This is a genomic window from Collinsella aerofaciens ATCC 25986 (genome assembly GCF_964237925.1).
GTDB lineage: Bacteria > Actinomycetota > Coriobacteriia > Coriobacteriales > Coriobacteriaceae > Collinsella > Collinsella aerofaciens_BJ.
Genome location: NZ_CAXSKI010000011.1, coordinates 1 through 57671 on the forward strand (window position 1 = coordinate 1; position 57671 = coordinate 57671).

The window sequence follows — 57671 nt, forward strand, 5'->3', positions numbered from 1 at the left end:
CGGCGAGGTCCCTGAGCCCCTCGATCTCGGGGGACGGCACCCATACCGGGGTGACGTCGTGCGACAGTATCGCCTTGGCCATCCTGGCCGCGTCGTTGCGGTCGTTCTTGGACGAGAGGTCTGCCGACGACCTCGGGACCCTGGAGACGGCCGCGACGACGCAGTCGACGCCGAGCCCGGAGAGCTCCCTCTGCGGGGCGAAGCCGAGGTAGCCGCTCTCGTAGGCGGCGAGCGACGGGCCGGGGAAGCCCGACATCCACTCCGCGACCTCGCCCCAGGGGTTGCCGCGGAACCTCCTCGTCACGGCCTCGCCCGTCTCCGCGTCGAGCGCGCAGACGGTGGTGGACCTGAGGTGTACGTCCATTCCGAAGGCGGTAGAATATCTAGGCACGGGAGCCTCCCAACCTCGTTGCGGCGCGGCTGCGCCTCTGGCACTTCAACAACATTGTCGCAGCCCCGACCCGCGGTCACGAGCGGGGGCTCCTGTCGTTTCCGTGCCCCTGGATTGGGTCATAGTGTCTGACTTTTGCCCCACCTGCGGCGCTGCCATTGTTGCTGCAGGGGGACAGCTTGCTCGCTCTGGTGCCTGTTCGCTGTCCGTTCTCTGCCCGCAACGTTTCTGCTGTTGGTGCAAAGGGGTCAGATTACTTTGCGCCAAAAGGGGAAGTTGCGGTGGAATAGTTCCTGTTTGGCCGTCTTGAGGGGTTAAACGGGAACTATTTCACCGCAACTTATCGATGGCGTGTTTGGTTGGTGCCAGTTGATTGCTTGGGCGTTGGGGAGGGTCTGCTCCGTTATAATCGCCTAGAACATTAAATGGAAACGGGACGGGAGCCATATATGCGCCAGGGTTTCGACAACGCGAAGTATATCGAGCTGCAGGCTGCTCACATTAAGGAGCGCATCTCACAGTTTGGTGGCAAGCTCTATTTGGAGTTTGGCGGCAAGCTGTTCGATGACTATCATGCGAGCCGCGTGCTGCCGGGTTTTGAACCGGACAGCAAGTTCCGCATGCTCAAGAGCATCGCCGACGATGTCGAGGTTATCATCGCGATCAACGCGAACCACATCGAGAAAAACAAGGCTCGTGGTGACCTTGGCATTACCTATGACGAGGATGTGCTGCGCCTGGTTGACCTGTTCCGCGGCAACGGCTTTGCCGTCGCGGCTGTGGTCATCACCCAGTACGCCGGCCAGCCTGCTGCCGATGTGTTCCGCAACCGCTTGAACGCGCTCGGTATTCCCGCCAAGCTGCACTATCCCATCGAGGGGTATCCGCACGATGTCGATCTGATCGTGTCCGACGATGGCTACGGCAAGAACGAGTTTGTCGAGACCACGCGTCCGCTCGTTGTCGTGACGGCACCCGGCCCCGGCTCGGGCAAGCTCGCTACTTGCCTCTCGCAGCTGTATCACGAGCATAAGCACGGTACCGCCGCCGGCTATGCCAAGTTCGAGACCTTCCCGGTCTGGAATCTTCCTCTGACGCATCCGGTCAATATTGCCTACGAGGCCGCCACGGCTGACCTCGACGACGCCAATATCATCGATTCGTTCCACCTTGAGGCCTACAACAAGACCACGGTCAACTACAACCGCGACGTCGAGGCCTTCCCGGTAGTCCGTGCCCTGATGGAAAAGATCCTGGGCAAGAGCCCCTACCAGAGCCCTACGGACATGGGCGTCAATATGGTCGGCTTTGCCATCACCGATGACGATGCCTGCCGCGACGCTTCCAAGATGGAGATTGTCCGCCGCTACTTTACCGCGGTCGAAAATGTGCGCCGTACCGGCGTGGGCGATGAGCAAGTCGACCGTCTCAAGATTATTATGAAGAAAGCCGGCATCGATAAGAACTACTCACCGGCGCGCTCGGCGGCCCTCACCAGGGAGCAACTGACGGGTGGTCCCGTGGGTGCCATGGTCATGCCCGATGGCTCCGTGGTGACCGGTAAGACCTCCACGCGCCTGGGCGCCGCAAGTTCGCTCATTATGAACGCCCTCAAGCACGTCTCGGGCGTCGACCTTGAGCTCGAGGTTATCAGCGATGAGGCGATCGAGCCCATCAGCAAGCTCAAGACGCATTTCCTGGGCAGCAAAAACCCGCGCCTCCACACCGACGAGACGCTTATGGCGCTGTCGATCACCTCGGCCACGAGTGAGACGGCCGCTCGCGTCCTTTCGGGCCTGGAGCAGCTGCGCGGTTGCGATGCCTTCTTTAGCGTGATTATCTCGCCGACGGACGAGACGGTACTGCGCAAACTGGGTATCAACGTGTGCTGCGAGCCCAAGTTTGAGCGCCGCGGTTTCTTCCATCGCTAAGTTTGAAGCACCGCGGTAATTGCATTGCATTTTGGCCGTATCGGGTTAGCGCCCGGTACGGCTTTTTGATCAATAAAGCGCCTATTTCGGCGAAAAATAGCTGTTTACCTGCCTAGAAACAATTTGAGCGGTATACAATAACCGTAACTGTTTCATCCTTAGCGGGATGCCGCATGATGGATATTACCTGCCATCGTGAGGTGTGTCGGTCGCGCACGGCGCGTTAGATGCTCGTGCTCGGTTTGAGGAGGCTGCTATGGCGGGCAAGGGTCGTGCGAGTGTCAACGATATGAAGCGTGTCGAGGTGCTGGTGTTGATGGAGATCGACCAGCAAACCGAAGACAATGGCGGGCCGTATGGTTTCTCGCGCAAAACGCTTGCCGAGCGCGTGGGGGTTTCGCCGTATCGTGTCCGCGCCGCAATCGATCGCTTGGATTCCGAAGGCATGATTGATGTCGTCTCGCGTTATAGCGACGACGGCGGTCAGCTTGCAAATGGCATTTGCCTCACCGAACGTGGCGAGTGGTATCTTGAGGGCGTCCGTACCGGCATGCTCGTTCAAGAAATGCTTGAGGACGAGGTTGCTGATCGATAGCAGCATGTAACCCTTGCCACAGCGACGCCGCCTGGGAAACCGGGCGGCGTTTTGTTTCAAGATTGAGAAATGCAATCGCACGCGAGAAAAATTGCGAACGGTCCGCGGCGCGAGTATTACAATGAAGACCCGTAAGATGTGGATAAACAACTTCTACGGGAAGCGCAGGTAACTCAATATGACCAAGCATGTGTTCGTAACCGGTGGCGTGGTTTCGTCCCTGGGCAAGGGTATCACCGCGGCCTCGCTGGGCCGTCTGCTCAAGTCGCGTGGCTACAAAGTAACGATGCAGAAGGCCGACCCGTATCTGAACGTCGACCCCGGTACCATGAGCCCCTTCCAGCATGGTGAGGTCTTCGTTACCGAGGATGGTTACGAGTCCGACCTGGACCTGGGTCATTACGAGCGCTTTATTGACGAGAACCTGACCCGTGATTCCAACTTTACGACTGGTGCCATCTATAAGAGCCTGATTGCCCGTGAACGTCGCGGTGACTTTTTGGGCGGCACCGTGCAGGTGATTCCTCACGTCACGAACGCCATTAAGGATAAGTTCCGTCGTATTGAGGAGCAGACCGGCTCCGACGTGGTCATCACTGAGTTGGGCGGCACTATCGGCGACATCGAGTCGCAGCCGTTTGTCGAGGCCATTCGCCAGTACCGCAAGGAGGCCGGCCCCGAGAACGTCTGCTACATCCACGTGTCGCTCGTTCCCTATATCGCCGCCGCCCACGAGGTCAAGACCAAGCCGACGCAGCACTCCGTTAAGGAGCTCCGCAGCTTTGGTATCCAGCCCGATATTATCGTTCTGCGCTCCGACCACCATATCGACGATGCCATCCGCGGCAAGATCGCAAGCTTCTGCGACGTCGACACCGACTGCGTCTTTACCAACGAGGACTGCGCGAGCATCTACGATGTTCCGCAGCTGCTCGCCGAGCAGGACTTTGACCTGCGCATTTGCGAGCGTCTGGGTCTGGACCCGCGTGAGCGCGACATGAGTCAGTGGAACGAGTTCCTGCGCAAGCAGAACCATGCCAACCAGCACGCCGACAAGGTGAAGATCGCCGTCGTGGGCAAGTATACGCAGCTGCCCGATGCCTACCTGTCGGTTATCGAGGCCCTGCACCACGCGGGTGTGTTCTACGATCGCCACGTTGACGTGCAGCTGGTCGATGGCGAGAGCCTCGACGAGCAGAATGTCTCCGAGGTTCTGGGCGACGCCTCGGGCATCCTGGTCCCCGGCGGCTTTGGCAAGCGCGCCCTGGAGGGCAAGATCCTCGCGGCCGAGTTTGCCCGTGAGCACAAGATTCCGTATCTGGGCATTTGCCTGGGTATGCAGGTGGCCGTGTGCGAGTTCGCCCGCAACGTCGTCGGCCTTGCCGGCGCCAGCTCCTCCGAGTTCGATCCGGACGGCCCGTTTAGCGTCATCGATCTGATGAGCTCGCAGGAGGACGTGACCGAGAAGGGCGGCACCATGCGCCTGGGCGCCTATCCGTGCAAGCTCGCCGCCGATACCCTTGCTCGCGAGGCATATGGCGAGGAGCTCGTCTACGAGCGTCACCGTCATCGCTTTGAGTTCAACAACGCCTTCCGTGACCAGCTCGAGGACGCCGGCTTGGTTATCTCGGGTCTGTCGCCCGACGAGCGCCTGGTCGAGATGGTCGAGCTGCCGCGCGACGTACATCCGTGGTATGTGGCCACCCAGGCTCACCCCGAGTTCAAGAGCCGTCCGACCAACCCGCAGCCGCTGTTCCGCGAGTTCGTGCGCGCCTCGATCGGCCAGCACGAGGGTGTCGACCGTCTGCAGGTGACGCCCAAGAACCTCGCTACGGACTAAGGGTGCCGGAGAACCAGGAACATACCGAAGCTACTCCCTCGTCGCTCGCTGTGGTGGCGGGGGAGTATCTCGATTACCTTGCGGTCGAGCGGGGTTTGGCGCGCAACACGATTGCGGCCTACCGTCGTGACCTGACGACGTACTGCGCCTATCTGGAGCGGGCGGGCATTGTGTCTTTTGAAGAGGTGACCCGTCAGGTCGTGGAGGACTTTATTGCCGATCGCCGCGACGGAGGCTATTCCGACGCCTCGGTGGAGCGCGCGCTTGCTGCCGTGAAGGGCCTGCATGCCTTTTTGGTGCGCGATGGGGCCGTGGCCCAAAACCCGACGGCGGCGTTGCGCCTGCCCAAAAAGGCAGATCGCCTGCCGGAATACCTTTCGGTGGAGGATGTCTCGGCACTGCTCGATCAAGACTTTCCCGAGGGCGAGATGGGGCTGCGCGATCATGCCATCTTGGAAGTGCTCTACGGATGCGGTTTGCGCGTGAGTGAGCTGGTTGGGCTCGATGTGGGCGATATCCATATTGATGACGGGTTTGTCCTGGTGCGCGGTAAGGGCTCCAAGGAGCGTCTGGCCCCGTTGGTGGGAAGCGCGGCTCGCGCCCTGACACACTATATAGGTGACGGGCGCACTCTCCTGGCCGCGCATGCTCACGGGATGGAGACCTCGGCGGTCTTTTTAAATAAGAACGGACGTCGCCTGTCGCGCCAGGCCGTGCATGCGATATGCGAGCGGTATGGGCGCCAGGTGGGGCTGGTTGGGCTCCATCCCCACACCCTGCGCCACTCCTTTGCCACCCACATGCTCGCGGGCGGTGCCGACCTGCGTGTGCTGCAGGAGATTTTGGGCCATGCCGATATTTCGACCACGCAGGTCTACACGCATGTCGACCGCACGCAACTGACCGAGGTCTATCTGGCGGCGCATCCGTTGGCACATCGCTAGCACCTCGCTGACCTGCATATTTATAAATATTAAAGGGGACGGGCCCCAGATTGCCGAGACGCACTTTTGCGCACATGGGCAATCTGGGGCCCGTCCCATTTTCGCCAGACACCGACGCGTTGGTGGGCCGTGTGTACCGTGGGTGGGGGAGTTTGGGGGCGATGTGAACGGTGTGTAAAGGGACGTAAAAATCGCCTCAAGGTCAACTTGAAGGTTGAGGTTCGCGGGCGTGGTTCTACAGGTGGCATCCCGCCTTTGCTGCAAACACAACATATTGTGTTTTCGAACATATGCTCGGGGGTGTTTTACAACATATTGGGGGTGGAGTGGTGGGGTGGGGTGGGGGAAGGGGTGGGGAAAGGTGTTGAAAAATGGGGCGGTTCCCCATATTATTGATGACGTCGACAGGCGGGGTGGTTCCCCGCGTACGTGCCATCTGAGTAACCGAGGGGAGGGCGCACATGGGAATGACGGGTGCATACGAGCGCAATCTCGATGCAAAAGGTCGTCTATCCCTGCCTGCACCCCTTCGCGAGGAGCTTGGAGAGCACGTTCGCGTGTTTAAAGCCCTGGATGTCGATGCTCTGTACGTGTTCTCTGCCGAGGCCTTCGATAAGTGGGTCGAAGGACTCTTCGCGGGTCGTGAGGGCCACGAGGGTTTTAACCCGCGTGACATCAACGACCAGAAGCTCATGAGGGCGATCAACAAGCGCACCACGTCGATGGATGTGGACAGCGCGGGTCGTATCGGTCTTTCTGAGTCTCTCCGCAAGCAGGCGAACCTCGACCGCGAGGTCACGGTTGTGGGCAACTACGACCACCTTGAGGTTTGGGACCGCGCTACGGCCGATGAGGACGATGACGACGAGGCCCTGCTGGACCTCTTCTTCTCGTAAGGGCAAGGCACGAGTAACGGATGGAGCGTGGGATCTTGACACAAGAATATCGGCATGAACCTGTCATGCTCGGCGAAGTGCTTGAGTCGCTGCAGCTAAAGAGCGGCTCCGTCGTCTGCGACTGCACCCTTGGCGGTGCCGGCCATTCGGTAAAGATGGCCGCGCAGGTGGGGGAGACCGGCCTTTTGCTCGGCGTCGATCAGGACGACATGGCCCTCGAGGCCGCTGGCGCCCGTCTGGACCGCGAGGTTCCCGGCGTCCCGCACCAGCTGCTGAAGGGCAACTTCGGCGACTTGGACGAGCTGCTTTGCTCGGCCGAGGTGCCCGGGGTCGATGGCTTCCTGTTCGACTTGGGCGTTTCGTCGCCGCAACTCGATATCCCTGGCAGGGGCTTTTCGTACAACGAGGACGCCCCATTGGACATGCGGATGGATCCGGGTAACAACACCTTAAACGCAGCTGAGGTCATCAACACCTATAACGAACACGACCTCGCCCGGATTCTACGCGTCTATGGCGAAGAGAAGTTTGCCTCGCAGATCGCGCGCGAGATCGTGCGCCGCCGCGAGCATGAGCCGATCGAAACCACCGGTCAGTTTGTCGAGATCATCAAGGCTGGTATCCCCGCTGCCGCTCGTCGGCATGGCGGACATCCAGCCAAGAAGAGTTTCCAGGCCATTCGCATCGAGGTCAATCACGAACTCGATGTGCTCGAGCGAGGGCTTGACGCCGCCACAAGGTGGCTCAACCCGGGCGGACGCATCTGCGTCATCTCATATCACTCGCTCGAGGACCGTATCGTAAAGAACCACTTTAAGGAGATGAGCCAGGGGTGCACGTGTCCGCCGGAGATTCCGGTGTGCGTGTGCGGCAACGTGCCGATACTCAAGGTCATCACCCGCAAACCCCTGGTTGCCCAACCCGATGAGGTTGCGCGCAACCCTCGGGCGAGATCAGCCAAGATCCGCGTGGCGCAGCGTCTGTAGACGCGACCGCGCGATATTGGACCTCCCGCTCGTACCACAAACGAAGCTTAAACACACTACCAACGTACTCGGGATGGGAGGCGGCATATCATGGGCTACAACACTTCAAACGCAGCACTCGCCTATGATATGAACGCCATGCCCGCCTATCGTGAGGCACCGCAGGCTCCCGCTGCTCCCCGCGAGCAGCGCACGCCGCGCCTTGATGTCTACACGGGCGCGGGCCGTCAGGCAAACCAGGCGGTAAGCCCGGTTTTCATGAGCGTTCTTAAAACGTTTTGCATCATTGCGGCCATCTTCATGACGATCGGTGTCGCCCGTGTGGCGCTCGCCGGCGTTACGGCCCAGGTGCTCAACAGCAACGCCGCGCTTACCAACACGCTCGAGAAGGCGACCGATGAGAGCTCCGACCTGGAGGTCATGCATTCGGTCTATGGTGCCGACACGCGCATTCGCGACCTTGCGGGCGCTTATGGCATGGTGGAGCCCAGCGAGAGCGTTACACTTGACTTTTCGCAGGATGCAGCCGCGGGCGCTAGCTCGACCGCGACCGCTCAGTAACAAGACGGTAGCTGAGTATGACAAATGACTATCGCCGCGGCTCCGACGGGGGTCGCGGTTCTGGACGTCCCTCATCGCGGGGACGTTCTGGTTATCAAGGAACGGGTCGGCCATCTTACAACGCGAGGCCGTCCTATGGCAACGACCCCGCGTCGCGTCTCCGTGGCTCGAGTGGTCCTCAAATGCATAACACCAGGTCGCGCAAGAGTTCGTCGACCGAATGGCTCACAGGCACGCCTCTGCCTCGCCGCAAAGCCATCATGGGCTTCATCGGGCTTGGTTTGAGCTTGGGCGTCTTTCGCCTTGCCGACTATCAAATTGTCGAAGCCGATAAACTGCGCGAGCGTGCCGATGCGCGCCGCCTGCTTGCACAGACCCTCTATGCCAAACGCGGCACCATCTACGACCGCAACGGTAACGTGCTGGCGTCGTCGGTCGAATGTCGCAACATCGCCGTGAACCCGCAGCTTGTCGAGGATGTTGACAAGACGGTGTCGGCGCTGGTCAAGGCAACTGGAATCGATAAAAAGACCTGCCGCAAGCTCGTCGAGTCCGATGGCACCTGGGTGTATATCAAGCGCCAGGTGGACGAAGACGATGCTGCGGCGCTGGAGAAGAAGAACCTGCCCGGCGTGCTTTTTGAGCAGGCCATGAAGCGCGTATATCCATACGGCAATCTGGCATCGCAGGTGCTGGGTGTAGTGAATGTAGACAACGACGGCTTGACGGGTCTCGAAAAGCAATACAACAAGCTTCTGACCGGCACGAATGGTACCCTCGTGCGCGAGCGCGCGAGGGACGGCAGCTATATCGCGGGCGGTGCCTATAAAAAGGTGGCTGCGGTCGACGGCGTTGATATCGTGACGACGCTCGACGTCAATATCCAGCGTGCGGCCGAGGATGCCCTGGCAGAGGCAGTTGAGAAGACTAAGGCCAAGAACGGCTCGGCGCTGGTCACCGATCCTACGACAGGCGAGATTTTGGCAGCCTGCTCGTACCCGACCTACGACCAGACCGATCTGGAGAATGCCAAGACCGAGGATATGAATCTGCGCCTGGTCACCGACGCCTACGAGCCCGGCTCGGTCTTTAAGACGCTCGTGGCGGGCGCCGGCTTCGACTTGGGCGTCGTGCGATCGAGTACGTCGTTTGAGGTGCCGGCGAGCATCAAGGTGGGCGACGATACCGTCACCGATGCCGACAAGCGCGACTATGCCATGACCATGGATGTGCGCGAGATGATGCGCCGTTCGTCCAACGTGGGCTTTGTCCTGGTGGGGCGCAAGATCGGTGCGGATGACTTTGCCGCCTATGTGGACAAGTGGGGCATAGGTCACAGCTCCGGTGTCGATTTTCCGGGCGAGAGCCTGGGCATCGTCAAGGAGCGTGACCAGTATGACGGCGCCACGCTGGGTTCGATGAGCTTTGGACAGGCGCTGTCCGTCTCGCCGATTGAGATCGCACGTGCCGTGGGCGGCATCGCCAACGGCGGCGTGATGATGACCCCGCACTTCTATAAGTCCAGCAAGGGCGACGAGAAGGACTGGGGCGAAGGCGAGCGCGCGATTTCGGAGGACGCCGCATCCCAGGTGACATCGTGCATGCAGACGGTCGTGTCCGAGGGAACGGGCGTTGGCGGCGCGGTTGACGGCTATGACGTGGCGGGTAAGACCGGTACGGCCGAACGAGCCGACGAGAACGGCGGCTACCTCAAGGAGAACTACATGTCGTCCTTTATGGGCTTTGCACCGGCACAATCGCCCAAGGTGCTGTGCTATATCACGCTCGACGGAACGCCGAGCGGCTCAGATGCCGCTGCGGTGCCGTTCCAGTCCATTATGGCCAACGCGCTCGACGTGCTGGGTATCCCGCACACGAAGTAGGGGGTTACAATCTTTGGGGCGTGGTTTGTTGTCCCATATGAGGGGTGTTCACATGCCCTGCACCACGCATGCGCGGCGCTGGGATACAATACGCCGATAGCATTATTAGGTTTACAGGGGAGCTGCAATGATAGAGATCGCCGTCAACAACCTCGCGGCCGCAACAGGGGCCCGAACCGTGACGGGAGAAGCCGATCAGGTATGCCGCGGGTGCGTTATCGACTCGCGCCAGGTCGAGGAAGGGACGATTTTCGTCGCCTTTCCCGGTGAAAACGTCGACGGCAATGATTTTGCTTCCCGTGCCGTCCAGTCGGGTGCCGGCGCCGTCGTGATGACGCGTGAGCCCGAGGCCGAGCTGGTCTCGCTGGCGCAGGACAAGGGCTGTGCCATCTTGCTGACCGATGATCCCGAGGAGTTTCTGCTGCGTTTGGCGCACACGTACCGTCTGGAGCTTGGCTGCCTGGTCGTTGGTATTACCGGTTCCATCGGCAAGACGACGACCAAGGACGTGCTCGCCGCCGTGCTCGCCAAGCGCTATCGTGTCTGGGCCACCAAGGGCAATTTCAATAACCTGATCGGCATGCCACTCACGGTGCTTTCCGCTCCGGCCGATACCGAGGTCCTGGTGCTCGAGATGGGCATGAACCATTTCCACGAGATCGAGCGCCTGTCCCAGTCCGCCAATCCCAACCTTGCCATCGTGAGCAAGATTGGTACCTCTCATATCGGCATTTTGGGTAGCCGCGAGAACATCGCCCGCGCTAAGGCCGAGATTGTCCAGGGTATGTGCGCCGCTGGCGACTTCTTGCCGCTGCTGGTTTTGGGCGGCGAGGACGACTTTACGCCGTTCATTCGCGATACGTTCGCCCAGCCTGCTGGTATCGACGTGATGCTGGCCGGCGTCTCGGACGATGATGAGGTCCGTGCCCGCGACGTTCGAGTTGATGACGAGGGCCGTCCGGTCTTTACGCTCGATTTTGGTCAGGGCGAGACAATCGATACCATGCTTGCCATCCCCGGCGTGCAGTCCGTCCCAAATGCCGTTAAGGCCGCCGCGGTTGCCTATCGCCTGGGCGTGACGCCCGAGCAGATCGATGCTGCCTTTAGGGGCCTCACGATCACCGGTCACCGCCAAGAGATCAAGCGCGCCAAGAGCGGTGCCCGCGTCATCGACGATTCCTATAACGCCAGTGCCGAATCCATGGCTGCTGGCCTCGATCTGCTGTGCTCGCTTTCGTGCACGGGGTCTCGCATGGCGATCCTGGGCGAGATGGGCGAGATGGGCGATGAGGCTCCTCGCATGCATGAGCTCGTGGGCGCCTATGCCGCCGCCAAGAAGCTCGACATGCTGGCGTGCGTGGGTGGTGAGCTGGCCCAGCTTATGGCCGATGCCGCGCGCATGATGGGCATGGACGAGGACCGCATCCAGGTGTTCTCCGATTATCAGCAGGTGCTCGACCGCATGGGCGGCGCGCTTGAAAAACATGATGTTGTACTGGTCAAGGGTTCCCGTTTTGTTGAGCTCGACCGCTTTGTGGAAGGTGTGTGCTAGCCCATGTTCGGCAATCCCTCGTATCCAACGTATCAGGCTTTTTTGGGGCTTGGCATCGCCGCTGCCATTGCGCTGCTGCTCATGCCGTGGTGGATCAAGCTGCTCAAGGTCGAGGGTATCGGCCAGCAGGTTCGTGCCGACGGCCCCAAGCGTCATTTGGTTAAGCAGGGAACGCCCACCATGGGTGGCGTTGTCATCCTCGTCGCGATCTCGCTGACCTGCCTGCTGATGGGCAAGCTCACCACCGAGCTCGTGCTCGTGCTGCTCGCCACGCTGGCGACCGGCGTGCTGGGCCTGATCGACGACCTGACCTCCGTTACGCACGGGCGCTCGCTCGGTCTGACGCCTCATGCCAAGATGATCGGCCTAACCACTATCTGTGTCACCTTTACGGTACTTGCCGTCAACTGGTGCGGCGTCGCCCCCGAGATTCGTTTTCCCGGCGGCCTGACGATTGACCTCGGTGTTCTTTCGACCACCATCTGCGGCCTTTCGTTCCCGTGGCTCTACATTGTCTTTTGCTGGCTGATGATCGCCGGTCTTTCTAATGCCGTGAACCTGACCGATGGCCTTGACGGTCTTGCTGGCGGCACCTCCATGATCGCCATGCTCGCCATGGCTGCCATGGCGTTTTTGCACGGAGACGTGAACCTGTCCATCTTCTGCACCGCGTGTGCCGGTGCCTGCTTGGGCTTTCTGTGGTTCAACTGCTATCCGGCGAGCATCTTTATGGGCGATACCGGCTCGCTTGCCCTGGGCGCCGCGTTTGCCTGCACGTCCATCATGACCAACACCGAGGTCGTCTCCCTCATCATCGGCGGCCTGTTTATCGTTGAGACCCTGTCGGTCATGATTCAGGTTGTCTACTTCCACTTTACGCACAAGCGCGTCTTCCTTATGGCGCCCATCCATCATCATTTCGAAAAGAAGGGCTGGGCCGAGACCAAGGTCGTCATCCGTTTTTGGATTATCGCTGCGGCCTTTGGTGCCGTTGGCCTTGCTTTGTTCTTCCAGTTGGGATAGTGGTCTTTCATGCCTCTTGCTGATGTCTTTAGCCTGCTCGTTTTGGGTCAGGGCAAATCCGGTCTCGATGTCGCCCGCTGGGCGCTGGCACATCCCGAGCGCGTAAGCGCCGTTACCGTGTATGGCGGCGGCACCTCTGAGCCCAATGACGCCACGCGTGCGCTCGAGGCTGCTGGTGCGTCGTTTGTCTATGGGGCCGAACAGGTCGAGGGCGCCTATGACGTGTGCGTGACATGCCCGGGTATTTCGGAGTTCTCGTCCTTCTTTAAGGCGGGGCGTGAGCATGCCGCTCAGATTATGGGCGAGCCCGAGTTTGCCTATCGCTTGTCTCCCCAAAATTGGATTGCCATCACGGGCACCAACGGCAAGACAACTACCACGTCGCTGACTGATTATCTGCTCAAGGCCGCCGGTGAAGCCAGCGTGGCCGTCGGCAATATCGGTGAGCCGCCCGTGAACGAGATCGACGGCCGCGCACATAATGAGTGGTTTGTGGCCGAGCTGTCGAGTTATCAGATTGCTACGACCGCCGAGCTTCATCCTCGCGTGGCGGTGCTGCTCAACATCACGCCCGACCACCTGGGCTGGCACAAGAGCCACAAGAACTATGCGCTTGCCAAGATCAAGTTGTTCGAGAATATGGTCGACGACGACCTCGTGGTTATCGACGTTGAGGATGCCGGCATCCATGAGTTCGATGAGTACATCTACATGCCGGGCCGCCGCATCTGCAAGGTCGCTTTTGACGAGCCCGAGGGTGCAGACGCCGCCTTTGTGCGCGACGGCAAGTTGGTCGTCCGCCTGAAGGGCGTCGAGACTCAGCTTGTCGCCACTTCCGAGCTCAAGATCTCGGGCCATCACAATGTCATCAATGCCCTATGTGCTGCCACGGCTGCTTTGGCCGTCGGTGCCGATCCCGAGGGCATTTGCCGTGGTTTGGCATCGTTCCAGCCGCTGGAGCACCGCGTTGAGCCCTGTGGCGAGATCGATGGCGTGCGCTACGTCAACGATTCCAAGGCAACGAACACCGATGCAGTCGAAAAGGCCCTGACGGCGTTTCCCGACGACGATGTGATTTTGCTGCTCGGCGGCCACGATAAGGGTACGCCGCTTGCGGACTTTGCCCGCGTCGTTATGGACAACGTGCGCTCGGTCGTTTGCTTTGGCGATGCGCGCGAGCGCTTTACCGCCGCTATGGACGAGGCCGATGTCGATGGTGACGTGGATATCGCCCAGGCGGATGACCTGCGCGATGCCGTGGACGTCGCCCGTTCGCTGTCGAGCCGTGGCGACGTGATCTTACTTTCTCCTGCCTGCTCTTCGTTCGATGAGTTCTCGGGCTATGAGGAGCGCGGCCGCGTGTTTAAGGACTATGTGGCCCAGCTTGCCGCTGCGGCGAAATCGCAAATGGAATAGGGGTTGCCGGTGAGAGAGGAGAGCCCCCGACAAGGTATGAGGAGGCCCGACTCGGACCGTGCTTCCTCGCGGCGCAGCACACCGCGTTCCGGTCGCGGCGGGCAGACGTTTAGCGAACGCTATATTGCCGGCGTTCCCGCCCGTATCATGCGCCCCCGTTTGATATTCATGGCCTGCCTGTTTACCTTGGTGTGCTTTGGCCTGCTGATGGTGTACTCGGCGTCTTCGGTCGAGGCGCTGCACGAGAATGGCTCGGCGACGTTTTTTCTGTTTCGACAAGCCGCGTTTGCCGGAGTTGGCGTGCTGGCTATGGTTGCCATCGTGCGCATCTTGCCGGACAGCTGGTTTGGGGAGGATGTGCTCAGGATCTTCCTTATCGGCATGATCGGGCTACTGCTTCTGGTGTTCTTGGTGGGCAGCGGCAGCCGTGGCGCCACGCGCTGGCTCAACATCGCCGGTATTCAGTTCCAGCCTTCCGAGTTTTTAAAGCCATTTGCCATTGCGTATTCGGCCATCATGCTTGATCGCTTCTTTTCGCCCGGTGGCAACATCAACGAATTCCTTCGCAAGATGGGCATCTACCTGGGCATTTCGCTCTTTCTGATCTTTATCCAGCCCGATTTCGGTACTGTCCTGATCATCCTGTTGACCCTCATGTGCATGGCGTTGTTTGCGGGTCTCGACCCCAGATTTATCATCGGCGTGCTAATCTTCGGCATTCTCGTGATCATGATTGCGCTTGTCGCAGAGCCGTACCGTATGGTGCGTATTCAGGTTGCCTTGAACCCTTGGGCCGACGAGTATGGTGACGGCTATCAGGCCACGCTTGCCATCATGGCCTTTGCCTCGGGCGGTCTGTTCGGCCGCGGCATTGGCAACTCAACCATGAAGTACTCGTATCTGCCCGAAGCGCACAACGACTACATCCTGGCCATCATTGGCGAGGAAGTCGGTTTTGTCGGAACCGTGCTGTTCTTCTTGGTGTTTGCGATGCTGATCTACTCGGCGTTTCGCATTGCCGAGCAGGCGACCGATCGTCGGGGCGCGCTTATGGCGTCTGGCTCCGCGGTCATTCTCGCGGTGCAGTTTTTGATTAATGCGCTGGGCATCCTCAACGTGTTTCCCATGACGGGCAAACCGCTGCCGTTTATTAGCTACGGCGGTTCGTCGATTATTGTGTCGCTCATGCTTGCCGGGTTGATCCTGCGCGTTTCGTACGAGAGCGCCCGCCGCGATGAGTATGACCGCCGCCGTGAGAGCTTTGCCGTTATGGATGAGAGTACCGCCGGCGTGCCTCACGTGCGCGGCGAGCGATCTTCGCGTAACGGTTTTACCGTCCTGGATGGCTCTGCGACCGACCCCGCAGCCCGCCCGCGTCAGCGAACGGCGCCGCAAGGTCGTCCTCAGCGCCCCACTCCTCGCAATGCGGGCGGCGGATATAATCGAATCGATTTGAACTCAGACCCGTCGGCGCGTCTGCGTACCGACGACCAGGGACCGCGTGTACGAAGGGACTACCATGACCGATAAAATGACCGTTGCTATTGCAGCCGGCGGCACGGCAGGGCACATCAACCCCGCGCTCGCCTTGGCCGAAGAGCTGCGTGACCGTGGCCACCACGTTGTGTTCGTAGGCCAGTCGCGCAAGCTCGAGGGTCGTCTGGTCCCCGAGGCTGGGTTTGATTTTGTGCCCATTACGGTCACAGGCTTCGACCGCTCCCGTCCTTGGACGGCGCTGACCTCGCTGTGGCGTGTCAACAAGGCCAAGCGTGCGCTCGCCAGTCATTTTTCAAAGGTTGGCAAGCCCGATGCCGCCATTGGTTTTGGTGCCTATGTCGAGGTTCCGCTGCTGGGGTGGTGCAAGGGCGCGGGCGTTCCGTATCTGCTGCATGAGCAGAACTCTGTTCCGGGCCTGGCCAACAAGATGATGAACTCCCACGCCGCCCGCGTGTGCATCTCGGTGCCGGCAGCGCGTTCGGTCTTTGAGCGCGAAGGTGACCCTGGCCACGTGCTCATGACCGGCAACCCCGTACGTCGCTCGGTAATCGAGGGCGATCGCGCTCGCGGCCGCAAGGCACTTGGCGTTCCCGAGGACGCTACGCTGCTGCTCGTCTTTGGCGGTTCACTTGGCGCCCAGCACCTCAACGAGCGCGTGGCTTCGCTCAAAAACGAGCTGCTTTCGCGCAAGAACCTCTATGTGTTGCATTCGACGGGTGCCGACGGCTTTGAGGAGACCGAGCGCGCTTTGGCGCTGACGCCCGAGGAGGCGAAGCGTTACCGCGTCCAGCCTTACATCGACAACATGGGCGATATGCTGGCTGCTGCCGATTTGGTGCTCTCGCGTTCGGGCGCATCGAGCGTGGCCGAGGTCGCTGCGCTCGCCGTGCCTTCGGTGCTCGTGCCGTATCCGCATGCGACAGCCGACCACCAAACCACCAATGCTCGTTATCTGGTCGACGCCGGGGCCGGCGTGCTCTGCGCCGATGCCGATATCGACGGTTCTGCCTTTGCCGATGAGCTGCTGCACTTGGTCGATGACGCGGCGGCGCGCGACGCCATGCGTCAGGCGGCGCGTGGTCTGGCTCAGGATAGGGCCGCCGCTCTTCTGGCGGATGCGGTAGAGGGTTTGCGTTAGTTAGACGGGATATCGTCGGTCGCCCTCGCGCTGATGCGGTAGGTGCGGTACAGTTAACGGGTTACAGGCAGTGTTTACGCAAGGAGTACACGAGCACATGGCTGATTCCCAGACTGCAACCTCCGCGCCCGAGTTTAAGAGCGCCCACTTTATCGGTATCGGCGGCGCCGGCATGAGCGGCATCGCCCTCGTTCTGCACGAGCGCGGTTATGCCGTTACCGGCTCCGACCTTAAGACGTCACGTTATATCCGCCAGCTTACCCGCGCTGGTGTGAAGGTGCATGTGGGCCATGAGGCCGCCACGATCGACGAGGTCAAGCCCGACGTGGTTGTTGTCTCCACCGCTATTCCGGAGTCCAACCCTGAACTCGTGCGCGCTCGCGAGCTTGGTATTCCCGTGTGGCCCCGTGCCAAGATGCTCTCTGCTTTGGGCCACGGCTACACCACCGTCGCTGTTGCCGGCACGCATGGCAAGACCACCACGTCTTCGATGTGCGCCACCATGCTCGACCGCATGGGTCTGGATCCGAGCTTCCTGATCGGTGGCATCGTCGAGGGCTATGACACGAACGGCAAGAACGGCTCGGGCGACTACTTTGTCGCCGAGGCCGACGAGTCCGACAGTTCCTTCCTGTTCCTGAACCCCAACGTGGTCATTGTGACCAACGTCGAGGCCGACCACCTCGATCACTACTCGGGTATCGAGGAGATCGAGGCGACTTTCGCCAAATTCATGAGCCTGGTGGGCGAGGACGGCACCGTCATCGTCTGCGGTGAGGACCCGCATCTGGTCGAGCTCGCCAAGTCGACGGGCCGTCACGTGCTTTCCTACGGCTTTGCCGAGAGCAACGACATCGTCTGCATGCACCCGGATGTCAAGGGCATCCAGAGCGACTTTATCGTTCGCTTTGAGGACGGCACTGAGCACGCTGTGGAGATCAAGAGTAATCCCGGTCGCCACAACATGCTCAACGCCACGGCGGTGCTCACCGTCGCCCATGTCCTGGGCCTTGACATCGACGCCGCCGCCAAGGCGCTTTCGAGCTTTGAGGGCGTCCGTCGTCGCTTTACCCACGTGGGCGATATCGATGGCATCACCGTGGTCGATGATTACGGCCATCACCCCACCGAGATCAAGGCGACGCTTGCTGCCGCTTCGTCGCTGGGCTACAAGCACGTCGACGTCGTGTTCCAGCCGCACCGCTATTCGCGCCTGCAGGCCCTGTGCGACGACTTTGCCGATGCATTTGCCAATGCCGATAAACTGCTGCTGATTGATGTGTTCTCGGCTGGCGAGATGCCCATTCCGGGTGTTACCTCTAAGATGCTCGCCGATACCGTGCGCGCCAAGCATCCTGGCAAGGAGGTCGTGTACTGCTCCAGCCGTCTTGAGCTCAATCAGGAGCTCGAGCAGATGGTGGGCGAGGGCGACTTGCTGCTCACTATGGGTGCCGGTGACGTTACGACCGTCGGCCCCGAGTTTATCGAGTATTTGACTGCCAAGAAAGACGCTTAAGTCTAATGGGTCTGTTTAACGCCGTCATGGCGCTCTCGGGCATGATCGACACGGATGTGATCGAGGACGAGCGCCTTGCGCGTCATACGAGCTATCGTATCGGCGGCAAGGCCGACCTCTTTGTGACGTGCCATAGCTATCATGCCCTCCGCCGCGCCGTGGCGGTGCTCGATCGCGAGCAGGTGCCGTGGGTCATCATCGGCAAGGGCTCCAATCTGCTGGTTGCCGATGGCGGTTATCGCGGCGCCGTCATTTCGCTCGGACGTGAGTTTCAGCGCACGGTTGTTGCCGATGACGGTTGTACGCTGACGGTCGGTGCGGGCGTGATGTTTGCGCGCCTGGTCAACGATGCCCTGTCGCGTAGCCTCTCGGGCCTTGAGTTTGCCGTTGGCATCCCTGGCTCGGTTGGCGGTGCGATATCTATGAATGCCGGCACACGGACCGAGTGGATTGGCTCGCTGGTTGAGGATGTCGTAACGTTTGACCCGGCATCCGGTATCAAGCATTATGCGGGGTCCGAGATCACTTGGGGCTACCGCGAATGTAGCCTTCCCCGCAATGAGATTATCCTCGAGTGCGTGCTCAAGCTTAAACCGGCGCCCAAGGCCGACATTCGCGAGCGCATGGAGCGGTACCTGACGAGGCGCAAGCGTACGCAGCCCATGGGTCGCGCATCCTGCGGGTCGGTCTTTCGCAACCCGCCCGATGCGAGTGTGGGCAAGCTTATCGAGGATTGTGGATTAAAGGGTTTTTCGATTGGCGGCGCGGAAGTTTCGCCCGTTCACGCTAATTTTATCGTTAATAACGGAACTGCCTCGGCCGATGACGTTGCCGCGGTTATCAGACATGTGCACGGAAAGGTGAGGGAGGCGTATGGCATCGAGCTCAGACCGGAAGTTAAATTCCTCGGCTTCTAGAGCATCGAAACCCACCTTCCGCCGCGCCGGAGGGCGTTCCGGCGCGCCTGCCAAACCTCAACGCAATACCGTCGCGCACTCTAAGTCTGTCGGGCATGCTCGACAGACCAGTCGTCCGGTTGTCGGCTCGCAGCTCGGCAATCGTCCGGCCGCAAAAAAGTCCTCGCGTCCCTCGGTGACGTCAAAGCCTGTTATGGGCGCCAAACCTGCCCGTCCCATGGCAACTCCTAAGCCCTCGACGGGAACTAAAGCGCCGCGTCCGGGTCGCACGCTGGGCGCATCGAAACCGCGCTCGCTGACATCGGTGCCGGCTACCGCCAAGAAGCCTTCGGGTAAAAAAGGCGTCAACCCGTTGTCTTCACTTGGGGCGATGGCAAATAAAACGTCAGACGCCGCTTCTCTCGTTACAGGCAAAGGCAAAATCGTGGGCGGCGTTCTGGCCGTCTTGGCCGTGCTCGTCGTCGTTGCCGTCGTGGTGATCAACTCTGGATTGTTTACCGCCACTGATATTCAGATTCAAGGCAGCGAGCATGTGACGAAGCACGATGCTATCCAGCTGATCGATTTGCCCGAGGGAACGTCGCTTTTTAACGTCGATCCTGACCAGATTACCGAGGACCTCAAGCAGAACCCGTGGGTGTCGGGCGTGGATGTCCAGCGTCAGTTCCCGCATACGCTCATCATTACGCCGATGGAGCGCAAGGTCATCGCAATTGCCTATATCAGCTCCGATGACCTTGCCTGGGCCATCGGGGATGATGACACCTGGATCGCCCCGCTGTCGACGTCGGTCGAAGTGGATGACCAGGGCAACGTCATCACGACGGGGCAGGGCTCAAATACCCTGACCGGCATTGATGCCGCGCTGGCGCTCGCTAAGCACTATGGCGCGGTGTTGTTGACTGATGTCTCGGCGGATGTCGCTCCGGTTTCCGGCCAGGCGGTGAGCTCCAAGGCCGTTAAGGCTGGCTTGGATTATGTGCGTGGTTTTTCGAGCGAGTTCTTGGGACAAGTCAAGGATATTTCCACGCCTTCGGTCGAAGCCATCTCGGCAAACCTCAATAACGGCATTGAGGTGTCGCTGGGCGATTCGAACGATATCGTCAAGAAGGAGCGCGTAGTCACCAAGCTGCTTTCGCAGGTAGAGGGCGTAACGTATATCAATGTGCGTTCTCCGGGTAACTATACATTTAGGAACGCTCCGACCTCGTAGCGCTGGTTGATGCTTTGTTGAGGGGCCATACCACGCCGTTTATCTGGTTTGTTTGGTTTTCACGGTCAATTATTTGACTGATACGTTCATAATGTGCAAACATAATACGGTTTACCTTTGCATTTACTTTCAACCTGAAGGTTAATGTGCGCAGGGGTCGACCCATGCTATGGCTATAACCTTTGTTCGGAGGACCGACATGCACGAGACAGAGATCAACAACTACCTTGCCGTCATTAAGGTGGTCGGCGTCGGCGGCGGCGGTACCAACGCGGTCAATCGAATGATCGAAGAGGGCATCCGCGGCGTCGAGTTTGTTGCCATCAACACCGATGCTCAGGCACTCGCGATCTCTGATGCCGATATCAAGGTGCACATCGGCACCGACCTTACCCGCGGCCTGGGCGCCGGCGCCAACCCCGAGGTTGGCCGCAAGGCTGCCGATGAGTCCCGCGACGACATTGCCGAGGCGCTCGCTGGCGCCGACATGGTGTTCATCACCTGCGGCGAGGGCGGTGGCACCGGTACCGGCGCTGCCCCCATCGTTGCCGATATCGCGATGAACGAGGTCGGTGCGCTGACCGTCGCCGTCGTGACCAAGCCCTTCACCTTCGAGGGCCGCAAGCGCAAGAAGAGCGCCGAGGAGGGCATTAAGACCCTCTCCGATTGCGTCGACACCATGATCGTCATTCCTAACGATAAGCTGCTCGACATCGCCGAGAAGAAGACCACCATGCTCGAGGCCTTCGCGATTGCCGATGGTGTCCTTTCCCAGGGCACCCAGGGCATCACCGACCTCATCACCGTCCCCGGTATCATCAACCTGGACTTCGCCGATGTTAAGACCATCATGAAGCAGGCCGGTACCGCCATGATGGGTATCGGTACCTCTTCTGGGGATACCCGTGCCGTCGATGCTGCCCAGCAGGCCATCTCCAGCCCGCTGCTCGAGAGCTCCATCGATGGTGCCACGCGCGTGCTGCTCTCCATCGCCGGTTCCAAGGACCTGGGCATCCAAGAGATCAGCGACGCCGCCGACGTTGTCGCCAATGCCGTCGATCCCGAGGCCAACATCATCTTCGGTACCGTTGTCGACGAGTCCCTGGGCGACCAGGTGCGTATCACCGTCATCGCTACGGGCTTCTCCGACTCCAACGTCAACCGCCAGGACGAGCTCTTTGCTGCTCAGCAGTCTCAGAGCAAGGCCGCTGCCTCCGCTGAGCCGCAACGCACCGCTCCGGCCACCAGTCCGGCTCAGGCCGCTCCGACCCGCAACGTTGGTGGCACCGAGCTTCCTAACTTCGGCAACGATCAGTTCGAGCTTCCCGACTTCCTGAAGCGCGGTAGCTTCTAAGTCGTTCTTTGCATTGTTGTGCACAGGGGCGTGTCCGTATGGACGCGCCCTTTTTATTTCGACTTTGTAAACTAGAACCTCCAATCTCTTTACGTTCCCTTTACGATTGCCTCCAGCGCAGCAGGTATCCTTTTAGAGAAGTATGACAGCCGTATAAACGCGGGCTGTAGCGGCGATGCCGCGGTACTTGTGTTATTAGGAGGCTTTAGTATGGCAGCACGTGCGGACAACGTTTCGCGTGTCGACCATGATGGAGTTACGTTGGTGGAGGGCGCGACATCCGATGTTCGCTTTGCCTTCACCGAGCGCGCCGGTGGCGTTTCCGAAGATGCGTACTCCTCACTCAACTTGGGCTCGCATGTTGGCGATGACCCCTTTGCTGTTCAAGAAAATCGTCGTCGTGCGCTCGAAGCTATGGGTGCCGCCGAGTGCGAGCACAACCTGCTCGTTCCCAATCAGGTCCATGGTGATCATATCGTTGCGGTGACCTCGAACGGCGCCGATGACCTTGAGGACGTTCGCGAGCAGATTGCCGAGGGCTGTGATGCCATCGTCTGCACGGCGCATAACGTGCCCGTGCTGCTCTGCTTTGCCGACTGCGTTCCCGTGGTGCTGGTGGCCCCTGGCGGATTTGCCGTGGTGCACTCCGGTTGGAAGGGCACGATTGCACGTATTTCTGCCAAGGCGTGCCAGGCGCTTTGCGATGCTGCCGGCTGCGATGCGAGCAACGTTTCCGCCTATATCGGCCCCCATATCTTGGGTGACGAATATGAGGTATCCCAGGAACTCATGGATCGCTTTGCCGCCGAGTTCTCTTGCATCGATGCGAGTGCCTCTCGCATGCTCGATCTTTCCGCTGCCATTCGCGAGGCGCTGGTAGATGTCGGTGTCGACGCGGATAATATCGTGGATACCCAGCTTTCGACTGTGCGTCAGAACGACCGCTTTTATTCCTACCGTAACGAGGACGGCACCTGTGGGCGCCATGCTGCGATCGGCGTGATGCTATGAGAAAGATCGTATCGGTCCTGAGCGCCGCTGTGCTTACGCTTACGCTGTGCGCCTGTTCTTCGGGATCTTCTACCTCTTCCATTACCGTCGCCGGCTCCACGACCTGCCTTCCTATCGCCGAGATTGCGGCCGAGGGCTTTAAGGAGGAGACCGGCATCGACGTGCTCGTTTCCGGTTTGGGTTCTTCCGCTGGCATCGAGGCCGTCAGCGCCGGCACAGCCGATATCGCCAGCTCCTCCCGTGGACTCAATGCCGACGAACAGGATCTGGGCCTGACTCCCATCGTCATTGCCCACGACGGTATCGCGGTCATCGTGAACGACGATAACCCGGTCGATAACCTCTCGACCGAGCAGCTCCGCGATATTTACGCCGGCAAGATCACCAACTGGAAAGAAGTCGGTGGCGAGGACCTGAGGATCCAGGTCATCAATCGAGATGAGGCGTCCGGCACGCGTGAGGCCTTCCGCACCATCGTGATGGACGGCACCCCGTTCGATCGCCGCTCGGCCGTTCTTTCGGGCACGGGCCAGGTGCGCGACGTGGTATCTCGTTCGCGCGGTGCCATTGGCTACATTTCGCTGGGCTTCGTCGATAGCCTCAACGCCAAGACCTCGGTCAAGGCCGTCTCGGTCAATCATGTTGAGGCGTCCGAGAAGACGGTCGCGAGCGGCGGCTATCTCATCTCACGCGACCTTTACTTCTTTGTGAAGGGTGCGCCTTCGCAGCAGGCGCAGGATTACATCGACTATGTGACGTCCGAAAAGATGGACAAGCAGATTCGCGAGGCGGGCTTTATTCCCGTCACCAACGACGAGAAGGGGAGTGAGTAGCATGGAAGCACAGGAAAACTCCCAGACTGAGCAGAATGTTCAGACGCCCAAGAAGCGCGAGCTGGCGCTCGTATCGCACAGTACCTATATCAAGGAGAAGGCGCTGCAGTGGATCTTCTTTGCCTGCGCGTTCTTGGCGGTCGTTACCGTCATCCTGATTTTTGTCTTTACCACGTACTCGGCGCTGCCCGTCTTTACCGACATCGGTCTGGCGGACTTCTTTAGCTTTACGTGGGCGCCTTCCGAGGGCCACTACGGCATCTTGTCGCTGCTTGCCGGCTCGGGTCTGGTGACCGTCGGTGCGCTCGCCATGGGCGTGCCGCTGGGCGTGGGTACGGCCGTTTACCTGGTCGAGATTGCCAGCAAGCGCGTGCGCAAGCTCATCAGCCCCGCCGTTGACCTGCTGGCGGGCATACCCTCCATCATCTACGGCTTCTTTGGCATGATCATCATCCGCCCGTTTATCGCACAACTGACCGGCGGCCTTGGTTTTGGTGCGCTGACGGCGTGGTTTGTGCTCGCCATCATGATCGTCCCTACCATCACCACGCTCACCATCGATGCTCTCAATTCCATTCCCATGGGCATTCGCGAGGCATCGTATGCCATGGGCGCCACCAAGTGGCAGACCATCTATAAGGTCGTGCTACCTGCCGCGAAGCTGGGTATCGTTGATGCCATCGTGCTGGGTATGGGCCGTGCCATCGGCGAGACCATGGCCGTGCTCATGGTCGTAGGTAACGCCCCGGTTATTCCCGACAGCATTGCGAGCCCCATCTCGACGCTCACGAGCCAGATTGCGCTCGACATGAGCTATTCCTCGGGTCTGCACCGCTCGGCGCTGTTCGGCATGGGTGTGGTCCTGTTTATCATCTCCGCCACGCTGGTGGGCATCGTCCGTCTGATTTCCAAGAAGAAGAGGGGGTAGGCTATGTCCGATTCCGTTGACACGACGGTCGATACGACCTCGTCGCGCGAGCGCATCAAGCGTGCCCTTTCCCACGGCAAGAAGGGCCGCATCAACAAGGACCTGTCCAACAAGATCATGCTTGGCGTGTTCCGTGCCGCTGCCTACATCACCACGCTGGTGCTGGTCGCTATCATCGCCTACGTGGTCATCAACGGCCTGCCACACATCTCGCTCGACTTTATCTTCGGTTGGCCCCAGGGCGTCAACGCCGAGGGCGGTATTTGGCCCACGATCGTCTCGACCGTCTATGTGACGGCGCTCGCCATGCTTATCTGCACGCCGATCGCTGTGCTGGCAGCCGTCTATCTGGCCGAGTACGCCAAGCAGGGCAAGGTCGTCGAGCTCATTCGCTACGCTGCTGACGCTTTGGCCTCGGTGCCCTCCATCGTTATGGGTCTGTTTGGCTACGCCTTGTTTGTCGAGGCCATGGGCTTGGGCCTTTCGATGGTCTCTGCCGCCCTGGCACTCGCGCTCTTGATGCTTCCCATCGTCATGCGCACCACCGAAGAGGCCATTCGCGCCGTTCCGCGCTATATCCGTTGGGGCGCGTACGGCCTGGGCGCCACCAAGTGGCAGGTTGTCTCCAAGATCGTGCTTCCTTCTGCCTTTGGCCGTATTGCCACGGGCATCGTCCTCGCCATCGGCCGTGCCATTGGCGAGACCGCGGTGGTGCTCTACACCATGGGGCAGGCCATCAATCTACCTATTTCGCCGCTCGATTCCGGCCGCCCCATGACGGTTCACCTGTACCTGCTTGCCAACGACGGCATCAACATGAACGCAGCCTACGGCACCGCGCTCTTGCTGATGGTGATCATTTTGGCCTTCAACCTGTTTGCGCGCTTCCTGTCGCGCAAGCGTCGCTAGTTAAGGAGTCCCATGTCCGTTTATCAGTCCGCTCCCACGCTGGAGCAAGCGGCCATTACGGCCAAGGATTTCAACTTTTGGTACGGTGACTTTCATGCGCTGACGGGGCTCGACCTCAACATCGCCAAAAACGCCATCACCTCGTTTATTGGCCCTTCGGGCTGCGGCAAATCGACGTTTTTGCGCTGCATCAACCGCATGAACGACCTGATCGAGGGCACGCGCATCGAGGGCACCATGACGCTCGACGGCAACGATATCTATGCCGAGGGTGTCGACCCGGTCGATCTCCGTCGTCGCGTGGGCATGATCTTTCAGCAGCCCAACCCGTTTCCTAAATCCATCTACGAGAATGTCGCCTTTGGCCCTCGTCTGCAGGGCGTGACTAGCAAAAGTGACCTCGATGACATCGTGGAAGAATCGCTCAAGCGCGCCAACCTCTGGAAAGAGGTATCCAATCAGCTCAACAAGGATGGTTTGGCACTCTCGGGCGGTCAGCAGCAGCGTCTGTGCATCGCGCGCGTGCTCGCGGTGCAACCCGATGTCCTCCTGATGGACGAGCCCTGCTCCGCCATCGACCCCACGTCCGTCTCTAAGGTCGAGGATCTGATGGCCGAGCTGGCGCCCGAGATGACGATCATCATCGTCACGCATTCAATGCAGCAGGCAGCTCGTATTAGCGACTACACCGCATTCTTCTTGCAGGAAGTTGCCGGCGAGCCCGCCACGCTCATCGAGTATGGTCAAACCGACGCGATCTTCACCAGTCCGGTGGACTCGCGGACGGAAGACTATATCACCGGCCGCTTTGGCTGATCGGTGCGACTAGTCCCAAGCTGATCGGACCTGGTCCGGTGTATATTCACTGTGCGGGCGGCATGACCGCACCCAACTGATTGGAGTGAACCATGCGCAAACTGTTTTCCCGTCAGCTCGTCGAGGCCCGTCACGAGATGCTGAGCATCTATGAGGCCGTCGATCTGGCCCTCCACGATGCCGTTAAGGCCTATGTGACCGACGACCGCAAGCTCGCCACCAAGACCAAGAAGCGCACGCTTTCGATTGACGCGCGCTGCGCTAACCTGGAGGCCGTGTGCTACAACCTGATCGCCACGCAGTCACCGGTCGCCTCCGACTTCCGCTTGCTGCAGACGATTATCTACGTCGACTTTAACCTGCAGCGCATGACCGATAAGGTTCGCCAGATCTGCCGCGCCACGCGTCATATGATCAAGGCCGACATCTCGCTGCCCCAGGAGCTCGTCGGTACGGTCGAGGCCGAGGCTGAGGCCGTCTACCAGGTGCTGGGCTCTTCGCTTTCTGCGCTCGTCACTAACGACATGTCCATCATCTGCAGCCTGGCCGTCGAGGACGAGCCGGTGCATGCGGCGTACGAGAAGTTCTTCCGCACCTTTAACCGCATGGACACGGGCGATTTTATGGACGACGACAGCAACTATGACGACCTGCGCCGCGCCATCATGGTTTCGCGCTACCTCGATCGCATCGCCTCGATTTCCATCGATGCCGCCTGCCGTCTGACCTTCCTGTTGACTGGTCAGCGCATGAATGCCGGCGATATCGCCCGCACTGATGAGGATGAGCTCGAGAGCATGCGCGTGCCTTCGGGCGAGGGTGTTATCATGAGGCCCGCCGTCGACGCTCGCTACGTTGCCAAGGTGCCCGCTAACGAGGTCAGCGAGGGTCTTCGCTACCTGCTCGATCATCTTGAGGATGAGGACGATGGCGAGGACGACGAGGAGTAAGTAACCCCGTTCGTCGAAAGATTGTAAATACCTAAGTGAGCGCGGCCTTGCACATGCGGGGCCGCGCTCTTGCGTTAGCATGGGACTACTTGTTTGGCTGTCAGCGGAGGCGATTAGCAATGGATAACTATTTGGACTTGATGCGCGCTCGCCGCGAGCAGATTCTGGAACGTTTTTATGCGGCGCTCGATCGCGCAGGCCGTCCCCACGACGCCGCGCGCCTCATTGCCGTGTCCAAGACCGTTGGTGTCGATGAGACCGTTGCCGCCATCCAGGCGGGGTATCGCCATTTTGCCGAGAACCGCCCGCAGGAGCTGGTTCGCAAGCTCACGGGTCTGGCGGAGCATCCGGAGCTGCCCGAGGTACGCTTCGATATGATCGGCAACCTGCAGACCAATAAGATCAATGCGGTGCTGGGCTCAGCCGAGCTGATTCACTCGGTGGGTTCGCTGCATCTGGCGCAGGCGATCTCGAGCCGTGCTGTCCGCAAGATTGAGGCAGGCGAGCTCGCCGGCCCCCAGCGTGTGCTCATCGAGGTCAATGTGAGTGGTGAGGAGTCGAAGGGAGGCTTTTCGCCCGATGAGATTCGCGCCGCCGCGGGTGAGCTTGCGGAACTTGAGGGAATTTGCGTGCAGGGGCTTATGACTATGGCGCCCCGGGGGAATAAGGATGTGGCACGCCGCACCTTTGCGGGGCTTCGTGAGCTGAGGGATGAGCTGGAGGCGGCGCATCCCGATTTGAACCTGCCTGAGCTTTCCTGCGGCATGAGCGAGGACTTTGAGTCTGCCCTTGAGGAGGGCTCTACGCTCGTTCGCCTGGGCAGGGTAGTATTTAGCCCGGAGTTTGCAGTAAAATAAGGCTCTGAAGTGCGCACTGATTATCGGGGCGCCTGCACTAAACCGCGAGAGGACACAACCATGGGCTTCCTTGACGAGATTAAAAATAAAATGCACCTGGGCGGCCAGCAGGGTTACGACCAGGGTTATGGCCAGGACGACGACTACGGCTACGATGACGGCTATGACGATAGTTATCAGGGCAACGGCTACAGCGGTGCTTCGGGCGAGGGCTTCTACACCCAAGACGAGCCGAGCAACGGCCTGCTTGGTCAGACGCGCCGCGGTGAAGCTGAGTCGGTTGCCGTGTATACGCGCTCCGGTCAGCTGGTCGGCGATGACTCCCGCCATGCCACGACGTATAATCCGCCTTCGCGCTCGCAGGACAGTGTTGCGAGCGGTTATCGTCCTGGTGCCTATGACACGCCGTCGAGCTACGCCGAGAACACCCGCGCCCGTGCCGCCGCTGCGCCCGCGCCTGCACCGAGCGATGCCTCGGCCTATGCGAGCAATATCATCAACGCCACACCGCAGCTGCCGGCCTATGTCCTGCGCCCCGAGAGCTATGACGACGTGGAGACCGTGGTGCGCCGCGTTCGCACCAAGCAGCCTGTCGCACTGATTTTTGTGGGCGTACGCACCGAAGTTGCCAAGCGCGTCTTGGACTTCTCTTACGGCTTTGCCTGCGGTCTGGGTGCCACGGTCAAGGAGGTGGGCGACCGCGTGTTCATGGTGCTGCCCGCCGGTTGCGAGGTCAAAGATTCCGATCTCAAGAAGCTTCGTGCGGACGGCTACCTTAAGTAAAGACAAGACGAGGAGATTCCCATCAACATCTACACTATCGTCCAGCTGGTCAACACGCTGTTCAACTTCTATTCCACGCTTATTGTCGTCTACTGCTTTATGACGTGGATTCCCATGAAGCAGGGTGGTTTGCTTCAGGATATTGCCGCGGTGCTTGATAGCGTGTGCGGTCCGTGGCTCAACCTGTTCCGTCGTTTCATCCCGCCGATGGGCGGTATCGATTTTTCGCCGGTCGTTGCGATTATTGCGTTGCAGTTGGTGCAGAGGCTGGTTCTGCAGCTTCTTATAGGTATACTCGTGTAGAACTGACTTAGTAACTTACGTCGGGCGTGTAGCGCCGAGGCGATGAAAAAGGAGACTTGTTATGGCTATTACCCCTGCAGACATCCAGGCTCAGACTTTCTCTGAGGCCAAGCGTGGCTACGATCCTGCCGAGGTCGACGTCTTCTTGGAGACGCTGTCCTCTGAGGTTGACGCTATGCTCGCTAAGATCGTCGACCTTAAGGGTCGTCTGACTGCTACCGAGCAGCAGCTTGCCGATGCGCAGGCTCAGCTTGCCCAGGCTCAGGATGCCCCCGCCCAGGCCGTTCCTGCCGCCCCCGTGGCTGCTCCCGCCCCTGATTTCTCCGCTCAGGAGCGCCAGATTTCCGCTGCCCTGATCGCTGCCCAGCAGACCGCTGAGACCATCGTCAACGATGCCAATGAGAACGCTGAGCGTATCCGCAACGAGGCTGACGCCAAGGCACGCGAGGTTATCCGCCAGGCTCTGACCGAGAAGCAGGCCGAGCTCGAGGAGATCGATCGTCTCAAGGCTTCCCGTGAGGAGTTCAAGGCCGAGTACCTCAAGCTCATCCAGCACTTCATGGACGATGCCCAAAACTCCTTCCCGGCCGACCTCATGGCCTCCACGCCGGTCGGTTCCGCCGCTTCTCCTGCGGTGACTGTTCCCGCCGAGCCGCTGCCCGTCGCTGACCCGGTTGTCCCCGTGGCCGATCCCTTCGCCCCGATCGACAACTTCGCTGCCGACGACCTGGACTAACATTCGGCCTACAATTTAGTGCCTAGAAAGGACCCGCAGCTTGCGGGTCCTTTTTTATGACTGTACCGGGGCGCGCAACATAAAAAACCGAGCCCTGCACATAGTGGCGCAGAACTCGGCGAACCGGTGAGCGGTCAAGGATAGGTTTTAGGGCATGTCCCAAAATCTACTTGAGGAGGAAGTCGGAGAGGGGAATGGTACGGGCCTCGCGATGCTCGGGATCGGCGATGTGGTCGGCGGGATAGCCACAGACGAGCATATGATAGGGATAGACGCCCTTGGGCAGATTGAACTGCTCTTGTGCCACCTCGGGCTTAAAATGGCATACCCAGCACGTTCCCAGGCCATGCTCGGTGGCCTCCATCATCATCTGATCGCAGACGATCGAAGTATCGATGGCACTCGAGTTCATCTGATCATACGGGCGCACCCAAGCATCATCGGTAACGCTGCAAATAAGAAAGATAAGCGGAGCTCCAAAGATAGATCCATCACGAGCAAAGCGCGGCTGACAAGCAGCAGCCTTCTCCAACAACTCCGGAGTATCAAGCACCATCACGCGGGTCGGATGATTATTACAAGCAGAAGGAGCAATACGCCCAGCCTCAACAATGGCATCCACAACAGCTTGCTCAACAGAACGATCCTGAAATTCACGACAAGAATACCGACCCCGAGCCAGATCCAAATAAGACATACAAGCCCTCCAACAATTAAAAATCAAACAAACCCAAAGTAACCCAAACAGTACCCAAAGCAGCAATCAGCCAAACGCTCATCGAGGGCCAAAGTGTCCGAACGGATACCAAAGGTCCCTTCAGCCAAACCCCCATTGCGCTATAACTATCAGCCAAAGTTCCCAATGGTGGTACGTAAGGGAGCGGGCCCGGCCACTAATAACCTTTTGAACGACTCTGCTTGCAGCCGGAGTGAAAAAGGTTATTAGTGGCCGGGCCCGCGACCGCCGGGACACGTACCCCCAATTAACTGTTCTTCATGACAATCGAATCCACAACATCGGCCACATTCTCACAGCAGTCAGCGCAGTACTCCAGGAAGGCGTACACGTCGCGCCAGGCGATGACCTCGAGCGGATCCTTGCCGTTGACATGCAGGTTGCGCATAGCGTTGATGTAGAGCTCGTCGGCCTCGGACTCGATCGTGTTGATCTGGATGACGAGTTCGCGCAGGGTCTTGGACTTGCGGTAGTTGGGCAGCTCGACCATCAGGTCTTTCATGGCGCGGCAGGCGTCAGTCACCTTGTGGGCGATGACGATGGCGTCGGGATGGATGCTCTGGATGTTGGTGAAGTAGACGCGCTGCACGACGCCCTCGATACGGTCGAGCACGGTGTCGAGTGAGCAGCTCATCAGGTCCAGGTCCTCGCGCTCAAGCGGGGTGATAAAGGCCGTGAGCAGGGCGTCTTCAAGCTCATGGTGCTTCTTGTCGGCCGCATGCTCGATTGAGTGCATCTTGTCGAGCATATCGTGAATCTTCGCGGGATCGAAGTTCTCGAAAATCTTGGTGAGCAGCTCGGCAGCCTGTACGGCTAGGTCGGCGCAGGCAACGTAGTTGTCAAAATAGAACGAATCGGGTTTCTTTGCCATGGGTGGGTCCTTTCGAGGCGAAGACGGGTGTGAGAAGTATTACGGTCCGGATGGACGCTCGGTTTGACTAGATGAACATCATGAACAGCTTGGCCATGACAAAGCTGATGAGTCCGCAGGCGGGGAAGGTGAAGAACCAGGTGAACATCATGTCCTTGACGACGCCGAAGTTGATGGCCGAGAGGCGCTTGACGGCACCGACGCCCATGATGGCGCAGGTCTTGATGTGCGTGGAGGACACAGGGATGCCGGTAAGGGTGGCAAGCAGCAGGTTCGCGGCACCCGCGAGGTCGGCAGAGAAGCCCTGATACTTCTCGAGCTTAACCATGCTCTGGCCGACGGACTTGATGATGCGCTCGCCGCCCACGCTGGTGCCGATGCCCATAGTGGCCGAGCACAGCAGCATAATCCAGATGGGGATGCCTGCATCGCCGACGCTCGTCTGGCCGCTGGCAAAGGCCACGCCTAAAAAGAGCACGCCGATGAACTTCTGTCCATCCTGCGCGCCGTGCATAAAGCTCATGGCCGCAGCGCTCGCGATCTGAGCGTATTTAAAGAAGACATTGGCACGTCGCCTGTTGGCGGCGACGAAAAGAATCGAGACGAGCTTGCACAGGACCCAGCCCATGACAAAGCCCAGGCCGATGGAGAGCGCCAGGCCGTAGATGACCTTCATCCACTCGTGGACGTTGACGCTGCTCGCACCGCCGAGGGCGATGGCGGCACCGGTCAGGCCGGCGATAAGGCTGTGGCTTTGCGAGGTGGGGATGCCAAAACGCGACGCTGTGGCGCCGTAGACGACGATGGAGAACAGCGCCGCGCATAGGCAGGCGAGCGCCATGGTGCTGTTTCCGCCAAAGTCGACGATATGTGAGATGGTGTTGGCGACGCTCGCGTTAAAGTGCGTCATGATGAGCACACCGAGGAAGTTGAATGCGGCGCTCATGAGAATGGCGGCGCGGGCGGGCATGCAACGCGTAGTGACGCAGGTCGCGATGGCGTTGGGCGCGTCGGTCCATCCATTGACGAAGATGGCGCCCAACGCGAGGATCACGGTGACGGCAAGGACTGGGTTCGACACAATTTGGCCGAGGAAGGTTGAGAACGTTACGTCCATATATGGGCTTTCTCGAAGTTTGCAGACACGTTACAAAAACATGATAAATCGTATCACCTCCTGCGGGTCTCTTTACCGAGTTCTGATGGGAGAAGTGAACTTTTTGGCACTAAAATTGAATATTAGCCCTGTTGACCGCGGGTGTTCTTTTTGCTAACACGCCATGCGGACACGTGCGATTACTACGACACTCCAAAATCACAGTCTGTTCGCTTTACAACATGCAAACATGCGTTCGATAATAGGAGGCATGGAATATCGACAGACAGACGGCAAAACTCGGCGCGTACACAAGCAGTATGTGGACGTCGTGGCTCGCATCCTCGCGGGCGGACAAGTCGTGCCGGTTACCGTCTGCTGGGTCGACGGTCGCTGCTTTACGATTGACGAGATTGTCTCGTCCACGGGCTTTGGCTTAACGGTTCACGGTGTTCGTACGGCGACCTATAAGGTGCGTTTTGGCGGGCACGCGACCGAGTTGTATCTGGAGGACCAGACGCGCGAGCGGGCGGACGGCTCGCAGGCACACGTGATGCGTTGGTGGGTCTGGGCCTTTGATCGCACGCTCGAGGGCGAGCGCCGTAGGTAAGGACGTACGGCATTCGGGTACAATGACAGGAATCTTGTCAGCTACTGCGCTGTCGCGGCGCTTTTGAAAGGACGAAATTATGAACGATATTCAGGGCTATCAGAACGGCCCCATCGAAACCGGCGCAAGCCGTGCCAAGGAGATGTCGCCGCGTGCGTATAATCTTGCCATGTCTGCCCTCATCTTCTTGGGCTTTTGTGCCATGGGCGCTGGTGCTTACTTTACGAGCACCATGGCGTTTGCCCGCATGATGATGAGCGGCGCCGCCCTGCCACTGGTCTTTGGCTCGTTTATTTTGACCATCGTCGGCATGGTCATGATGTCGGCCGCCGCCAGTAAGCAGTCCGTGGGCCTGTCCCTTGTGGGCTACGTAATCTTTGCGAGCACCTTTGGCCTGACCGCGTCGTTTGGCCTTGCCAACTACGACCTGCCCACCATCAACACTGCCTTTATCGCCACGGCCGCCATCACCTTTGTCTTTGGCGCCTTGGGCGTGACGTTCCCCAAGTTTTTCCAGCGCGTATATGGCATCGGTTTTGGCATTCTGCTCGCCACTATTCTGGTTGAGATCGTGCTGATGTTCATGGGCGTCTCGCAGACCATCACCGATCTGATCGTAATCGTGGTGTTCGCCGGCTTTATTGGCTACGACACCTATGTTGCCACGACGGTGCCGCCTACGCTGCCCAACGCCGTGCTCATGGCGTCCAATCTGTTCGTGGACATTATCAACGTGTTCCTGCGCATCCTGAACATCCTTGGCCGTCGCGACTAGTGGCGAATTGCGGCGGTGCTTGCCGTGCGTGTAAATCGATGCGAAAGGCGGTCCTTCGGGGCCGTCTTTTTTGTACTCGGCGGGGTATCATGGATGGGAAAAGCCGATAGCGGCAGCGACAGGAAAGGTGACCACTTATGGCAGACGTCGACAACAGGAACCGTAACCGCAGGTCCAACCGAGCGGGTCAGCCCAATCCCAAGCGCGAGGCCCGTGCCAAGGCCGCCGAGCGTCACGTGGCAACTGTGTCCGAAGCGTGCGCCAAGGATATCGAGCGTTCGCTTGCCGGCGTGTGCGAGTTCGATGGTATGCCTGCCGGTTTTGTCGCGGCGATGAAGGCCAAGGTTCAGAGTGCTGTGGCCGCCGAAGAACAGGTTGCCGAGGACGTCGAGGGCGCGGAGGCTGCCGAGACCGAGACGGCGCCCGAGACCGAGGCAGCGCCTGAGCCTGCCGAGGAAATCGCCGAAGCTGAGTCCGCGCCTGCTGAGGAGCCCGCTCCGGTTCTGCCTGAGGTCACCGTGCTCGATGCCTCCGCCACGCAGGCCATCCTGGACAACGGTCGTGGCTATGCGCAGTTCTGCGACATGGCCGTGCTCGCCTTTGCCTCGTTCACCAACCCGGGCGGTGGCTACATCCAGGGCTATCTGGGCCAGGAGGCCACGCTGTGCGCCGATTCGTATCTGTACAACGTTCTCGATAAGCAGCGCAAATGGTACGGCGAGAACCGTCGCCGCAACATCAACTGCGAGCTTTACCGCAACCGTGCGCTGGTGGTGCCTGCGGTGCGCTTCGACCGCAACCACGTGCATGCATACGCCGACGTGATCGTGGCCGCCGCGCCCAACGTTAAGCGCGCCCGCCAGGAGTATCGCGTGAGCGACGATGCTCTGCTGGACGCCCTGCGCGACCGCATTCGCTTTGTGCTTGCCATCTGCGACGAGCTAGGTCGCGAGAAGCTCGTGCTGGGCGCTTGGGGCTGCGACAACAACGGCTTTGACGCAGAGGCCGTGGCCGAGCTCTTCCGCAAGGAGCTCGCGTCGGGCGACTTTAAGGTCAAGCAAGTCTTCTTTGCCGTGCCTTCTACGCGCTGGGATGAGGATTTTGCCAAGTTCGAGCACGTGCTGGCAAACTTCCCCGAGCGCAACGAGGAGTCCTATGCCCAGGTTGCCGCTCGCGCTGCGGCAGCTCGCGCCGCCGAGCAGACCCAGGCTGCTACCGAGGATGATGAGGACGAGGACGATTGGCGCAAGTACCTGTAATCGGTACGTGCTGACAGATAGGTCGAGCCGGCGGGAGAGGCTGCTTCCGTCGGCTTTTTACTGAGCGAGGGGCTTACGATGAAAAACGTTCTATGCTTTGGCGACAGCAACACCTATGGTTACGATCCGGCGGGCATGCGCGACGGCACCGCGGTGCGCTATGCGCAGGATGTGCGCTGGTGCGGCGTGGCCCAACGTGACTTAGGCGAGGGCTGGCATGTAATTGAAGAAGGCCTCAACGGCCGCACGACGGTACGCGACGACATGTGCCATCTGGACACCAATCTTAACGGCATCCGCGCACTTCCGATGCTGCTCGAGGCCCATAAGCCGCTGGATGCGATCGTTATTATGCTGGGAACTAACGATTGCAAGACGGTCTTTGGTGTGACGGCCTCCGATATTGCCCGTGGCGCCATGGCGCTGATTCGTGCGGTGCGTGCATTTCCCTGGACCAATGCCGCACCCTGCCCGCGTATTCTGCTGATGGCACCTATCAAGATCAAGCCGCAAATCGCCGATGTATATATGACCGATTTTGACGAGCGTTCCGTCGAGGTCTCGGAGCATTTTGGTGAGTATTACGCACATGTGGCTGAGCAGTTTGGCTGCGACTTTTTGAATGCCGCCGACTTTGCCGAGCCGGGCGATATCGACTATCTGCATATGATGCCCGAAAGCCACGAGAGCTTGGGACATGCCGTGGCAGCCAAGCTCCAAGAGATGCTCGGTGAGTAGCGCGACCCCAAGCCACCACAGAAGTTCCCCTTGCGGCGGCTTGTTTCGTTGCTTTGTCTCGATCTGTAACAGTTGTAAGGCCGAAAACGGGCTAGATGTTACAGATTGAGATTATTTAGGTCGATATCGGTCGTTTGTCTCGATCTGTAACATCTAGGGTCGATTTCGCCGAGTTACTGTTACAGACCGAGATTATCTTCTCAGCGGAATTTGAATGTCTCAATCTGTAACAGGTGGGCCGAAAAATGGACTCTAACTGTTACGGATCGAGATGTTTGTGGGAACCACCGCAAAGGTGCCTGTCCCCTTTGCGGTGGTTTTGGGCTGTGAATCTTAATACTGCCACATATGGTTAACGGGGCCGGAGCCTTTGCCCATGTCGAAACCTGCAGCGAGGGCGCCTGTTAGGTAGGCTTTGCCGGCGTTGATGGCGTCAGCGAGATCCATGCCCTGGGCCAGCGCGCAGGCGATGGCGGACGAAAGCGTGCAACCGGTGCCATGTGTGTTGCCGGTCTCGATGCGCTTGTGGCGGAACCACGTGGTGAGCGGATCGCCCAGGTGGTTGCCCTCATCATCGAGCGGCGCGGGCTCGGCCAGCACGTCGTTGGCCTCATTCACCAGATGTCCGCCCTTGACCAGGGCCGCGCAACCAAAGCGGCGAGTGAGGAGCATGGCGGCATTCTGTTGCGTGCGCTCGGAATCGACCTCGTAGTCGAGAAGTGCCATGGCCTCGGGAATATTGGGTGTGATGACCGTCGCCAACGGGAACAGGCGGCGGGTGAGTGCCTCGGAAGCATCCTCGGCAATCAGGCGTGCGCCCGAGGTGGCGACCATGACGGGGTCGACGACCACGTTCGTTGCGTCCCGGGCGCTCAGGCGGTCAGCGATGACCTCGATAATCTCTGCAGAGGAAACCATGCCAATCTTGATGGCGTTGGGGCGGATATCGTCAAAAACGGCGTCGATTTGCGCGGCGACAATATCCGGGGAGATGTTCTGTACGGCGGTGACGCCCAGGGTGTTCTGTGCGGTGATAGCGGTGATAGCCGTCTCGGCATACAGGCGGTGCGCCGTGATGGTCTTGATGTCGGCCTGAATGCCGGCGCCACCGCTGGAATCGGATCCTGCGATGGATAGAACGGCAGGTACCTTACTGCGATCCATGTTCGCTCCCTTGTTCGGTCGGAATCAAATGGGTCTTTAAGCCAGCATTATAAAGATGCCCGGGCCGACTCTATGTCGAACCCGGGCGGGCGATGCAATCTTTACGCAAATGCAAGCAAATGTTCACACGTCAACAATTGACAGGCACCAGCTCGCCGACAGAAGCGGCCGCGGCGACAGGCTAGTCCTCCATGCCGAGGTCGATCGTAGTGCCCTCGAAGATCTTGTTGACGGTGCGGACGGCGCACATCTTGCCACACATGGTGCAAGTGCCCTCGGTGGCGGCGGGGGACTCCTCGTAGCGCTTCTTGCCGGTAACCGGGTCGAGCGCGCACTTCCACATGGCGTTCCAGTCGAGCTTGCGGCGCGCCTGGCCCATCTTGTCGTCCATGTCGCGGGCGTGCGGCACCTTCTTGGCGATGTCGGCGGCGTGTGCGGCAATCTTAGTGGCCATGAGGCCGTCGAGCACATCCTGGGCGTTGGGCAGGCACAGGTGTTCGGCGGGCGTCACGTAGCACAGGAAGTCGGCGCCCGAGCTCGCGGAGATGGCGCCACCGATGGCGGCGGTGATGTGGTCATAACCCACGCCGATATCGGTCACCAGCGGCCCCAGCACATAGAACGGGGCGTTGTGGCACAGGCGCTTCTGCAGCTTCATATTGGCGGCGATCTCGTCGAGCGCCATGTGGCCCGGTCCCTCGACCATAACCTGGACGCCGGCGGCCCAAGCACGCTTGCACAGCTTGCCCAGCTCGATCATCTCGGCAGTCTCGGTGGCGTCGTTGGAATCGTAGAGACAGCCCGGGCGGCAGGAGTCGCCGAGCGAGATGGTCACGTCGTACTCGTGGCAGATTTCAAGCACCTCGTCGTAGAACTCGTAGAACGGATTCTCGTTGCCGGTGACCTCCATCCATCCAAACAGCAGCGAGCCGCCGCGGCTGACGATGTTCATAAGGCGGCCGGTCTCCTTGAAGGTTTTGATGACCGATTTATTGATGCCGCAGTGGATGGTCATAAAGTCCACGCCGTCCTCGGCGTGCGCGCGCACGACCTCGAGCAAATCGTCCTTGGTAAGCTTGACCAGCGGCTTTTCCATGTAGCCGATGGCGTCGTACATGGGGACGGTGCCCACCATGAGCGGCGTCTCGTCGATGAGCTGTTGGCGGAACTGGCGTGTCTTGCCCGAGTTGGAGAGGTCCATGATGGCGTCGGCGCCAAAGTCCTCGGCGATCTTGACCTTCTTCCATTCCTCGGCGGCATCGGCCTTGTCGCCCGAGATGCCCAAGTTCACGTTGACCTTGGTGGACAGTCCCTCACCGACACCAAAGGCGCGCATGCCCTTTTTGATATGCACGATGTTGGCGGGAATGGCGATGCGGCCGTCGGCCACACGCTCGCGGATGTACTCGGGTTCGCGATGCTCGCGCTCGGCGACTTCCTTCATCTGCGGCGTGATCTGCCCGGCGCGGGCGAAGTCGATTTGCGTGACGAGCTTGGGCTCGGTCAGTGTGCTCATTGGCACGGCTCCCTTCGTTGGCATTACCCATATCAGGTTTGCGGGTCAGGGCGGGCGCGCCCAATCTCAGCCTGCCGTCCCGTCCTGCAAGCTCCCCGTTTATGTAATGGGCTCAAGTATAGCCTGAATGGGTACGATTGGGCCAACGAGCGTGCCTGTGGGGAGGCGAACATGGAAGACAAGCATCTATATCGAGAGACGCAATGGGATGTTACGGCCGAGGAAAGCCGTGCGCACCATGGCCTTGTCGCGATTGGTTTTGCGGTGCTTGCCGTGCTGGTGATTGCCTTTTGTATCTGGACGTTTGGCGGTCGCGGCGGCGCTGCATGGGAGTTCGAGGCTGATGATAGCCTACCGATTATGACGGTGAGGAGTACTGGCGGTAATGCCAATACGCTTGCCGTTCCGGGCGATTATTGGTACCCGCGCGATGAGTTTGTGCAGTTGCAGCTGAGTGGTGGGTCCATTCCGGGTGAAGAAATCGAACGCGTGACGTTTGACGCGGCGCTCAAAACGCTCACGGTGAAGCTCAAAGATCAAGGAGATGTACCCACGACCATGGATATCGCCCTGACGGAATGGCGTCTGGAGCCTCCGACGGGTGTTGCGGTGTCCGAGGTTGAGCACGTCAAGATTGTCTATCAGGACGGTTCGACAAACGGGATTGCAAAGGCCGATGGCTTGGCGGAGTAACGGGGTGTTTGGAAACGGCGGGCCTATTGTGCCTGCGCATTCATGAAAACCAGGGTGTTTTTGTCTGAAAGCTCGGGAAAGTGACGATAACCAACGTCGAACGCGGTGAGCCCGCTTACATCCTCGAGCTTGTTTTCTGCCATCCAGCGCACCATGGAGCCGCGCGCCTTTTTGCTGGCGGTCGAGCGCTGGATGGGCTTGCCGTTGCGGATGCCCTCGCCAAAGAGGCATGTGACGGCCGTGGCGTCGCTCGCGAGGTGGGGCAGAACGGCTTTGGCATACTCTACGCTGGCGAGGTTGACGATCGTAGCGTTGGAGCCCGCCGGAGCGATGGCCCGTGCGAGCTTGTCGCCCCAAAACGCGTAGAGGTCTCGGGCATCGTCGACGGCAAGCTTCGCGCCCATTTCCAGCCGATATGGTTCAACGGCATGAAAGGGTCGTACGCATCCGTAAAGGCCCGAGAGGATCCACAGATGGTCTTGCAGCCATGCGATCTGCGCGGAATCCATCACCTCGGGCGCCATGCTCTGGTATTGAATGCCGTGATAGGACATGACGGCGGGGGAGAGGTGTCGGGCGAGTGCGGGATTGTCGAGATCGCCGTTTATCAGGATGGGCCCGAACTCATGCAGGGTGTTGAGGCAAGGCCCCAGCAGTTTGTCACTCACGTTCCATAGCGCCTGCAGACCGCCGCTGCCTTCATTCCGCTCGATATCTAGCAGTGCACGGTGGAGGCGAGCCGTCTCGTGCGCAAAAGGTGGAATGCCCAGGACTTCAAAAGCATCTTGGGCCGCGCGCATCTGCTTGGCGGGCGAAATGATGACCTGCAGCATGGACTCTCCTCTGCCAAAAAAGGAAGTTGCGGTGGAATACGGTCTGTTTTGGCCGTGTATGGGCCAGTTTAGTCCGTATTTCACCGCAACTGATGAAGGGTTGGTTAGGCGCGCTCGAGGAAGGCCTTGTAGCCGCGGTAGGCCTCGTAGATGTCGGCCTTGTTGGCGACCTCCCACAGGGCATGCATGGACAGGACGGCAACGCCGGAGTCGATGACGTTCATGCCGTATTTGGCCATGATGTAGGCGATGGTGCCGCCGCCGCCCGCGTTGACGCGACCGAGCTCGCAGGTCTGGAAGTCCACGCCGGCCTCGTCCATGATGTCGCGGACGAGGGCCACGTACTCGGCGTCGGCGTCGTTAGATCCGCCCTTGCCGCGGCTGCCCGTGTACTTGTTAAAGCACAAGCCGCGACCCATGAAGGCGGCGTTCTTGGTCTCGAACTTGCCGGCGTAGCCCGGGTCGAAGCCGGCGGACACGTCGGAGGAAAGCATGCGGCTGCGGGCGAGCGCGCGGCGCAGGGCCAGCGGGCTATCCTCGCCGGCGAGCGTCATGATCTCGGCGACGGTGTTCTCGAAGAAGCGGCTCGTCATGCCGGTGGCACCCACGGAACCGATCTCCTCCTTGTCGACGATGAGTGTGATGCTCGTGCGCTCCACGTTGGCGACGTTGATCTGGGCGAGCATGGACGGATAGGCGCAGACGCGGTCGTCGTGGCCATAGCCCAGAATCATGGAGCGGTCGAGGCCCATGTCGCGGGCCGGGCCGGCGGGCACGACCTCGATCTCGGCGGAGAGGAAGTCCTCCTCCTCGACGTCATACTGCTCCTTGAGGATATCCAGGAACATCTGCTTGACGGGCTCCTTGGGAGCGTCCTTGTCGTCCTCATCGAACTTGACGGGGCGGCCGCCCACGATCACGTCGAGGATCTCGGCGTCGACGGCGTCCTTGGCGGGCTTGGCCATCTGCTCGCTCGAGAGGTGGATCAGCAGGTCGGAGATGGTGAAGACCGGGTCGTCCGCCTTGTCGCCGATGTTGATGTCGACGGTGGTGCCGTCCTTTTTGCAGATGACGCCCACGAGTGCAAGCGGGGAAGCGACCCAGTGGTAGCTCTTGACGCCGCCGTAGTAGTGCGTGTCGAGGTAGGCCATGTCGCCGGCCTCGAAGGCGGGGTTCTGCTTAAGGTCCAGGCGCGGCGAGTCCACGTGGGCGCCCAGGATGTTAAAGCCCTGCTCGAGCGGGGCAGTGCCCAGGTTGACGAGCATGAGGTCCTTGCCGTGATTGGCGGCGTACACCTTGTCGCCGGCCTTGAGCGCGCGGCCCTCGGCGATCACGGTCTCCAGATTGACGTAGCCCGCCTCCTCGGCCATCTTGATACCGGTCTTGACGCACAGGCGCTCGGTCTTGTTCTCACTCAAAAACTGCTTATAGCCGCGGCAAAGCTCCTCGAGCTCCTCGATCTGCTGTGGCGTGTACTTTTTCCATGCGCAGGGACGCTCCATGACGCAGGCTCCTTTCGGATCGATCGTGCTGGTTGATGTACCGTTAGCCATCGTATCACGCGCGGGCGCGCGGCGGCAGGGAAGCCTGATGTGCAGTGGCCGCGGGGCGGGGAGCGTGTAAACTGGAGTGAGCAAACGTGCCCAGCCCAAAGCGAGGTATTCAATATGTCTGACAAGCGCCGTACCTTTGCCGTCATCGACGGCAACTCGCTCATGCACCGCGCCTTCCACGCCGTGCCGCCCACCATGAACGCGCCGGACGGTCGTCCCACCAACGCGATCTTTGGCTTTCTGAACATGTTTCTCAAGATGATCGATGCCTTTAACCCCGACGGTGTGGTCGTGGCGTTTGACAAGGGCAAACCGCGCGTGCGCATGGAGATGCTGCCGCAGTATAAGGCGCAACGCCCGCCCATGGACCCCGATCTGCATGCGCAGTTTCCGATGATCAAGGAGCTGCTCACCGCGCTCAACGTGCCGATTCTGCAGTCCGAGGGCTGGGAAGGCGACGATATCCTGGGAACCATGGCGCGCCTGGGTGAAGAGGCCGGCTGCGACATGCTGCTGGTGACCGGCGACCGCGACATGTATCAACTCGTGACCGAGCACGTCAACGTGGTCTCGACCCGCAAGGGCCTGTCCGACGTGGCGATCATGACGCCCGAGAGCGTGGACGACCTGTATCACGGCATTACGCCGGCGCTCGTGCCCGATTTTTACGGTCTAAAGGGCGATACGTCGGACAACATTCCCGGCGTACCGGGCATCGGCCCCAAAAAGGCGAGCGCGCTCATCGCACAGTACGGCAGCTTGGACGAGGTCATCGCGCATGCCGACGAGGTCAAGGGCAAGATGGGCGAGAACCTGCGTGCGCACATCGACGATGCGCTGCTGAGCCGCAAGGTCGCAACCATTCGCACCGATGCGCCCGTCGAGCTCGACTTTGACGAAACGTCCTTCCCGGCGTTTTCTGCCGACGAAGTGTCCGCGGCGCTGGGCACGCTTGGTATCACCGCCATGCAGAACCGTTTCTTGGCGCTGATCGGCGGCGAGGGCGGGGCTGCTGCTGCCTCCAGTGTGTTTGAGATACCTGCGATGGTTCGCGCAGCCGCCGGCGATGCCGACGCGCTTGGTGCCGTTGCGGCTGAGGTTTCCCGCGCGATTGATGCCGGCGAGTGGGTCGCCGCCGTGGTGGACGACGACAAGGAAGAGGGCGCGCTCTTTGGACTGACGCGCACGCTGTGGTTGGCGACGTCCAAGGGCCTGTTCGCGCTCGAGGAGGGCGACGGCGGTACCACTGCCGTAGTCGATGGCTTCAACTTCGCCCACGGCGTGATTGCCGGCGTGCTTGCGCGCCTGTTTGTGGAGGGCCGCGTGGCGAGCCCGGATATGAAGGCGTTGTTGCACGAGCTTTCGCCCATCGATTCTTCTGAACTCGAGCTCATGGATCCGCTCGCTACCGATTCCACGCGTATCTTCGATACCGTGGTCGCTGCCTATCTGCTGGATTCCGATCGCTCCGAGTTCGATGAGGCATATCTTGCCGATACGTATCTGCAGATGGCGCTGCCTGCGGCGCGCGGCGCAGAGGGTGCTGGTGAGGACGCTCCGGCGCCTGCCGCCCGTACTGCGGCTCTGACGCTGGCGCTCGTGGCACCGTTGCGCGAGTGCATGGCCCGTGAGAATGCCGCCAACGTGTTCGATGGCATCGAGATGCCGCTCGTTCCGGTACTTGCCAAGATGGAGCGCGCGGGCATGCTCGTGGACCCCGACCGTCTGCACAGTCTGTCCGAGGGTCTGGCGACCCAGATTACCGAGGTTGAGCGCGGTATTCGCGACCTGGCGGGTGACGAGACCTTTAATATTGGCAGTCCCATGCAGCTGTCGCATGTGCTCTTTGATGTGATGGGGCTTCCGACCAAGGGCCTCAAGAAGACTAAGCGCGGCTATTATTCGACCAACGCCAAGGTGCTGAGCGACCTTGCGCGTGACCACGAAATCGTGCGTCTGATCTTGGACTGGCGTGAGAAGTCTAAGATCAAGTCCACCTATCTGGACACCCTGGGCCCGCTACGCCGTGGTGACGGTCGCGTACACACTACGTACAACCAGACCATCACGGCAACGGGGCGTCTGTCCTCGAGCGACCCGAACCTGCAGAACATCCCGACGCGCTCGGAGCTGGGTCGTACCGTTAAGACGGCGTTTTCGGCAGGCGAGGGAAGCGTCTTTTTGGCGGTGGACTACTCGCAGATCGAGCTGCGTCTGCTGGCGCATCTCTCAGGTGACGAGCACTTGGTGCGCGCCTTTAACGAGGGCGAGGACTTCCATGCCGAGACGGCGGCGCGCGTGTTCGGTGTGCCGGTGTCCGAGGTAACGCCCGACCTGCGCAGTCGCGCCAAGGCCGTGAACTTTGGCATCGTGTATGGTCAGCAGGCCTACGGTCTGTCGCAGTCGCTGCATATCTCGATGGCCGAGGCGCGCGACATGATCGACCGCTACTACGAGGCCTACCCGGGCGTGCGCACGTTCCTCGACAACGTGGTAGCACGTGCCAAGCAGACGGGCTACGCCGAGACCATGTATGGCCGCAGACGCCATATTCCCGAGCTCAAGGCCAAAAATCCGCAACTTCGCGGCTTTGGCGAGCGCACGGCCATGAACCATCCCATGCAGGGCACCGCGGCCGACATCATCAAGATCGCGATGACCCGCGTGAGCCGCCGTCTGGAAGAAGAGGATTTTGCCGCTCACATGATCCTGCAAGTGCACGACGAACTGGACTTTGAGTGCCCCATCGACGAAGTCGAGCGCCTAACCACCATGGTCCGCGACGTCATGGAGCACGTAGTAGACCTCCGCGTCCCCCTAATCGCCGAAGCCAGCACCGGCATAACCTGGGCCGACGCGAAATAGAAAAACAGCCACAGGTCCAAAGCAGCCAAACCAGAAGGGAGTCCCTTTCAGCAAGGAACTCCCTTCATCCATAATTATTCAGCCAAGTATCTAGACGCCAAGACGCCATCTAGGCGGCAAGCAAGTCACCCTAGGACCTGGCCGGGCGAGGCGGGTAAGTTTTTCGTAGATTCCGCACGAGCCGGAAAGCACTTAATGTGCTTTCCGAGCGAGCCCAGGACCTGACCGAACGAAAAACTTACCCGCCTCGCCCGGCCAGGTCCGACGAGCCACGTTAACGAGCCGCCAAGATGGCGTCGATGAGCGTCAGTACGCCCCCGTCGTTGTTGCTCGGAATGCGCCACTTGGCGTGCGCGTTCATATGCTCCTCGGCGTTGTCCACGATAAAGCTGTGACCGACGCGCTCCAGCATGGGGATGTCGTTGTAGGTATCACCCACGGCGGCAGCATCGGCAATATCGATGCCCAGGTGCTCGCACAGGTGCGCGACGCCGGCGCCCTTGTCGACGCCCAGGTTCATAAAGTCGATCCACTCGCGCCCGGCGTTGGTGACGTAGAGCTTGTCCGAGAACTCGGGGCTATAGGTCTCGCGGAAAGCGGGCTCGGCGTCGTAGCCGGGGAAGAAGACCGAAATCTTGTTGGACTCGAAATCAATGCCCTCAAAGCTGTCGACGTAGTTGATTGTGTTGTAGTAGACGCTGATCTCGTCGTGGTATTGATGGTCGCGGGCAAGCACGTAGAACTCGTCGAAGCAGCACAGGACGGGGACAGCGCGAGGATCCTCCGAGGCACGGTTCAAGACCTGCTGATACAGCTCCACGTCGATATTGCTCTTATAGATATAGCTGCCGCGATAGATCACGCACGCTCCGTTGTCGGGACAAAAGGCGAGGCGGTTCTTGATGCCCTCGAACATCTCCTCGAGCTTGGGGGCGGGACGTCCGCTGGCGGGGCAGAATACGATGCCGGCGTCGGCGAGCTTGTCCAGGCGCTCATCAAGACCCTGGGGCAGCACACGCTCGTCGGTCAGCAGCGTCTTGTCCATATCGACGGCGAGAATCTTAATGTTGCCGATGTTGGCGTCCGATTCGTAAGTTTGCATAAAAAAGCGCCTTTCGTTTCGAGATTGTTTCAGACGTTATAACCATCAACTAGTAGTCGAGCGTATTTTCGCAGGAATGGTGCGTATTTGCACTGCAATTCACAAACTAATGAAAAAACTTTTCAGAAATTTGAATTTGTCGCTTGCGCAGCGTGCACTTTATCGTAATATAGCGAACATCGAAAACGGAGATGGCAAAAGAGCCGCTTACCGAGGAAAAGGTACCGTTTGCGATATTTGAATTGCGCCCGGCGATACGTGAAAGGAGAGGCAGATGCAGTTCGTAAAGATCATCACTACTGCAGACAATGCCATCCGACGCCAGCGCGCAATTTCCCGACGACGATAACAATCGTCTCTGTCCGCATGGGGCGCAATGCCTCAACAGAGTCATTTTGAGGTCGTTGGGTTTAAGCGCGACATAGCCGCATGTTTCTAGGGCATGCCTGTGATGCATTCTGCTGAATAACCTGATATTGCACGGTTTTTGACCTCAAGGTGACTTGCAACTGACCGATGTTCTAACTAGCTACCAAGGGCGAAAGGAAACAGCCATGAGCAAGGAAAAAGTCGTTCTCGCATATTCCGGTGGTCTTGATACATCCGTATGTGTCAAGTGGCTCCAGGACGAGAAGAATCTCGATGTCGTTTGTGTCTGCGGCAATGTGGGCCAGGAGGAGACCGGCCTGGACGCCAAGAAGCAGAAGGCCCTCGACCTGGGCGTTCTCGATTGCCAGGTGCTCGACCTGCGCGACGAGTTCTCCGATGAGTTCCTGACTAAGGCCATCGCCGCAAACTCCATGTACGAGAACAAGTACCCGCTGCTCTCCGCCCTGTCCCGCCCGCTGCTCGCCAAGAAGCTTGTCGAGGTTGCTCACGAGTTTGGCGCGACCTACGTCGCCCACGGCTGCACTGGCAAGGGTAACGACCAGGTTCGTTTTGAGGCTGCCGTCAAGGCCCTCGACCCCGAGCTTAAGGTTATCGCCCCGGTTCGCGAGTGGGATCTGAAGTGCCGTCCGGACGAGGTCGCCTACGCACACGCCCACAACGTGCCGGTTCCCGAGGGTGCCAACGACAACCCCTATTCCATCGACGACAACCTGTGGGGTCGCGCCATCGAGTGCGGTCACCTGGAGGACCCTTGGAATGAGCCGCTCGATGACGCTTGGGTTATGACCAAGAACCCCGAGGACACGCCTGACACCCCGACCTATACCGAGATCGAGTTTGAGGCCGGCAAGCCCGTCGCCGTCGACGGCAAGAAGATGAAGCTCTCCGAGATCGTCATCGCCCTCAACAAGATTTCGGGCGACAACGGCTTTGGCCGTCTTGACCTGGTCGAGGATCGCCTGGTGGGTCTTAAGAGCCGCGAGTGCTATGAGGTTCCCGGAGCCCTGACGCTCATCACCGCCCACAAGGCGCTCGAGGACATCTGCGTCGAGGGCGACCTGCTCAAGACCAAGATCAAGCTCGAGCAGGATTGGGCCACCGCCGTGTACAACGGCCAGTGGTACAGCCCGCTCAAAAACGCGCTCGATGCCTTTATGGCCGATACCCAGAAGTTCGTGACCGGCACTGTCCGTCTGAAGTTCTTTAAGGGCAACTGCCATGTCGTCGGCCGCAAGAGCCCCTTCAGCCTCTACGACTACGGTCTGGCTACCTACGACCGCGACACCACGTTTGACGAGAAGGCCAGCGCCGGCTTTATCGAGATCGATACGCTGTCGCTCAAGACGTGGGCAAAGGTCCAGGGCCCCAGCTCTGCTGCCGCCCAGGCCTAGCGCCTCCTTCCCTTGGTATCCGCGCGGCCCATCCGCGTGATACATAACGGGCGCACGGGGTCCCTACCTTTCGTTATGCTTGCTGACACTTCTTAACATCGGTGGCCCCTACGTTCCGCCCGCATATATGATGCCGCGTCTGCGGCTGAGTCCGAGCCCCGCCGGGGTTGTCCGGCGGGGCTCCTTCTATCAATTTGGCGGCTCTGTGCCTATATATATGAGGAGTATCCATTATGTTCAATGCTATCGCGCATGCTTTGCTTGCCCTCGCGCCCGAGTTCGATGCTGTAAGGGTCGAGGACGTTCCTATGAGCCTGAAGGCCTGGATCGATGGTTCGCAGGGCAACATCCGGAGGGAGACGTTGGGCGCCAAGTGCATGGTGCGTCACTTCTTTGCAAATTAGCCACATGGCCCCGCGCGCGGCAGGGAGTGTGTAAAACTAGCGGTTGATAAATCGCTTTAGCGACAGGGCACATTGCTTTGGACGCTTGTTTTGGTATTTGGAGAAAGGAGACGGTTCCATGGCTCTTTGGGGCGGTCGTTTTGAGGCGGGCGTGGCCGAGGTCACGCAGGAGTTTGGCGCGTCGCTGCCGGTCGACAAACATCTCTATAAGCAGGATATCGCCGGCTCTAAGGCGCATGCCAAGATGTTGGCCGCCCAGGGCATCATCAGTGCCGAGGACGAGCAGGCGATTGCCAAGGGCCTGACCGGAATCGAGCAGGATATCGATGCCGGCAACTTCACCTTTGATATCAACGACGAGGACATTCATATGTCCATCGAGAGCGAGCTGACGCGCCGCATCGGCGAGGCCGGTAAGCGCTTGCATACCGGGCGTTCGCGCAACGACCAGGTGGCGACCGATACGCACCTGGGCGTCAAGGCGCTGGCCAAGGAGCTCATGGAGGCCAATCTTGAGCTGCGTCACGTGCTGGTGGATGCGGCCAAGAAGTACGACAAGGTGATTCTGCCGGGCTACACGCACATGCAGCATGCTCAGCCCGTGCTGCTGTCGCATCATCTGCTGGCGTATTCCTGGATGTTCGCGCGCGACTTTACACGCCTGAAGGCCGCCTTTGATGCCGCCGACAACTGCCCGCTGGGCGCTGCCGCGCTTGCCGGTACGAGCTATCCGCTTGATCGTCAGATGACGGCTGCCGAACTTGGCTTTGCGGGTGTGATTCCCAACTCGCTCGATGCGGTTTCCGACCGTGATTTCCTGCTCGATCTGCATTACGCCGGCTCCGTCATGGCCATGCACCTGTCGCGTCTTTCCGAGGAGATCGTGCTGTGGTCGAGCTCAGAATTTGGCTTTATCACGCTTTCCGACTCGTACTCCACCGGCTCGTCCATCATGCCGCAGAAGAAGAATCCTGACTTTGCCGAGCTTATTCGCGGCAAGAGCGGCCGTGTGTATGGCAACCTGGTGCAGCTGCTCGTGACCATGAAGGGTCTGCCGCTTGCTTACAACAAGGACTTGCAGGAGGACAAGGAGGGCGCGCTCGATACCGCTCACACGCTCATACAGTGCCTGTCGGTTATGGCCGGTATGATTTCGACTTGGACCGTCAACGAGGATGCCATGGCGCGCGAGTGCGGCGTGGGGCACCTTGCCGCTACCGATGTTGCCGATTACCTGGCCAAGCGTGGCCTGCCGTTCCGTGAGGCGCATGCCGTGGTGGGCCATCTGGTCCTGATGTGCGAGAAGCGCGGCTGCAATCTTGAAGACCTGCCGTTTGAGGTGTTCCAGGAGGCAAGCCCGCTCTTTGAGCACGATATTACCGAGGCGCTCGACATCCCCTCGATTGTCGCCGCGCGCACGACCGAGGGCGGTACCGCTCCTGCCGCCGTTGCCGTGCAGCTTGAGCGCGCCGAGGCACAGCTCGTGGCCGACGAAGGCGTGTTTGGATCGCTGACCAAGGTCGTCGAGATGGGTCACGGGGCAAAGTAGGGGTTTGGCTGAAGCCGTTTTGGCCATGTATTGATAAATCGGTTTCGCTTTACGGGCGCCTGCTGATGTGGGCGTCCGTATTTTGTTGCTATGGGGGAGGGGCTTGTCGAGAACTTCTGTAGGACCTTTGGGCAGGTTGTGAAGGGGATACGTTCGCGGGCGGCAATCGACCGTCTGCTCTGCTCGGTGCGGTTGATGGACAGTCGGATGGTACTCTAATCGGGCTTCGAAACAGAAGTGACACATATGGAACGCTTCAATAAATTACAACGTTTCAATAAACAGCTTTTTGTTTAACTGCAGCTAAAACTCTGTTACGATGCAGTCCAGGCGGGTGCCGGAATGGGACTTGGGCACGCGCGAACCTACTTGAAAGGCTACCTTATGGCTATCGAGAAGACCTTCATCATGATTAAGCCCGACGCCGTGCGCGACCGCAAGATCGGCGAGATTGTTGCTCGCATTGAGCGCAGCGGCCTTGTCATCGAGCGCATGGAGATGACCACGCTCGAGCGCGCTACCGTCGAGGAGCACTACGCCCATCTGGCCGACAAGCCCTTCTTTGGCGGTCTCTGTGACTTTATGACGAGCGGTCCGGTCGTCAAGATGGTCGTTTCCGGTCTCTCCGCTGTCTCCAAGATGCGCACTCTCATGGGCGCTACCAACCCGCTTGACGCTGCTCCCGGCACCATTCGCGGCGATTTCGCTGTCGATGTCAACGCCAACGTGATTCACGGCTCCGACTGCCTGGAGAACGCCGAGATCGAGATCAAGCGCTTCTTTGGCTAAACCAGCTTTGACTCCTTAAAGCTGTTAGCGTGTGGCTTGGGCGCCGCGGAACTCCATCCGCGGCGCCCTTTTATTCCAGAATCTATGAAGGGGCCCGCTCGGGCATGTGTTCCGAGCGGGCCCCTGCTGTTAGCTTGTGGGACTGAGTGGTTTAGGCCTCGTCGACGACCTTGAGGCCGCGCGTGTGGTCGATCTCGTTGAGGAGATTGACGCGACGCTCGTGGCGGCCGCCCTCAAACTCGGCGTCGAGCCACTCGTCGACAATCATCTTGGCGAGCTCGGAGCCCACGACGCGGGCGCCAAAGGCGAGCACGTTGGTGTTGTTGTGCATGCGGGAGAGCTTGGCACTGAAGGGCTCGGAGCACACGACGGCGCGCACGCCCTCTACCTTGTTGGCAGCCAGGCTGATACCGACGCCGGTGCCGCAGATCAGGATGCCTAGGTCGACGTCGCCGTTGGCAACGGCCTTACCCACTTTGTAGCCGGCGATGGGGTAGTCAAAGCTCTCGGAGGTGTCGGTGCCAAAGTTCACGACCTCGTAGCCGCGCTCCTTCAGGTGCTCGGAGATGATGTTCTTGAGCTCGACGGCGGCGTGGTCGTTACCGATACCGATCTTCATGGATGGTTCCTTTCTGGTCTGTGCGGCGCAAGTGCTAAAGGTGTTTACCGCGTTCGACTGCATGATAACGCGACTCTTGCGTAAACGCTCGGGCGTTTTTTGGTCAAACGCTTTAGCATGCTACAAGATCGGCTTCTCATGAATAATGCCGCCAATTTGTGCTTGAGCGCCGTCCGCCGGAACCATGGTTGCGGTTTTTGATGCATTGTTATCAAATAAAAGAGCTAATTATTTTCGAGACCCAGTCCGTTATACAAGTAGGAGATACCTATGCCTACCGATTCCCTTCGTGATGCCGCGTTTTGCGATGTTTTGAACCGCGAGCTTGTCTGTGCGCTCGGCTGCACCGAGCCCATTGCCGTTGCCTATGCAGCGGCACTGGCGAGCCAGACGCTCGGTTGCGAGCCCGATCATATGGACGTTGCCTGCTCGGGCAACATCATCAAGAACGTTAAGAGCGTGACCGTGCCCAACTCGGGTGGTATGCACGGTATTGAGGCGGCAGCCGTGCTGGGTGCCGTGGGTGGCGACGCTAAGAGCGCTCTCGAGGTGCTCGAGAGCGTTAACGATGAAGACTGTGCGCGTGTGGCCGAGCTTCTCGCCGACGCCGGCTACTGCGATGTGTCGCTTGTCGAGGGTGTGCCCAACCTCTACATCAAGGTGACTGCCACGGCCGGGGGCCATACCGCGGTCGTCGAGATTACCGATCACCACACCAATGTCACGTGCCATACGCTCGACGGTATTCCGGTATGCGGCAAGTCGGCGGGGGAGTGTGCCGCCTGCGCCGAGCGCGTGGTTGCCGAGCGGGCGGCGGATAAGGCCGACACGCCCATGTCGATTGAGTCCATCATCGACTTTATTGAGGACGGCGACATTGAGGACGCCCGCGCTGCCGTTGAGCGTCAGATTGAGCTGAATGGCGCGATCAGTGCCGAGGGCCTCGCGCACGCTTGGGGCGCCGAGGTGGGCCGCACGCTGCTGGGTGCTCGTGCCGATGACGTCGCCTGCCGTGCCCGCGCCCGTGCGGCCGCCGGATCCGACGCCCGCATGAACGGTTGCGCGCTGCCGGTCGCCATTGTGTGCGGCTCGGGTAATCAAGGCATTACCTGCGCATTGCCCGTCATGGAGTATGCCGAGTACCTGCGCTGCGACCACGAGCGCCTGGTGCGCGCCGTGATGCTGTCCGATCTTATCGCCGTGCATATCAAGAGCTATATTGGTGCGCTCTCGGCGTTTTGCGGTGCGATTTGCGCCGCGTGCGGTGCCGGCGCAGCCATTACCTGGCTGTGCGGTGGTACGCGCGAGCAGATTGGCGCGACGGTATCGAATACGCTTGGCAACGTGGGCGGCATCGTGTGCGATGGCGCCAAGGCGAGCTGTGCCGCCAAGATCTCGGCTGCCGTCGATGCAGCGATTCTGGGCCACGATATGGCCATGCAGGGCCGCGGCTTCCGTGCCGGCGAGGGCCTGATCCAGGATACCGTTGAGCAGACAATCGCCAGTATGGGCTACGTAGGCCGTGTGGGTATGAAAGATACCGACGTCGAGATCCTCAACATCATGATCGGCAAAACCCAGGTCTGTTAAGACAGTTCGTCGGCTACTTGGTGTTCGTAGAAGGCTTCTACTACGGCGTTAAAGTCGCGGGCGAAGTCTTCCATGGTTCCGCACCAGGTGGCTCGGCTGGGCTTGCCCTGGCCCACAAAGGCGGTTTGGATGCCGCAATCAGGGGACGGGAAGTCGCGTTTGGGATCGTTGCCCACCATAAGGACCTCGTGCGGCTCGAGCCCCATCACCTGAAGCTGCTCTAGATAGTAGGTGGCATCGGGCTTGCAGCGGGTGGTGTTTCCCATGTGCGTGACGAGCTCAAAGGGGGCGTCGGCCAGGTCGCCCCAACCCATGCGGCACTCGATGGCCCCCTGGGGAAAGCTGGGGTTGGTAAAGAGCGCGCAACGCAGCCCTGCGTCCTGTACGGCCTGGAGCGCGGCGTGTGCGCCCGGCATGGCGTGGGCGTTAATGACATCGTCGTTCTTGTACGGAAGAACTTCGCGGTCGTAGTAGGTAAACGCCTCGTGGATGATGGGATCGGAGAGGCAGATACCGCACCTGCGCTCGACCTCGGTGCGGTAAAACTCAAGATTGGTGCGATTGTCCGTGCCGCTGCGGCGATTGGCGTTGAGGTCGACCAAGATGGTGCCGAGACGTGCCATCGTGCCACCGCGGCTGCGGCGCCCGATATCCGCGAGCATCGATGAGACATCCTTAAAATAGCGAAGGATGAACGCGTTGAGGTTGATGCTAAGAAGCGTCTCGTCCATATCGAAAACGACTGCTTTGAGCACGCGGGCACCTTTCTCGTAAATTTGATCTAGAGTCGTTGGCTCCGGATACTTTACCCCAAAGCCAAATGCCTGGCTGGTTATCGTCAAGTTGTGGAGACGTGTGTTCATAAGATTACGAAAAAGTCTCCACACGAGTAAAAAATCGCAGTTCACGCTTGAAATCGAACTCATTTCCCCGTAACCTATACGAACGTGATTGCATAAGCGTCACATTAGTATCTGTCGGCTCCCGAGTGTTCCTAAACGTTGTGTGCTTGTCGCACCCTTCTGTAGGTCCTAGCAATCGGGGCCCCGTAGTTCGAAAGGGGTCCACCTTTGAGTGAGATTCAGAACTCGTCCATTTTCTCTCTTGACGATGTCAATGAGGAGGAAATGAACAACCTCATCGACGGTACGATTACCGACTTTGATGAGGGCGATCTCGTTAACGGCACTGTCGTTAAGATCGAGCATGACGAGGTGCTCGTTGACATCGGATTCAAGTCCGAGGGCGTTATCCCGGTCCGCGAGCTGTCCATCCGCAAGGACGCTAACCCTGCAGACATCGTTGCACTCGGTGATCCCATCGAGGCTCTGGTTCTCCAGAAGGAGGACAAGGACGGTCGTCTGGTCCTGTCCAAGAAGCGTGCCGAGTACGAGCGTGCTTGGAACCGCATCGAGGAGAAGTTCAACTCCGGCGAGAACGTCGAGGGCGAGGTTATCGAGGTTGTCAAGGGCGGCCTGATCCTCGACATCGGCCTGCGCGGTTTCCTGCCTGCTTCCCTCGTCGACCTCCGTCGTGTCAAGGACCTCACCTCCTACATGGGCACCCGCATCGAGGCCCGCGTCATCGAGATGGACCGCAACCGCAACAACGTCGTCCTCTCCCGTCGCGTCGTGCTCGAGGAGTCCCGTAAGGCCGAGCGCTCCGAGATCCTGTCCAAGCTCAAGTCTGGCATGCGTCTCCAGGGCACCGTTTCCTCCATCGTCGACTTCGGCGCCTTCGTCGACCTCGGCGGTATCGACGGCCTCATCCACATCTCCGAGCTTTCCTGGAACCACGTCAACCATCCTTCCGAGGTTGTCAAGGTCGGCCAGGAGGTCGAGGTCGAGGTTCTCGACGTCGATCTCAACCGCGAGCGCATCTCCCTGGGTCTCAAGCAGACCACCGAGGATCCGTGGCGCGCACTGGTCAAGAAGTACCCCGTCGGCGCTATCGTCGAGGGCACTGTGACCAAGCTTGTCCCGTTCGGCGCTTTCGTCGACCTGGGCGAGGGCATCGAGGGCCTGGTGCACATCTCCGAGATGGCCAACAAGCACGTCGACCAGCCTTCTCAGGTCACCCACGTGGGCGACAAGGTTCAGGTCAAGGTCATGGAGATCGACCTCGACCGTCGTCGTATCTCCCTGTCCATGAAGTCCGCTGCTGAGACTCTGGGCGTCGAGATCGAGGTTACCCCGCTGCCTTCCGAGAAGAAGGACGAGGAGACCGACGCCGAGTAAATCGGTTTGACGATCACTTGTATTAAGGGATCCGTCCGCAATGGACGGGTCCCTTTTTGCATTTTCTGTAGAGGTGCGCGGTGCTGCCCAGGCTGGCCACGGGCTATTTGGTTGTCGGCGCATGAAAAAATGCCGACATCCCGCCTCGGGGAGGAGGCGGGAACACACCGAGTAGACGGAGGGGTGCGGAGCGCGGTCGCGTCTCGACTGACGACGTTGCCCATCGACAGGATCATTGTAGCGCATGGCGGTTCTTGGTATATCGTGTCGAGCGTTTGCGTTGTGCCATTGCCTGCGGCAACGGTGTGTTACACTCTTGCACTGCTGAGTGGGCCAGACGGTCGCGCGATGTGCTGCTTGCAGCACGCGTGAGGAAAGTCCGGGCTCCAGAGGGCGGGATGCCGGCTAACGGCCGGGCGGAGTGATCCGACGGAAAGCGCCGCAGAAAAGAAGACTCCCACCTGCGCCGCAAGGCGTAAAGGGAAAAGCTGAAACGGTGGTGTAAGAGACCACCAGCGTCGTGGTAACACGGCGGCTTGGCAAGCCCCATCCGGAGCAAGCGCGAATAGGAACGCTATGGGCCGGCCCGGTCCGCGTTCGGGTAGCGTGCGTGGAGCTGCACGGTAACGTGCAGACAAGATAAATGACCGTTCACGACAGAACCCGGCTTATAGGCCCACTCAGCACTTTGTTGACGCTGCGAACCCGTCAGCGCGGCAATCTGCCTTTCAAGCCTTCGGGCATGACCATAAGGTCAATGCCCTCGTCTTTCAAGGCACCTTGCTCGCGCTGACGGGTTCTCGCTTTCGACGGCGTCAGCTGGCCGATTTGGCGCTCATTCGTCGGTCGCCGCCATAAGGCGTGCTCCCTCCTCTTTCGGGCCAAATCGACTCAGCTGACGCCGTCTCGCTGTTGGCGACGGCATCATTGGCGTTTCCGTTCTTGTTGGCGAGGGCAACGGTACGGTTTCTGCCGTATTATTGAGGCTGTTTGTTGCTTTGCTTGTTGTTGAGGGGCTTTGTTGGACAGCTATTTTACTCTGCAGTCGAATATTGAGGCTTCGGGCGAGTTTGTGGACCGCAAGAGCCGGTTTATTGCCCAGCTGGTCCATATTGAGTCCGAGGATGAGGCGAATGCCTTTATCGAGATGGTTCGCAAGCGTCATTACGACGCTCGACACAATGTTCCCGCGTGGATTTTGGTCGATGGACGCGAACGCCAGAGCGATGACGGTGAGCCGAGCCGCACGAGCGGTATGCCGACGCTCGAGGTGCTGCGCGGCGCGGGGCTCAAAAATGTTTGCTGCGTAGTGACGCGCTATTTTGGTGGCACGTTGTTGGGGCCTGGTGGCTTGGTACGCGCCTATACCGCGGCGACGCAGGCGGCGGTGGCCGCGGCTCAGGAGGCAGGGCAGATCGTTGAGATGACAAGCGTCGTGCCGGTTGACGTGCATGTGGCCTATCCGCAGTATGAGCAGGTGCTTCGTTTGGCGCAGGATTCGGGTGCCAAGGTTTCGGATACCGATTTCGCGGATGCCGTGACACTTCATTTTGTGTTTAAGGCAGGGGAGCAGGAGTCGTTTTGCGTTAAGATGCGCGAGCTTATGGCGGGGCGCGAGGAGATCGAGGTCGGCGCTCCCGAGTTTGCCGAGTTCTAACGACGACGGCCGGCGTTCTTTTGGATGGATCCCAAACGCGCCGGCCGTCGTTTTATGTTGCTGCCGTTTACTCGGCGAGCTGCTTTAGCACATCGCAGGCGATCTCGACGGCATCGTCGATGCAGCCGGGGCAGCTGCGGAGCGGACCTTTATCCGATCCGATGCCCTTGAGCGTGCCGCAGACGGTCGTCGTGTTCTTCTCGCCAAATCGCTTGGCAATCTCGCGCGACAGCTTGTAGGTCTGGCCTTTGGTCTTGGGGTTTTCCATGCCGTCGCTCATTACAAAGCCCATGATGGCCACGGCGCCCGAGATGGCGCCGCAGGTCTCGGTCATGCCACCCATGCCGGCGCCAAAGCCCTCGGTGAGGGTAAAGGCGGTCTGGGGGTCGAGCCCGACGGCAGGTGCGAGCGTGCAGGCAACGGCCTGTGCGCAGTTAAAGCCGCGGGCGTGGTATTCGGCAGCCTGAGCCTGGCAGGCGGCGGTGTCGAGCTGGGTGGTATCGATCTGCTTCATCGTTGTCTCCTTGGTCACGGTGTACCCGCCTATGGTACCCGTGACGGGGCATGTAATCATCGAGAGCTTCATGTATGCCTCATTTTTATCTATCGAGCAAATGCCCAAGGCTTGAGATAAATACCCCTAATCAATTTGTCCCATAACCTACCTTGGGGATGGGTTGAGAGGGGTGCAGGGTAGCGGTATCGTGAACCGAATAAAACGTAACCCAGGTAAGGGAGCTAGATATGAGCGAGCAGACTATCGGTACTACATGTGTTCAGGGCGGCTATCACCCGGGAGATGCGGAGCCGCGCCAGGTGCCCATCTACCAGTCCACCACGTGGAAGTACGACACGTCGGAGCACATGGGCAAGCTGTTTGACCTGGAGGAGTCTGGCTACTTCTACAGCCGTCTGCAGAACCCCACGTGCGATTTGGTTGCCGCCAAGATCTGCGAGATGGAGGGCGGCACCGCAGCGATGCTCACGAGTTCGGGCATGGCTGCGAACTTCCTCGCGATCTTTAACGTTGCCGGTGCCGGCGATCACGTGGTCGCAAGCTCTGCCATTTACGGCGGTACGTATAACCTGCTCGCCCACACCATGGGTCGCATGGGCTTGACCTGCACGTTCGTTGCCCCCGACTGCACCGATGAGGAGCTCGAGGCAGCCTTCCAGCCCAACACAAAGCTCGTCTTTGGCGAGACGATCGCAAACCCCGCCCTTGCCGTGCTCGATATTGAGCGCTTTGCCAAGGCCGCACATGACCACGGTGTGCCGTTGATGGTCGACAACACCTTCCCGACGCCCGTGATGTGCCGTCCCTTTGAGTGGGGCGCCGACATCGTTACGCACTCCACCACCAAGTACATGGATGGACATGCTGCCTACCTGGGCGGCGTGATCGTCGACCACGGCCAGTTTGACTGGATGGCCCATGCGGACAAGTTCCCGGGT

The 57671-nt window shown here is 59.8% G+C and carries 52 protein-coding genes, 1 other RNA gene and 1 pseudogene (1 of these 54 running past the window's edge); 42 read left to right on the forward strand and 12 right to left on the reverse strand.

Annotated features, from left to right (window positions below):
* Positions 1-391 (reverse strand): annotated as a pseudogene (locus ACESWY_RS06385) (IS110 family transposase); the annotation flags it as partial.
* Between the two features lie 449 nt (positions 392-840).
* Here ACESWY_RS06385 and ACESWY_RS06390 point away from each other — a divergent pair.
* The 27 genes from ACESWY_RS06390 (at position 841) to ACESWY_RS06520 (ending at position 29779) form a co-directional block, all read left to right on the forward strand.
* Positions 841-2322, forward strand: coding sequence for a DUF1846 domain-containing protein (locus tag ACESWY_RS06390; protein WP_006234276.1), 1482 nt, complete (start codon positions 841-843; stop codon positions 2320-2322).
* A 256-nt stretch (positions 2323-2578) separates the two neighbouring features.
* On the forward strand, positions 2579-2917 hold the full coding sequence (locus tag ACESWY_RS06395; protein WP_161115922.1) for a helix-turn-helix domain-containing protein: 339 nt from the start codon (positions 2579-2581) through the stop codon (positions 2915-2917).
* Positions 2918-3095: 178 nt separating this feature from the next.
* Entirely contained in the window at positions 3096-4757 is a 1662-nt protein-coding gene (gene pyrG, locus ACESWY_RS06400) for a CTP synthase (protein WP_373094337.1), read from the forward strand.
* 2 nt (positions 4758-4759) lie between these two features.
* A complete protein-coding gene (xerD, locus tag ACESWY_RS06405; protein WP_373094335.1) occupies positions 4760-5701 on the forward strand; it encodes a site-specific tyrosine recombinase XerD in 942 nt (313 codons plus the stop codon).
* A gap of 461 nt (positions 5702-6162) precedes the next feature.
* Positions 6163-6597, forward strand: a complete 435-nt coding sequence (locus tag ACESWY_RS06410) for a division/cell wall cluster transcriptional repressor MraZ (RefSeq protein ID WP_035137949.1) — start codon at positions 6163-6165, stop codon at positions 6595-6597.
* A gap of 20 nt (positions 6598-6617) precedes the next feature.
* The gene (gene rsmH / locus ACESWY_RS06415; RefSeq protein ID WP_117636014.1) at positions 6618-7583 is read left to right on the forward strand and encodes a 16S rRNA (cytosine(1402)-N(4))-methyltransferase RsmH; all 966 of its coding nucleotides are present in this window, start codon (positions 6618-6620) and stop codon (positions 7581-7583) included.
* Between the two features lie 90 nt (positions 7584-7673).
* Positions 7674-8144 (forward strand): hypothetical protein, encoded by a 471-nt coding sequence (locus ACESWY_RS06420; RefSeq protein ID WP_373093678.1) that lies wholly within the window; start codon positions 7674-7676, stop codon positions 8142-8144.
* 182 nt (positions 8145-8326) lie between these two features.
* Positions 8327-10027, forward strand: coding sequence for a peptidoglycan D,D-transpeptidase FtsI family protein (locus ACESWY_RS06425; RefSeq protein ID WP_373093679.1), 1701 nt, complete (start codon positions 8327-8329; stop codon positions 10025-10027).
* 127 nt (positions 10028-10154) lie between these two features.
* On the forward strand, positions 10155-11579 hold the full coding sequence (locus ACESWY_RS06430; RefSeq protein WP_196033217.1) for a UDP-N-acetylmuramoyl-tripeptide--D-alanyl-D-alanine ligase: 1425 nt from the start codon (positions 10155-10157) through the stop codon (positions 11577-11579).
* Between the two features lie 3 nt (positions 11580-11582).
* On the forward strand, positions 11583-12602 hold the full coding sequence (gene mraY / locus ACESWY_RS06435; RefSeq protein ID WP_373093681.1) for a phospho-N-acetylmuramoyl-pentapeptide-transferase: 1020 nt from the start codon (positions 11583-11585) through the stop codon (positions 12600-12602).
* A 9-nt stretch (positions 12603-12611) separates the two neighbouring features.
* Positions 12612-14018 (forward strand): UDP-N-acetylmuramoyl-L-alanine--D-glutamate ligase, encoded by a 1407-nt coding sequence (gene murD / locus ACESWY_RS06440; RefSeq protein WP_161115920.1) that lies wholly within the window; start codon positions 12612-12614, stop codon positions 14016-14018.
* A gap of 36 nt (positions 14019-14054) precedes the next feature.
* A complete protein-coding gene (gene ftsW, locus ACESWY_RS06445) occupies positions 14055-15548 on the forward strand; it encodes a putative lipid II flippase FtsW (RefSeq protein WP_373093684.1) in 1494 nt (497 codons plus the stop codon).
* Positions 15538-16653 (forward strand): undecaprenyldiphospho-muramoylpentapeptide beta-N-acetylglucosaminyltransferase, encoded by a 1116-nt coding sequence (gene murG, locus ACESWY_RS06450; protein ID WP_373093685.1) that lies wholly within the window; start codon positions 15538-15540, stop codon positions 16651-16653. The genes ftsW and murG overlap by 11 nt, the downstream gene beginning before the upstream one ends.
* 97 nt (positions 16654-16750) lie before the next feature.
* A complete protein-coding gene (gene murC / locus ACESWY_RS06455) occupies positions 16751-18169 on the forward strand; it encodes a UDP-N-acetylmuramate--L-alanine ligase (RefSeq protein ID WP_055286074.1) in 1419 nt (472 codons plus the stop codon).
* 5 nt (positions 18170-18174) lie between these two features.
* Complete coding sequence (gene murB, locus ACESWY_RS06460) at positions 18175-19086, forward strand: UDP-N-acetylmuramate dehydrogenase (protein ID WP_006234257.1); 912 nt, start codon at positions 18175-18177, stop codon at positions 19084-19086.
* Between the two features lie 424 nt (positions 19087-19510).
* Entirely contained in the window at positions 19511-20299 is a 789-nt protein-coding gene (locus ACESWY_RS06465; RefSeq protein ID WP_239057629.1) for a cell division protein FtsQ/DivIB, read from the forward strand.
* Between the two features lie 199 nt (positions 20300-20498).
* Positions 20499-21653 carry a cell division protein FtsZ gene (gene ftsZ, locus ACESWY_RS06470; protein WP_022094491.1) on the forward strand — a complete coding sequence of 385 codons (1155 nt, stop codon included), beginning with the start codon at positions 20499-20501 and terminating at the stop codon, positions 21651-21653.
* Between the two features lie 210 nt (positions 21654-21863).
* Positions 21864-22664 carry a purine nucleoside phosphorylase YfiH/LACC1 family protein gene (locus ACESWY_RS06475; protein WP_152067754.1) on the forward strand — a complete coding sequence of 267 codons (801 nt, stop codon included), beginning with the start codon at positions 21864-21866 and terminating at the stop codon, positions 22662-22664.
* Positions 22661-23497, forward strand: coding sequence for a phosphate ABC transporter substrate-binding protein (locus ACESWY_RS06480; RefSeq protein WP_373093689.1), 837 nt, complete (start codon positions 22661-22663; stop codon positions 23495-23497). The genes ACESWY_RS06475 and ACESWY_RS06480 overlap by 4 nt, the downstream gene beginning before the upstream one ends.
* 1 nt (position 23498) lies before the next feature.
* On the forward strand, positions 23499-24425 hold the full coding sequence (gene pstC, locus ACESWY_RS06485; RefSeq protein ID WP_152067753.1) for a phosphate ABC transporter permease subunit PstC: 927 nt from the start codon (positions 23499-23501) through the stop codon (positions 24423-24425).
* A gap of 3 nt (positions 24426-24428) precedes the next feature.
* Positions 24429-25334, forward strand: coding sequence for a phosphate ABC transporter permease PstA (pstA, locus tag ACESWY_RS06490; protein ID WP_006234250.1), 906 nt, complete (start codon positions 24429-24431; stop codon positions 25332-25334).
* A gap of 12 nt (positions 25335-25346) precedes the next feature.
* On the forward strand, positions 25347-26150 hold the full coding sequence (pstB, locus tag ACESWY_RS06495; protein WP_055309817.1) for a phosphate ABC transporter ATP-binding protein PstB: 804 nt from the start codon (positions 25347-25349) through the stop codon (positions 26148-26150).
* 92 nt (positions 26151-26242) lie between these two features.
* Positions 26243-27100, forward strand: coding sequence for a phosphate signaling complex PhoU family protein (locus ACESWY_RS06500; RefSeq protein WP_148332195.1), 858 nt, complete (start codon positions 26243-26245; stop codon positions 27098-27100).
* A gap of 119 nt (positions 27101-27219) precedes the next feature.
* Positions 27220-27957, forward strand: coding sequence for a YggS family pyridoxal phosphate-dependent enzyme (locus ACESWY_RS06505; protein ID WP_148332193.1), 738 nt, complete (start codon positions 27220-27222; stop codon positions 27955-27957).
* Between the two features lie 60 nt (positions 27958-28017).
* A complete protein-coding gene (locus ACESWY_RS06510) occupies positions 28018-28740 on the forward strand; it encodes a cell division protein SepF (RefSeq protein WP_055251691.1) in 723 nt (240 codons plus the stop codon).
* 36 nt (positions 28741-28776) lie between these two features.
* Positions 28777-29043, forward strand: coding sequence for a YggT family protein (locus ACESWY_RS06515; protein ID WP_488212537.1), 267 nt, complete (start codon positions 28777-28779; stop codon positions 29041-29043).
* Between the two features lie 61 nt (positions 29044-29104).
* Positions 29105-29779, forward strand: a complete 675-nt coding sequence (locus tag ACESWY_RS06520; protein WP_022094499.1) for a DivIVA domain-containing protein — start codon at positions 29105-29107, stop codon at positions 29777-29779.
* 166 nt (positions 29780-29945) lie between these two features.
* Here ACESWY_RS06520 and ACESWY_RS06525 read toward each other — a convergent pair whose 3' ends face one another.
* The 3 genes from ACESWY_RS06525 to ACESWY_RS06535 form a co-directional block, all read right to left on the reverse strand.
* Positions 29946-30476 (reverse strand): nitroreductase family protein, encoded by a 531-nt coding sequence (locus ACESWY_RS06525; RefSeq protein WP_195520534.1) that lies wholly within the window; start codon positions 30474-30476, stop codon positions 29946-29948.
* A gap of 286 nt (positions 30477-30762) precedes the next feature.
* Entirely contained in the window at positions 30763-31386 is a 624-nt protein-coding gene (locus tag ACESWY_RS06530; RefSeq protein WP_195520535.1) for a DUF47 domain-containing protein, read from the reverse strand.
* A gap of 67 nt (positions 31387-31453) precedes the next feature.
* The gene (locus tag ACESWY_RS06535) at positions 31454-32503 is read right to left on the reverse strand and encodes an inorganic phosphate transporter (protein WP_195520536.1); all 1050 of its coding nucleotides are present in this window, start codon (positions 32501-32503) and stop codon (positions 31454-31456) included.
* Between the two features lie 250 nt (positions 32504-32753).
* Here ACESWY_RS06535 and ACESWY_RS06540 point away from each other — a divergent pair, with 250 nt between their 5' ends.
* The 4 genes from ACESWY_RS06540 (at position 32754) to ACESWY_RS06555 (ending at position 35864) form a co-directional block, all read left to right on the forward strand.
* Positions 32754-33092: a hypothetical protein gene (locus ACESWY_RS06540; protein WP_055309824.1), complete on the forward strand. Its 339-nt coding sequence runs from the start codon at positions 32754-32756 to the stop codon at positions 33090-33092.
* Positions 33093-33171: 79 nt separating this feature from the next.
* Positions 33172-33867 carry a Bax inhibitor-1 family protein gene (locus ACESWY_RS06545; RefSeq protein ID WP_148332186.1) on the forward strand — a complete coding sequence of 232 codons (696 nt, stop codon included), beginning with the start codon at positions 33172-33174 and terminating at the stop codon, positions 33865-33867.
* Positions 33868-34004: 137 nt separating this feature from the next.
* Positions 34005-35126, forward strand: a complete 1122-nt coding sequence (locus ACESWY_RS06550) for a TIGR02452 family protein (protein WP_006234233.1) — start codon at positions 34005-34007, stop codon at positions 35124-35126.
* A 78-nt stretch (positions 35127-35204) separates the two neighbouring features.
* Positions 35205-35864 carry an SGNH/GDSL hydrolase family protein gene (locus ACESWY_RS06555; RefSeq protein WP_373093697.1) on the forward strand — a complete coding sequence of 220 codons (660 nt, stop codon included), beginning with the start codon at positions 35205-35207 and terminating at the stop codon, positions 35862-35864.
* Between the two features lie 333 nt (positions 35865-36197).
* Here the strand turns inward: ACESWY_RS06555 and thiD are convergent, their stop codons facing one another.
* Both thiD and thiC read right to left on the reverse strand, forming a co-directional pair.
* Positions 36198-37028, reverse strand: a complete 831-nt coding sequence (thiD, locus tag ACESWY_RS06560; RefSeq protein WP_373093699.1) for a bifunctional hydroxymethylpyrimidine kinase/phosphomethylpyrimidine kinase — start codon at positions 37026-37028, stop codon at positions 36198-36200.
* 181 nt (positions 37029-37209) lie between these two features.
* A complete protein-coding gene (thiC, locus tag ACESWY_RS06565; protein ID WP_373093701.1) occupies positions 37210-38544 on the reverse strand; it encodes a phosphomethylpyrimidine synthase ThiC in 1335 nt (444 codons plus the stop codon).
* A gap of 171 nt (positions 38545-38715) precedes the next feature.
* Between thiC and ACESWY_RS06570 the strand changes: the two genes are divergently transcribed.
* Positions 38716-39237: a hypothetical protein gene (locus tag ACESWY_RS06570; RefSeq protein WP_373093703.1), complete on the forward strand. Its 522-nt coding sequence runs from the start codon at positions 38716-38718 to the stop codon at positions 39235-39237.
* A gap of 23 nt (positions 39238-39260) precedes the next feature.
* On the opposite strand, the gene ACESWY_RS06575 is transcribed toward ACESWY_RS06570, so the two are convergent.
* Together ACESWY_RS06575 and ACESWY_RS06580 are read right to left on the reverse strand one after the other, a co-directional pair.
* The gene (locus tag ACESWY_RS06575) at positions 39261-40070 is read right to left on the reverse strand and encodes a YaaA family protein (protein WP_373093705.1); all 810 of its coding nucleotides are present in this window, start codon (positions 40068-40070) and stop codon (positions 39261-39263) included.
* 104 nt (positions 40071-40174) lie between these two features.
* Positions 40175-41572 (reverse strand): aminopeptidase, encoded by a 1398-nt coding sequence (locus ACESWY_RS06580; protein ID WP_373093707.1) that lies wholly within the window; start codon positions 41570-41572, stop codon positions 40175-40177.
* A gap of 165 nt (positions 41573-41737) precedes the next feature.
* Between ACESWY_RS06580 and polA the strand changes: the two genes are divergently transcribed.
* Positions 41738-44488, forward strand: coding sequence for a DNA polymerase I (gene polA / locus ACESWY_RS06585; protein ID WP_373093709.1), 2751 nt, complete (start codon positions 41738-41740; stop codon positions 44486-44488).
* Positions 44489-44762: 274 nt separating this feature from the next.
* On the opposite strand, the gene ACESWY_RS06590 is transcribed toward polA, so the two are convergent.
* On the reverse strand, positions 44763-45590 hold the full coding sequence (locus tag ACESWY_RS06590; protein ID WP_117746767.1) for a Cof-type HAD-IIB family hydrolase: 828 nt from the start codon (positions 45588-45590) through the stop codon (positions 44763-44765).
* Positions 45591-46144: 554 nt separating this feature from the next.
* Here ACESWY_RS06590 and ACESWY_RS06595 point away from each other — a divergent pair.
* The 4 genes from ACESWY_RS06595 (at position 46145) to ndk (ending at position 50113) form a co-directional block, all read left to right on the forward strand.
* Positions 46145-47371 carry an argininosuccinate synthase gene (locus ACESWY_RS06595; RefSeq protein WP_035138001.1) on the forward strand — a complete coding sequence of 409 codons (1227 nt, stop codon included), beginning with the start codon at positions 46145-46147 and terminating at the stop codon, positions 47369-47371.
* 233 nt (positions 47372-47604) lie between these two features.
* The gene (locus ACESWY_RS06600) at positions 47605-47775 is read left to right on the forward strand and encodes a hypothetical protein (protein WP_161144721.1); all 171 of its coding nucleotides are present in this window, start codon (positions 47605-47607) and stop codon (positions 47773-47775) included.
* Positions 47776-47893: 118 nt separating this feature from the next.
* The gene (gene argH / locus ACESWY_RS06605; protein WP_373093711.1) at positions 47894-49324 is read left to right on the forward strand and encodes an argininosuccinate lyase; all 1431 of its coding nucleotides are present in this window, start codon (positions 47894-47896) and stop codon (positions 49322-49324) included.
* A gap of 384 nt (positions 49325-49708) precedes the next feature.
* The gene (gene ndk, locus ACESWY_RS06610; RefSeq protein ID WP_055251725.1) at positions 49709-50113 is read left to right on the forward strand and encodes a nucleoside-diphosphate kinase; all 405 of its coding nucleotides are present in this window, start codon (positions 49709-49711) and stop codon (positions 50111-50113) included.
* Between the two features lie 151 nt (positions 50114-50264).
* Here ndk and rpiB read toward each other — a convergent pair whose 3' ends face one another.
* Positions 50265-50732 carry a ribose 5-phosphate isomerase B gene (gene rpiB, locus ACESWY_RS06615; protein WP_373093714.1) on the reverse strand — a complete coding sequence of 156 codons (468 nt, stop codon included), beginning with the start codon at positions 50730-50732 and terminating at the stop codon, positions 50265-50267.
* A gap of 270 nt (positions 50733-51002) precedes the next feature.
* Between rpiB and ACESWY_RS06620 the strand changes: the two genes are divergently transcribed.
* On the forward strand, positions 51003-52322 hold the full coding sequence (locus ACESWY_RS06620; RefSeq protein ID WP_373093716.1) for an L-cysteine desulfidase family protein: 1320 nt from the start codon (positions 51003-51005) through the stop codon (positions 52320-52322).
* On the opposite strand, the gene ACESWY_RS06625 is transcribed toward ACESWY_RS06620, so the two are convergent.
* The gene (locus tag ACESWY_RS06625; protein ID WP_373093718.1) at positions 52319-53077 is read right to left on the reverse strand and encodes an HAD family hydrolase; all 759 of its coding nucleotides are present in this window, start codon (positions 53075-53077) and stop codon (positions 52319-52321) included. The two genes, ACESWY_RS06620 and ACESWY_RS06625, sit on opposite strands and share 4 nt — an antisense overlap.
* A gap of 315 nt (positions 53078-53392) precedes the next feature.
* Here ACESWY_RS06625 and rpsA point away from each other — a divergent pair, with 315 nt between their 5' ends.
* The 3 genes from rpsA to ACESWY_RS06640 all read left to right on the forward strand — a co-directional run bounded on the left by rpsA (position 53393) and on the right by ACESWY_RS06640 (position 56216).
* A complete protein-coding gene (gene rpsA, locus ACESWY_RS06630; RefSeq protein WP_022095232.1) occupies positions 53393-54559 on the forward strand; it encodes a 30S ribosomal protein S1 in 1167 nt (388 codons plus the stop codon).
* Between the two features lie 325 nt (positions 54560-54884).
* An RNA gene (gene rnpB, locus ACESWY_RS06635) (RNase P RNA component class A) lies at positions 54885-55246 on the forward strand.
* 331 nt (positions 55247-55577) lie between these two features.
* Positions 55578-56216: a YigZ family protein gene (locus tag ACESWY_RS06640; protein ID WP_196031896.1), complete on the forward strand. Its 639-nt coding sequence runs from the start codon at positions 55578-55580 to the stop codon at positions 56214-56216.
* Positions 56217-56283: 67 nt separating this feature from the next.
* Here the strand turns inward: ACESWY_RS06640 and ACESWY_RS06645 are convergent, their stop codons facing one another.
* Positions 56284-56730: a C-GCAxxG-C-C family protein gene (locus ACESWY_RS06645; protein WP_229055579.1), complete on the reverse strand. Its 447-nt coding sequence runs from the start codon at positions 56728-56730 to the stop codon at positions 56284-56286.
* A gap of 230 nt (positions 56731-56960) precedes the next feature.
* Here ACESWY_RS06645 and ACESWY_RS06650 point away from each other — a divergent pair, with 230 nt between their 5' ends.
* Positions 56961-57671, forward strand: partial view of an O-acetylhomoserine aminocarboxypropyltransferase/cysteine synthase family protein gene (locus ACESWY_RS06650; protein ID WP_035138013.1) — the 5' portion only. It continues 573 nt past the right edge of the window; 711 of the gene's 1284 nt are visible here — the first part of the coding sequence; its start codon is at positions 56961-56963; the stop codon falls past the right edge of the window.

Bases quoted from the DNA above. Each gene is read 5' to 3' on its own strand.
- ACESWY_RS06390 (WP_006234276.1), top strand. From the start codon at position 841: ATGCGCCAGGGTTTCGACAACGCGAAGTATATCGAGCTGCAGGCTGCT.
- ACESWY_RS06395 (WP_161115922.1), top strand. From the start codon at position 2,579: ATGGCGGGCAAGGGTCGTGCGAGTGTCAACGATATGAAGCGTGTCGAG.
- pyrG (WP_373094337.1), top strand. From the start codon at position 3,096: ATGACCAAGCATGTGTTCGTAACCGGTGGCGTGGTTTCGTCCCTGGGC.
- ACESWY_RS06410 (WP_035137949.1), top strand. From the start codon at position 6,163: ATGGGAATGACGGGTGCATACGAGCGCAATCTCGATGCAAAAGGTCGT.
- rsmH (WP_117636014.1), top strand. From the start codon at position 6,618: ATGGAGCGTGGGATCTTGACACAAGAATATCGGCATGAACCTGTCATG.
- ACESWY_RS06420 (WP_373093678.1), top strand. From the start codon at position 7,674: ATGGGCTACAACACTTCAAACGCAGCACTCGCCTATGATATGAACGCC.
- ACESWY_RS06425 (WP_373093679.1), top strand. From the start codon at position 8,327: ATGCATAACACCAGGTCGCGCAAGAGTTCGTCGACCGAATGGCTCACA.
- ACESWY_RS06430 (WP_196033217.1), top strand. From the start codon at position 10,155: ATGATAGAGATCGCCGTCAACAACCTCGCGGCCGCAACAGGGGCCCGA.
- mraY (WP_373093681.1), top strand. From the start codon at position 11,583: ATGTTCGGCAATCCCTCGTATCCAACGTATCAGGCTTTTTTGGGGCTT.
- murD (WP_161115920.1), top strand. From the start codon at position 12,612: ATGCCTCTTGCTGATGTCTTTAGCCTGCTCGTTTTGGGTCAGGGCAAA.
- ftsW (WP_373093684.1), top strand. From the start codon at position 14,055: ATGAGGAGGCCCGACTCGGACCGTGCTTCCTCGCGGCGCAGCACACCG.
- murG (WP_373093685.1), top strand. From the start codon at position 15,538: ATGACCGATAAAATGACCGTTGCTATTGCAGCCGGCGGCACGGCAGGG.
- murC (WP_055286074.1), top strand. From the start codon at position 16,751: ATGGCTGATTCCCAGACTGCAACCTCCGCGCCCGAGTTTAAGAGCGCC.
- murB (WP_006234257.1), top strand. From the start codon at position 18,175: ATGGGTCTGTTTAACGCCGTCATGGCGCTCTCGGGCATGATCGACACG.
- ftsZ (WP_022094491.1), top strand. From the start codon at position 20,499: ATGCACGAGACAGAGATCAACAACTACCTTGCCGTCATTAAGGTGGTC.
- ACESWY_RS06475 (WP_152067754.1), top strand. From the start codon at position 21,864: ATGGCAGCACGTGCGGACAACGTTTCGCGTGTCGACCATGATGGAGTT.
- ACESWY_RS06480 (WP_373093689.1), top strand. From the start codon at position 22,661: ATGAGAAAGATCGTATCGGTCCTGAGCGCCGCTGTGCTTACGCTTACG.
- pstC (WP_152067753.1), top strand. From the start codon at position 23,499: ATGGAAGCACAGGAAAACTCCCAGACTGAGCAGAATGTTCAGACGCCC.
- pstA (WP_006234250.1), top strand. From the start codon at position 24,429: ATGTCCGATTCCGTTGACACGACGGTCGATACGACCTCGTCGCGCGAG.
- pstB (WP_055309817.1), top strand. From the start codon at position 25,347: ATGTCCGTTTATCAGTCCGCTCCCACGCTGGAGCAAGCGGCCATTACG.
- ACESWY_RS06500 (WP_148332195.1), top strand. From the start codon at position 26,243: ATGCGCAAACTGTTTTCCCGTCAGCTCGTCGAGGCCCGTCACGAGATG.
- ACESWY_RS06505 (WP_148332193.1), top strand. From the start codon at position 27,220: ATGGATAACTATTTGGACTTGATGCGCGCTCGCCGCGAGCAGATTCTG.
- ACESWY_RS06510 (WP_055251691.1), top strand. From the start codon at position 28,018: ATGGGCTTCCTTGACGAGATTAAAAATAAAATGCACCTGGGCGGCCAG.
- ACESWY_RS06520 (WP_022094499.1), top strand. From the start codon at position 29,105: ATGGCTATTACCCCTGCAGACATCCAGGCTCAGACTTTCTCTGAGGCC.
- ACESWY_RS06525 (WP_195520534.1), bottom strand. From the start codon at position 30,476: ATGTCTTATTTGGATCTGGCTCGGGGTCGGTATTCTTGTCGTGAATTT.
- ACESWY_RS06530 (WP_195520535.1), bottom strand. From the start codon at position 31,386: ATGGCAAAGAAACCCGATTCGTTCTATTTTGACAACTACGTTGCCTGC.
- ACESWY_RS06535 (WP_195520536.1), bottom strand. From the start codon at position 32,503: ATGGACGTAACGTTCTCAACCTTCCTCGGCCAAATTGTGTCGAACCCA.
- ACESWY_RS06540 (WP_055309824.1), top strand. From the start codon at position 32,754: ATGGAATATCGACAGACAGACGGCAAAACTCGGCGCGTACACAAGCAG.
- ACESWY_RS06545 (WP_148332186.1), top strand. From the start codon at position 33,172: ATGAACGATATTCAGGGCTATCAGAACGGCCCCATCGAAACCGGCGCA.
- ACESWY_RS06550 (WP_006234233.1), top strand. From the start codon at position 34,005: ATGGCAGACGTCGACAACAGGAACCGTAACCGCAGGTCCAACCGAGCG.
- ACESWY_RS06555 (WP_373093697.1), top strand. From the start codon at position 35,205: ATGAAAAACGTTCTATGCTTTGGCGACAGCAACACCTATGGTTACGAT.
- thiD (WP_373093699.1), bottom strand. From the start codon at position 37,028: ATGGATCGCAGTAAGGTACCTGCCGTTCTATCCATCGCAGGATCCGAT.
- thiC (WP_373093701.1), bottom strand. From the start codon at position 38,544: ATGAGCACACTGACCGAGCCCAAGCTCGTCACGCAAATCGACTTCGCC.
- ACESWY_RS06570 (WP_373093703.1), top strand. From the start codon at position 38,716: ATGGAAGACAAGCATCTATATCGAGAGACGCAATGGGATGTTACGGCC.
- ACESWY_RS06575 (WP_373093705.1), bottom strand. From the start codon at position 40,070: ATGCTGCAGGTCATCATTTCGCCCGCCAAGCAGATGCGCGCGGCCCAA.
- ACESWY_RS06580 (WP_373093707.1), bottom strand. From the start codon at position 41,572: ATGGAGCGTCCCTGCGCATGGAAAAAGTACACGCCACAGCAGATCGAG.
- polA (WP_373093709.1), top strand. From the start codon at position 41,738: ATGTCTGACAAGCGCCGTACCTTTGCCGTCATCGACGGCAACTCGCTC.
- ACESWY_RS06590 (WP_117746767.1), bottom strand. From the start codon at position 45,590: ATGCAAACTTACGAATCGGACGCCAACATCGGCAACATTAAGATTCTC.
- ACESWY_RS06595 (WP_035138001.1), top strand. From the start codon at position 46,145: ATGAGCAAGGAAAAAGTCGTTCTCGCATATTCCGGTGGTCTTGATACA.
- ACESWY_RS06600 (WP_161144721.1), top strand. From the start codon at position 47,605: ATGTTCAATGCTATCGCGCATGCTTTGCTTGCCCTCGCGCCCGAGTTC.
- argH (WP_373093711.1), top strand. From the start codon at position 47,894: ATGGCTCTTTGGGGCGGTCGTTTTGAGGCGGGCGTGGCCGAGGTCACG.
- ndk (WP_055251725.1), top strand. From the start codon at position 49,709: ATGGCTATCGAGAAGACCTTCATCATGATTAAGCCCGACGCCGTGCGC.
- rpiB (WP_373093714.1), bottom strand. From the start codon at position 50,732: ATGAAGATCGGTATCGGTAACGACCACGCCGCCGTCGAGCTCAAGAAC.
- ACESWY_RS06620 (WP_373093716.1), top strand. From the start codon at position 51,003: ATGCCTACCGATTCCCTTCGTGATGCCGCGTTTTGCGATGTTTTGAAC.
- ACESWY_RS06645 (WP_229055579.1), bottom strand. From the start codon at position 56,730: ATGAAGCAGATCGATACCACCCAGCTCGACACCGCCGCCTGCCAGGCT.